This is a genomic window from Streptomyces sp. NPDC059524 (assembly GCF_042749255.1).
In the GTDB taxonomy this organism is placed as follows: Bacteria; Actinomycetota; Actinomycetes; order Streptomycetales; family Streptomycetaceae; genus Streptomyces; species Streptomyces xanthii.
This window is the reverse complement of record NZ_JBHYTK010000067.1, coordinates 1-40,776: the sequence shown is the minus strand read 5'-3', so window position 1 is coordinate 40,776 and position 40,776 is coordinate 1. Positions and strand designations below refer to the sequence as shown.

Genomic DNA, 40,776 nt, shown 5'->3' with positions numbered 1-40,776 from the left:
GCGTCTGTTCAGCCTGCTGTCTGCTCGGCCCGCTCCGCCTACTTGGCGCGGTCGAAGTCGATCGCGCTGTACGCGCGCAGCTTGCGCAGCCGGTGCGTGGAGTCGATCTGGCGGATCGTGCCCGACTTCGAACGCATCACGAGCGAGGAGGTCGTGGCCGTCTCCGAGCCGTAGCGCACGCCGCGCAGCAGCTCGCCGTCGGTGATGCCGGTCGCGACGAAGAACACGTTCTCGCCCGAGACCAGGTCGTTCGTCGACAGGACGCGGTCCAGGTCGTGCCCGGCGTCCAGCGCCTTCTGCCGCTCCGCGTCGTCCTTGGGCCACAGCTTGCCCTGGATGACACCGCCCAGACACTTGATCGCGCACGCCGAGATGATGCCCTCGGGGGTGCCGCCGATGCCGAGCAGCATGTCCACGCCGGTGTCCTCGCGGACGGCGAGGATCGAGCCGGCGACGTCGCCGTCCGAGATCAGCTTGATGCGGGCGCCGGTCTCCCGGATCTCCTTGATGATGCCCTCGTGGCGCGGCCGGTCGAGGATGACCACCGTGACGTCCTCGGGAGCCTTGTTCTTCGCCTTGGCGACCCGGCGGATGTTCACCGACGCCGGGGCGTTGATGTCCACGTAGTCGGCGGCCTCGGGGCCGGTCACCAGCTTGTCCATGTAGAACACGGCCGACGGGTCGAACATGGTGCCGCGGTCGGCGGCGGCCAGCACGGCGATCGCGTTCGGCATGCCCTTCGCGCAGAGCGTCGTACCGTCGATCGGGTCCACGGCGATGTCGCACTCGGCGCCGGTGCCGTCACCGACCCGCTCGCCGTTGAACAGCATCGGGGCCTCGTCCTTCTCGCCCTCACCGATGACGACGACGCCGTTCATCGACACGGTCGAGACGAGGGTCCGCATGGCGCGCACGGCCGCGCCGTCCGCCCCGTTCTTGTCACCACGGCCCACCCAGCGGCCCGCGGCCATGGCCGCGGCCTCGGTGACCCGGACGAGCTCCAGGGCGAGGTTGCGGTCGGGGGCCTCGGAGGGGACCTCGAGTTCGGACGGAAGCTGGTGATGCTCGGTCATCGAGACGCACCTTTCTGTTCCGGCGTTTTTGGCGTTCACCGGGATACGACAAATAGGAGGGGCGCCCGAAGGGCTCGCTAGAGGGGCGGTGGCGGGAGACGGGCGGGCGGATGAGGGTTGATGGGCTTGACTCTATCGCCAGTCCGACAATCTGAGCAGACCGCCCCACGGATGAGCGGATCCGTTCATGTCAGAATGCGCCGTTCCGTACTCCTGCCGGACCTCCTGACAGAGATCGTTCGGCGACCTGCGACGATGGGGCACGTGGCAGGAAGAAATGGCAAGAAGACGGTCGGCAGCCTGGTCCTCTCGCTCGGCGTCTGCGTCGTCGCGGCCGGCACCGCCTATGTGTTCATCCCGCACGACGACTCCAAGGAGCCGCCGGTCAAGCGCGTGGACTACCAGGTGGAGCTGCTGACGGCCCGCCGCGCGGCCTCGTACCCGGTCGCCGCGCCCACCGGCCTCACCAAGGAGTGGAAGGCCACCTCGGTGCGCTACGACGGCGCGGCCAACGAGGCCTGGCATCTCGGCTTCCTCGACCCGAAGGGCCAGTACGTGGCCGTCGAGCAGTCGACCGACAAGCCGTCCCGGTTCATCGACGACGCCAGCCAGGGCGCCGAGGAGACCTCGCGCACCCAGCGGATCGGCGACGAGACCTGGCAGCACTACAAGGGCGCGAAGTACGACGCCCTGGTCCTGAAGAGCAAGGGCTCGACCACGGTCGTCACCGGCACCGCCGGCTTCGGGCAGCTGACGAAGATGGCCGAATCGCTCGAGATGAAGCAGGACAAGAGCGCCTGACCCTCTGCTGCTCGTGAGCTGTCCATGGGCTGCTCGTGCGCTGCCCGAACGCGCGAAAGGCGCCCCCGGAGTGTTCCGGGGGCGCCTTTCACGTGGTGCGGGTCGGGCTCAGACCGTGGTGATGACCTGGTCGAACTCGAGGCGCGGGGAGCGCGGGAACCAGGCGTCCTCGCCCGGCTTGCCGATGTTGATCACCATCAGCGGGGTGTGGTCGTCGTCCAGGAACTCCTTCTGGACGCCGGCGAAGTCCAGGCCGGTCATCGGGCCCGCGGCCAGACCGGCGGCACGCACGCCGATGATGAAGTACGCGGCCTGCAGTGCGGCGTTCAGCGCGGCGGAACCCTCACGGACCGGGCGCTCCGAGAAGAAGGCGTCCTTGGCGGCCGGGAAGTGCGGGAAGAGCTGCGGGAGCTCCTCGTGGAACTCGTTGTCCGCGGAGAGGATCGCGACCAGCGGGGCGGCGGCGGTCTTCGGCTGGTTGCCCTCGGCCATGTGCTGCACCAGGCGCTCGCGGGCCTCGGGGGAGCGGACCAGCGTGACGCGCAGCGGCGACTGGTTGAACGCGGTCGGACCGTACTTGACGAGGTCGTAGATCGCCTGGACCTGCTCGTCGGTCACCGGCTCGTCGGTGAACGTGTTCGCGGTGCGGGCCTCGCGGAAGAGGAGGTCCTGGGCGGCGGCGTCAAGAACGAGAGACATGATCAACCTTCTGGTGCGACGAGGGTGGTTGCGGCGATCCCGGTTCCGGATCACCCGATGCACACCACAGTACGGCGATGAGGTTCAACTTTCAACAAAACTGGGTGTGGCGCTGTTCACACCCCTGCGCCGCAGGTCACGGGCATCCCCTGGACCTGCCGCCGGTCACTTCTCGGTCCGTCTCTCCGGTCACTCCCCGGACCGGTCCGCCCCCTCCTCGGCCGCCTCCTCCTCGGCGAGCGCCGCGTCGAGCCGGGCCCGCGCCCCGTCCAGCCAGCGCCGGCACACCTTCGCCAGCTCCTCGCCCCGCTCCCACAGCGCGAGCGACTCCTCCAGGGACGTGCCGCCCGCCTCCAGACGCCGTACGACGTCGATCAGTTCGTCCCGCGCCTGCTCGTAGCCGAGCGCCTCGTCGGCCGCCTTCGTCGTCATGCTGATGTCCGTCCTCACGCTTCGTTCTCGATGGGGTCGTCGTCGTTGCCGGGGGCCGGCCCCGTGTGCTCCGTGACACGTACGGTGAACTCGCCCTCGGCGACCCGGGCCCGCAGCTCGTCGCCGGGCGCCGCCTCCGCCGGAGCCCGCACCACGTGCCCGTCCGGCCGCTGCAGCACCGCGTACCCGCGCTTCAGCGTCGCCGCCGGGGACAGCGCGACCACGCGCGCGTGCGTGTGCGTCAGCTCCGACTCCGCCCGGTCCAGCAGATGGCCGAGCGTACGGCGGGCCCGCTCGGTCAGCGCCGAGACCTGCTCCTCCCGCTCGTCGACCATCCGGTGCGGATCCTCCATGACCGGGCGGCCCAGCGCGGACGCCAGCCCCCGCTCCTCCCGGTCCAGATACGCCTCCACGCAGCGCCGTGCCCGGTCCCGCAGCCAGCGCACCCGCTCGTACTCCTCGCCCACGTCCGGCACGACCTTCTTCGCCGCGTCCGTCGGAGTCGAGGCCCGCAGGTCCGCCACCAGGTCGAGCAGCGGGCTGTCCGGCTCGTGGCCGATCGCCGACACCACCGGCGTACGGCAGTCCGCCACCGCCCGCACCAGCTGCTCGTCCGAGAACGGCAGCAGGTCCTCCACGCTGCCGCCGCCGCGCGCCACGACGATCACGTCCACGGCGTCCATGGCGTCCAGCTCCTTGACCGCCTGCACCACCTGCGGCACCGCGTGCACGCCCTGCACCGGCACGTTGCGCACCTCGAAGCGGACAGCGGGCCAGCGGTGCCGCGCGTTCTCCAGCACGTCGCGCTCCGCCGCCGAGGCGCGGCCGCAGACCAGGCCGATCAGCTGCGGCAGGAACGGCAGCGGCTTCTTGCGGTCCGCCGCGAACAGGCCCTCCGCGGCCAGCGACTTCTTCAGCTGCTCCAGGCGGGCCAGCAGCTCGCCCACGCCGACCGGGCGGATCTCCGCCGCCCGCAGCGACAGCTGGCCGCGCGGCGCGTACCACTCCGGCTTCGCGTGCAGGACGACCCGCGAGCCCTCCCGGACCACGTCCGCCACCGCGTCGAACACCTGGCGGTAGCAGGTGACGGACACGGAGATGTCGTGCGACGGGTCGCGCAGCGTCAGGAACACGACGCCGGCGCCGGGTCTGCGGGACAGCTGGGTGATCTGGCCCTCCACCCAGATCGCGCCGAGCCGGTCGATCCACCCGCCGATGAGCCGGGAGACCTGGCCCACGGGGAGCGGGGCGTCGGGGGTGGTGTGGGCAGCCATGCGCCGAGCGTAATCGCCTCCGCTGACAACGGGGGCACGCGCGGGCCCGGGCCCCCTCATCGCCGCAGCTCCGCTGCGCCGTCGCCGGGTGACGCGTGCGCTGTGGCTGGTCGCGCCCACGCGGCTGAGCCGCACATGGGTACAGTCCCGCGCCCCTGAAGGCGTGCGCTGCGCGCAGCTTCCCTGTCTGTGGCGCACCACGGTGATCGGCCGAATCAAGCCCCTCCGGCGATTGAGGAGCGGGGGCCGGGGCGGAGCCCCGGGGGGTGCCTCGGGTGCCGGGGCGCAGAGGGGCGGCCTCAGCCTCGGTCCGACTCCATGATGCCGCGGCGGGACTGGACACCGAGTACGACAAGGCCCACCGCCAACCAGACCGCTCCGACCACCTGCGCCGTCCCCGACGCCTCCACGATGACCGCCACCGTGATCCCCGCCCCGATCACCGGGATCAGCAGATGCCGCCACCAGCTCACGCCGTCCCCCCGGTGCCGTACGACGAAGTACCCCACCACGCTCGCGTGCAGCAGCGTGAAAGCGGTCAGGGCTCCGATGTCGACGACGGAGACCAGGTGGTCGAGGCCGTCGTCGCGGCGCGCCGCCCACCCCGCCGCCGCCAGCGTGATCACCGCCGCCACCAGGATCGCGAACCGCGGCACCCCCGACTCCGTCCGGGAGAGGAACCGCGGCAGCCGCCGGTCCCGCGCCATCGCGAACAGCAGCCGCCCCGCCGCCGCCTGCCCCGCCAGCGCCGCGAACGCCGCCCCGATCGCCTTGCTCACCGCCACCAGATCGTGCAGCCAGCCCCCGACGGACGCGTCGACCGCGTCGTAGAACGCCGACCCCTGCTTCGCCGGCTCCGCCGCCAGCTGCGCCGAGGTCGTCGGTTCCAGGAGCGCCACCAGGTACGTCTGCGCCACGAACAGCACACCCGTGAACGCCAGACAGAACAGCACCGCCCGCGCCACCTTCGCCGAGCCCCCCGTCACCTCCTCCGCGAACGTCGCGATCGCGTCGAAGCCCAGATACGACAGGACCGCCACCGACACCGCACCGATCACCGCCGACAGCGCGAACGCCCCCTGCGACCCGTCACCCGTCAGCGGCGACAGCCAGTCCCGCTGCGTCCCGTCCCGCGCCAGCACCACGATCGCCGACACCACGAACACCAGCAGCACCACGATCTCCATGGCCAGCACCAGGAACCCGACCCGCGCCGCCGCCCGCACCCCCCACAGGTTCAGCAGCGTCGTGATCACCACCGCGAGCGCCGTCCACACCCATCGCGACACCGACGGCACCAGCGCGTTCATCGCGATCCCCGAGAACAGGTACGCCACCGCCGGGATCAGCACGTAGTCGAGCATCGCCATCCACCCCGCGATGAACCCGGGCCCGCGCCCGAGCCCCACACGCGCGTAGGCGAACACCGAGCCCGCCTGCGGGACCACCCGCACCATCTGCGCGTAGCTGAACGCCGTGAACGCCATCGCGACCGTCGCCACCACGTACACCAGCGCCACCGCGCCGTGCGACTTCGCGTCCAGGGTGCCGAAGACGCCGACGGGCGCCATCGGGGCGATGAACAGCAGCCCGTACACGACGAGATCCCGGAAGCCGAGATCGCGGCGCAGCCTGCCGTCCGGCACGTCGGGGGCCTCGGGGACGCCGGGCCCTGCTGATGCGGACATCGTGCCTCCGTGGAACGAACGGGATCGAACGCCGACGAAACCGGGACGAAGCACGCCGAACGCGCATCGCGCCGACATCAGTCTTCCCCAGACGGGCGATCTTTGGCCTGCTGTGCTCGGCCTTACGATGGGGGGCATGACTGCTACGACTGGCCCCCGCCGCGTCCTGCTCGCCGCCCCCCGGGGCTACTGCGCCGGTGTGGACCGTGCCGTGATCGCCGTCGAGAAGGCCCTGGAGCAGTACGGGGCCCCGATCTACGTCCGCCACGAGATCGTGCACAACAAGTACGTGGTGCAGACGCTGGAGCGGAAGGGCGCCATCTTCGTCGAGCAGACGGACGAGGTCCCCGAGGGCGCCATCGTCATGTTCTCCGCGCACGGCGTCGCCCCGACCGTCCACGAAGAGGCCGCCCGCGGCAAGCTCGCCACCATCGACGCGACCTGCCCGCTCGTCACCAAGGTCCACAAGGAAGCGATCCGCTACGCCAACGAGGACTTCGACATCCTCCTCATCGGCCACGAGGGCCACGAGGAGGTCATCGGCACCTCCGGCGAGGCCCCCGACCACATCACCCTCGTCGACGGCCCCGCCGACGTCGAGAAGGTCGAGGTCCGCGACCCGGACAAGGTCGTGTGGCTCTCCCAGACCACGCTCTCCGTCGACGAGACGATGGAGACCGTCGACGCCCTGAAGACCAAGTTCCCGGGCCTCGTCTCCCCGCCGAGCGACGACATCTGCTACGCCACGCAGAACCGCCAGCTCGCCGTGAAGCAGATGGGCGCCGACTCCGAGCTCGTCATCGTCGTCGGCTCGCGCAACTCCTCGAACTCGAAGCGGCTCGTCGAGGTCGCCAAGCTGGCCGGCGCGCAGGACGCGTACCTGGTCGACTTCGCGAGCGAGATCGAGGAGGCCTGGCTGGAGGGCGTCACCACGGTCGGCGTCACCTCCGGCGCCTCCGTGCCCGACGTCCTCGTCGAAGAGGTCCTGGAGTGGCTCTCCCAGCGGGGCTACGCGGACGTGGAGATCGTCAAGGCGGCCGAGGAGTCCATCACCTTCTCGCTGCCCAAGGAGCTCCGCCGCGACCTGCGGGCCGAGGCCGCCGCCCTCGTGGAAGGCGCCTCCGCCGAGAAGTGACCTCGCGCGCCGCGTCGTAGCGTGGTCCCATGCATCCCATGCAGATCTTCGGCGTGGACATCGGCGGATCGGGCATCAAAGGCGCACCGGTCGACCTGGAGCAGGGCGAACTCGCGACGGAACGGTTCAAGGTGCTGACCCCGCACCCGGCCACGCCCGACGGCGTGGCCGACGGGGTCCGGCAGGTCGTCGAGCACTTCGACGGCCCCTGCGACCGGGTCGGCATCACCTTCCCGGGCGTCGTCACCGGCGGCGCCACCGTCCGTACCGCGGCCAACGTCGACAAGAGCTGGATCGACGTCGACGCCCGCGCCCTGCTCAGCGAGAAGCTCGGCGGCCTCCCCGTCACGATCCTGAACGACGCGGACGCGGCGGGCGTCGCCGAGATGCAGTTCGGCGCGGGCCGCGGCCGCAAGGGCACCGTCCTCCTGCTCACCTTCGGCACCGGCATCGGCAGCGCCCTCTTCGTCGACGGCACCCTCGTCCCGAACACCGAGCTCGGCCACCTGGAGCTGAACGGCCACGACGCCGAGAAGCACGCCTCCACCAAGGCCAAGGAGGATCACGACCTGAGCTGGGAGCACTGGGCCAGACGCGTCCAGAAGTACCTGGCCCACGTCGAGATGCTGTTCTCGCCCGAGCTGTTCATCATCGGCGGCGGCGTCAGCCGCAAGGCCCACAAGTTCCTGCCGCTCATCAAGCACATCAAGGCCGAGATCGTCCCGGCGGAACTGCAGAACAACGCGGGGATCGTGGGCGCGGCCATGACCGCGTCCCGGGCGGCCTGAGGCCGGACTCAGGCGGTGCGGCGCCGGGGCTTGGGCGCCTGCGCCTTCGCCTGGCCCGGCTGCGAGGGGCGCCGCCCCGCCGCGGCGGCCGCCCGGCGCTGCGCCTCCCGGTGCGCGTTCAGCCGCGCCCGGCGCACCAGCACGACGACGCCGGCGACGAGCGTGCCCGCGTAGAGCCACCCGGCGTTCAGCGCGAGCGTCGTCACGACGCCCATCACCTGCGCCCCGAACCCGTTCCCGCCCTGCGCGATCGGCACGACCCCGACGGCGAACGCGATCGGTACGGCGATGGGGCCCGCCACCAGATCGGCCTTCCGCACCCACCCCGCGGTGAGCCCGCTGACCAGCAGGAACGTCACGCCATAAAAGGCCTTCGAGCTGCCGAACAGCAGCGAGTCCAGCAACCCGAGCACCAGCATCGTGCCCACGCAGAACAGACCGCTGCCCAGGCCGGTGAGCCGCGGGTTCGGGAACCGGCGCAGGGCCGTCAGGACCGGCGGCACCGGCCTCGCACGGCCCGCCCCCGCCCGGTAGACGGTGGCCGACTCCGGAGCCGGACCGGCCGGACCCGCCTGGCGGCCGGGGCCCGCGGGCCGCGCGCCACCGCGTCCGGCCCGCGCCTGCGGCGGCAGCGGGGTCGTCCGGCGGGGCCGGGATTGCGGGGTACGCGTCCTGGGTTGCTCCACAGGCCCAACATAGGTCGGCTTATGTGCGGAATACGCCATAGGACACGCGCTTTGGCCGACCTTGACCGTCACTGGTCGCCTGTTCGACGCATCACCGGGCGGTGCGCCGCCAGGCCGTAGACTGGTGGATCGCCCAGCCAAAACATCCAAGGCCATCAGCGCCCACCACGTACGGGAAGTCGCAACGTGTCGCTCACGATCGGAATCGTCGGTCTGCCGAATGTCGGCAAGTCGACCCTGTTCAACGCCCTGACCAAGAACGACGTGCTCGCGGCCAACTACCCGTTCGCCACGATCGAGCCGAACGTCGGCGTGGTCGGCGTCCCGGACGCCCGCCTGACCCAGCTCGCGGAGATCTTCGGCTCCCAGAAGATCCTCCCGGCCACGGTCGACTTCGTCGACATCGCCGGCATCGTGCGCGGCGCCTCCGAGGGCGAGGGCCTGGGCAACAAGTTCCTGGCGAACATCCGCGAGTCGGACGCCATCTGCCAGGTCATCCGCGCCTTCAAGGACGAGAACGTCGTGCACGTCGACGGCAAGGTCTCGCCCAAGGACGACATCGAGACGATCAACACGGAGCTGATCCTCGCGGACCTCCAGACGATCGAGAAGGTCCTCCCGCGCCTCCAGAAGGAGTCGCGCATCAAGAAGGACGTCGTCCCGAAGGTCGCGGCCGTCGAGGCGGCCAAGGAGATCCTGGAGAAGGGCGACACCCTCTTCTCCGCGGGCATCGTCCAGGGCTCGGGCAACGAGGAGCTCCTGCACGACCTCCACCTCCTCACCACCAAGCCCTTCCTCTACGTCTTCAACGTCGACGAGGACGAGCTGACCGACGACGCGTTCAAGGACGAGCAGCGCGCGCTGGTCGCCCCGGCCGAGGCGATCTTCCTCAACGCCAAGCTGGAGGCGGACCTCGCCGAGCTCGACGAGGAGGACGCCATGGAGCTCCTCCAGTCCGTCGGCGCCGAGGAGCCCGGCCTCGCCACCCTCGCCCGCGTCGGCTTCGACACCCTCGGCCTCCAGACCTACCTGACGGCCGGCCCCAAGGAATCCCGCGCCTGGACCATCAAGAAGGGCGCCACGGCCCCCGAGGCGGCCGGCGTCATCCACACGGACTTCCAGAAGGGCTTCATCAAGGCCGAGGTCATCTCCTTCGCCGACCTCCTCGAAACGGGCTCGGTGGCCGACGCCCGCGCGGCCGGCAAGGCCCGCATGGAGGGCAAGGAGTACGTGATGCAGGACGGCGACGTGGTGGAGTTCCGCTTCAACGTCTGATCAGCGGTCGTCACCGTACGCACTCACACCGGGCCCGGCTCCTCTTCGGAGCCGGGCCCGGTGCGTTCCGGGGACGCGGCCGGGCCCTGGCGCAGCACGGCGAGGAGGCCGTCCAGTGCGCCGGTCAGGGCAGTGGTGTTCGCCTGGTCGAACCACGTGGTGCGGATGCGTTCGTTGTTGCCCTTCGGAGTTTCGTGGTCGGCGGCGAGGTCCCGCAGGGAACGGGTGCCGTCGCCCAGGGTGCGGCCCACGTTCTCGAAGAGGCCCCGCACGTAGCGCTCCGCGTCGGCGGCGGGGATGCCGTGTCCGGCGGCCCAGGAGGCGATCGCCGTGAGGTACGCGTAGTGGGCGGTCAGCGTCCCCGTCAGCGCGGAGAAGACGTCGAAGGCCGCCTCGTCCGCGACCGGAAGCGCGCCGCCGAGCTGCTCGAAGAGGGCGTCGACGGCCGGATGCGCGGGGTAGGTCACGGTGACGGCGCGGCGCTCCCGTACGGCCGGCAGCGGGATGGCGCGCACCAGCGGGGCGTCGGTGGCGAGCAGGGCGCGCAGCTCGTCGTTCGGGACCCCGGCCATCACGTTGACGACCACCTTCGTGCCGTCCACCCGCAGGCCCGCCAGCGCCTCGTGCCGGTCCTGGCGGCGTACGGCGATCATCACCAACTCGGAGCTGTCCACGACCTGTTGGTTGTCCGCGCAGACGTGGACGTCCTCGAACCGGTCGGCGAGCGCGGTGGCGGTGCGGGCACCCCGCGGTGAGAGGAACAGCGCCGGCGCCGGTCCCTCCGCGCCGCACAGCCCCTCCACGAGGGCCCGGCCGATCTCGCCCACTCCGATGATGCCGATGGTTCGAACCGTCACAGTGCTTTCCCTGTCCTCTCCGGAGTCTTCACGGCGCGGTCGCGCCGTCGTAGAACGCGCACCGCAGGCCCATGTAGCGCCCCTGCTCCTCCGGGGTGTACGCGGGATGGTCGCGCAGGTGCACCAGGGCGTCGACCCACTGTTTCCAGAGGCCGCCGTCCGGCTCGGTGAAGCGGGTGGCGTGGGCCGTGCCGAGGAGGGTGTCGAGGTGGACGAGGGCTCCGAGGGCCGCCGGCTGGTCGTAGCGGAGGTCGGTGCGGGGGAGGTAGCGGTCCAGGTACGCGGTGAGGATCTCGGCGTCGGCGGCCGTGCCGAAGCGGGCCAGGGCGAAGCAGTAGGCGCTGCCGGCGAAGCAGAAGTCGCTGGCCAGCAGGAGCTCGCCCAGCTGCTCGCGGAACGACGTGCGGCGGCCGACCCCGATCAGGTTCGCCCCCGTGACCCGTGAGCGCCACTCGTATCCGAGCAGCGCCGACAGCTCGGCGTCCGTCACCACGGCGGCGTCCTCGGCCATCCGCCGCGCGAACACCTCGGCGTGCGGCCACCCGGGCCGCAGGATCCGCCCGCTGTTCAGATCGAAGTACCTGGCCCGCCCCGTGTCCTTCGGCGTCACATACCGCTCGATGACGTGCCCGAAGCCGAGCTCGCGAGGGTGCTGAGCGGGCATGGGTCACCTCTCCGGGGGCGAGGGGCAGGGGCGGCGGCTCATCCGCGCAGTCTTGTCGATCCGCCGCCCCCGGTGCCACGTATTTCGTGGGCTACGCCTCAGGTGCCGGTTGCGGTTTCGACGGGACCGTCAGGAGGGACAGGAGGGCGATCAGGGCCGCCGCGGCGAAGGCGTAGAAGCCCCAGGGGTAGGCGATGCCCGCGGTGAGGAGGGCGCCGCCCAGGAAGGGGCCCGCGATCGCGCCGAAGCGGCCCACGCCGGCGGACATGCCGAGCGCCGTGCCGCGGATGCGGGCCGGGTAGAGCTGGCTCACGAACGCGTAGACCAGGACCTGCGCGCTGAACACGAAGATTCCGGCGGCCAGGACCGCGCCGTACACCAGCAGCGTGTTCTCCATCCGGATGGACAGGAGGGCCAGCATCACCGCGGCGACGCCGAACCAGGCGAGGACCGTCGGCTTCGTGCCCCGGGCGTCGGAGATGCGGCCCGCGAGGACGAGCCCGAGCACCGCGCCCACGTTCAGGGTGAGGAGCAGGCCGAGTCCGGCGTCGAGGGAGTAGCCGGCCGCGCCCATGATGGTCGGCAGCCACGTGTTCAGGCCGTAGACGAGGAGCAGGCCGCAGAACGATGCCGCCCACAGGCCCAGGCTGACCCGGAGCAGACGGCCGCGGACGACCTCCGAGGGGCGGACCCGCTCCCTCGCCACGGTCTCCGTGTACGTCCGGGACTCCGGCAGCTTCGCCCACATCACCGGCACCGTCAGCAGCCCGGCGATGCCGCCGATCACGAACATCGAGCGCCAGCCCAGACGCGGTATCAGATAGAGGGCCAGCAGCGCGGTGAGCACGGCGCCCGCGTGATAGCCCGTCATCATCCGCGTCATCGCGGTGCCCGAGCGGCCCGCGCGGGCGTGCTCGCTCATGAAGGCCAGTGCCGTCGGCAGGCAGGCGCCCAGGCCGAGGCCCGCGAGGAAGCGCAGGGCGATGAAGAGCGTGGAGTTCGGCGCGGCCGCCATCGCCAGAGTCAGCACGGAGAACAGGGCGATGCTGCCGATCAGCGTCGTACGGCGGCCGAAGCGGTCGGCCAGCGGGCCTATGGCCACCGCGCCGATACCGACCCCGACCAGTCCGATCGTGGCGGCCGAGGTCGCCGACGCCTCGGTGAACCCGAGCGCGTGGGTGCGGACCAGGGTCGGGATGACCGCGCCGAGCACGACGAGGTCGTAGCCCTCCAGAGCGACGGCCAGCCAGCAGAGCACCACCGGCCACAGGCTCCTGGGGTGGTCGGTCGCGGGGACGGTTGACGATGAGGCCGGCGATGACGACGGGGATGACGAGGTCAGGGGAGTGGGCACAGGGGACTCCAACAGTTGAGCGGACTGTGGAACGAACGGGGGAGGGGACGTGGGTATGGAGCGATTGAAGACCCGGGTCTCCTGTGACCGGCACCACAGCTTCCGTCCAGCGGAAGGCAGCGCCGATTTTCTTCCGAGGGGCCGGTCAGAGGCGCCGGCCGATCGACTGCGCGGCCACCCTGAGCGCCCCGTACAGCCGTTGCTCGCTCCCCTTGAGCGAAGCGACCACCACCCCGAGCGCCGCGACCACCTCCTCGTCGTGCCGGATCGGCACCGCGATGGAGCACGCCCCGAGGCTCATCTCCTCGTTCGTGACGGCGTAGCCCCGGTCGAGGACCTGGCGCAGCTGACGGCGCAGCACCCCCGGCTGGACGATCGTGTGGCGGGTGATCGGGGCGAGTTCCCTCAGTACCGTGCGCTGGATCTCGGGCGGCGCGTACGCGAGGAGGACCTTGCCCACCCCCGTGGCGTACAGCGGCAGATGGGAGCCGACCTTGCTCACGACCGGCACCGAGCGGTTCCCGCGCAGCCGGTCGAGGTAGACCACGTCCATGCCCTCGCGGACCGCCATATGCACCGTCGCCAGGGTCGCCCCGTACAGGTCGTGCAGGAACGGCTCGGCGACCTGGCGCAGCCCCGTCTCCGCCGACGACAGATGGCCGAGGTCCCACATGCGGCGGCCGATGACGTACTCGCCTGAGGACCGGCGCTCCAGCGCGCCCCACTGGACCAGCTCGGCCACCAGCCGGTGCGTCGTGGCCAGCGGCAGGTCCGCGCGGGCCGCGAGATCGCTCAGCGACAACGACCGGTGCTTCTCGTCGAACGCGCCCAGGATCGACAGCGCGCGGCCCGTCACGCTGGCGCCCGGCTGCCGGCTGTTCCCTGCCATGCCTCGACCTGCCTCGCCTCGCCCCGTCCTGCCTCGGCCCCTGCCCGTCCTGCCTCGGCCCGTCCTGCCTCTCATCATCTCTCGTTTTCACTCAGTGAAAAGGCATCGTCGCGGCCGAACCGCCCCGTGCCTAGCGTGAGCGCTGTGACGACGACCACCAGCACCGCAGCTCCCGAGCCGGTTCCGCAGGAGCGGATCACGGCGGAGATCGCCGCGTCCCACGCCGCGACCGGCCCCGGATCCGCCCAGCCGCGGCTCGACTTCGCGCCCTACCGCAGCTCGCTGCTGCGCCATCCCACCAAGGACCCGCGCCACGTCGACCCCGAGGGCATCGAGCTCGTGGCCCCGGTCTTCGGGCACTCCGACGTCAACGCCGTCGAGGCCGACCTCACCATCCAGCACGGCGGCGAACCGATCGGCGAACGCATGCTGCTCACCGGCCGGGTCCTCGACGGCGACGGACGCCCCGTGCGCCGCCAGCTCGTCGAGATCTGGCAGGCCAACGCCGCCGGGCGCTACATCCACAAGCGCGACCAGCACCCCGCGCCGATCGACCCGAACTTCACCGGCGTCGGCCGCTGCCTCACCGACGACGACGGGAACTACCGCTTCACCACGATCAAGCCGGGCCCGTACCCGTGGCGCAACCACCACAACGCCTGGCGCCCCGCCCACATCCACTTCTCGCTGTTCGGCACGGAGTTCACCCAGCGGCTCGTCACCCAGATGTACTTCCCGGGCGACCCGCTGTTCGCGCTCGACCCGATCTACCAGTCCGTGACCGACCCGGCCGCGCGCGACCGGATGGTCGCGGCCTACGACCACGACCTGACCACCCACGAGTGGGCCACCGGTTACCGCTGGGACATCGTGCTGACCGGCACCCACGCGACCCTCCTGGAGCGTGACGACCATGAGTGAGGCCCTCGCTCCCACCCCCGGCCAGACCGTCGGGCCCTTCTTCCACTACGCCCTTCCGTACGAGGGCGGCAGCACGCTCGTCCCGCCGGGCTCGGCCGGCGCGATCCGGCTGTACGGCACCGTGTACGACGGCGACGGCACCCCCGTCCCCGACGCGCTGATCGAGATCCGGCAGGCCGACCCCCAGGGCCGCACGCCCCGCGTCGAGGGCTCCCTGCACCGCGACGGCCGCTTCACCGGCTGGGGCCGCGCGGCCACCGACCCCGGCGGCCGCTACGCGTTCACCACCGTCGAACCCACGCGGACCGACGCAGGCGCCGTCTTCTTCGCCGTCACCGTCTTCGCGCGCGGCCTCCTCGACCGCCTCTTCACCCGCGCCTACCTGCCCGGCGAGAGCGACGCGTTCCTCGCGGGCCTCCCGGAGGCCGACCGGTCGACCCTCCGGGCCGTACGCGACGAGGACGGCCACCTCCGCTTCGACATCCACCTGCAGGGCGCCCACGAGACGGTCTTCCTGCACTACCCGCGGCACGCGGCATGAGCGCCCTGCTCCGCCCCGGGGCGCACCGCGCGGCGGGCGTCGCCGACGACGCGGCCGTGGTCGCCGCGCTGCTGCGCGTCGAGGCGGCCTGGGCCCGGGCACTTGTCGCCGCCGGGACCGCCACGGACCGCGAGGCCGAGCGCGTCGCGCAGGCCGCGGCCGCCCTCGAACCCGACCCCGGCGCCCTGGCCGCCGACGCCGAGGCGGCCGGCAACCCCGTCGTCCCCCTCGTCAAGCGGCTCCGGGCCGCCGCGGGCGACGCCTCGGGCGCCGTCCACCGCGGCCTCACCAGCCAGGACGTCCTCGACACCGCCCTGATGCTGCTGGCCCGCGACGCGGTCGCCCGGCTCCGCGCCGACCTCGTCGCCACCGGCGACCGGCTCGCCGCACTCGCCCGCACGCACCGCGACGACGTCGCCGTCGCCCGGACCCTCACCCAATGGGCCGTCCCGACCACCTTCGGGCTGCGCGCGGCCCAATGGCTCGCCGGGGTCGCCGAGGCCGTCACCCGCCTCGACGCGCTCCGGTTCCCCGTCCAGTACGGCGGCGCCGCGGGCACCCGCGCCCTGCTCACCCACCTCGCCGGGCCGGGAGCCGCCGCCGCGCCCGCCGCGTTCGCCGGCGCGCTCGGCCTCGCCCCCGCCGGCCTGCCCTGGCACACCCGGCGCACCCCGGTCACCGCGATCGGCGACGCGCTGGCCACCGCCACCGACGCGCTCGGCGTCCTCGCCGCCGACGTACTCCTGCTCGGACGGCCCGAGACCGCCGAGGTCCGCGAGACGGGCACCCCCGGACGCGGCGGCTCCTCGACGATGCCGCACAAGCGGAACCCCGTCCTGTCCGTGCTCGTCCACGCCGCCGCCCAGCAGGCACCCGGCCTCGCCGCCCAGCTCCACCACTGCGCCGCCGGCGCCGTCGACGAACGCCCCGACGGAGCCTGGCACGCCGAGTGGCCGGCCCTCGCCCGGCTCCTCGAACTCGCCGTCACCGCGGGCGGACAGGCCGCCGAACTCGTCGCGGGACTACGCGTCGACACCGGCGCCATGGCCCGCCGCGCCGAACACGCCGCGGCCGACCTGCTCGCCGAACGCGACGGCTCCCATGGACCGGGACGTCCCGCCGAGCCCGGCGTGCGCGGCTACCTCGGAGAGGCCGGCGCCCTCGTGGACGCCGCCGTCGCGGCCTGGGAGGCACAGCGTGACTGAACCGACCCTCGTCCTCACCCAGCTCGCCGGAGACGACGACGCCGCACACCTGTTGGTCGTGGGGCCCTCGCTCGGCACCGGCGTCGCCGGCCTCTGGTCCGACTGCGCCGCGCTTCTGCCCCCGAACTGGCAGGTCGTCGGCTGGGACCTGCCCGGCCACGGCGCGAGCCCCGCCGCCACCCACGCCTTCACCGTCGACGACCTCGCCGCAGCCGTCCGCACCCGCAGCGCCGAACTCGCCGCCGGACGCCGCGCCGCCTACGCCGGAGTCTCCCTCGGCGGCGCCGTCGGCTTCACCCTCGCCCTCGACCCCGGCCCCTTCGACACGATCGTCACCCTCGCCTCCGCGCCGAGGATCGGCACGCCCGAAGGCTGGCGGGAGCGCGCCGCGCTCGTCCGCCGCGCCGGCACCGCCGCCCTGGTGGAGGGCTCCGCCACCCGCTGGTTCGCCCCCGGCTTTCTCGCCCGCGACCCCGCCACCGGAAGCGGACTGCTGCACGCGCTCCAGCACGTCGACGACACCTCGTACGCCCTCGCGTGCGAGGCACTCGCCGGCTACGACGTCCGCGACCGGCTCACCTCCGCGAAGGTGCCGCCCCTCGTGGCCGGCGGCGCCCACGACACCGTCGTCACCCCGGACCAGGTCGACATCGTCCTCGCCGGCGTCGCCCACCTGCCGCCCGCCGAGGACCCGGCCGCCACGGCCCGCCTCCTGACGACCCGTCCGACCCGGGAGCAGCGATGAACAACCCGTACGCCGACGGCATGAAGATCCGCCGGGAGGTCCTCGGCGATCCGCACGTCGACCGCGCCGAAGCCGCCAAGACCCCCTTCACCCAGCCCTTCCAGGAGCTGATCACCAGCTACGCCTGGGGCAGCGTCTGGGCGCGGCCCGGACTCGACCGCAAGTCCCGATCCGTCGCCGTGCTCACCGCGATGCTCGCCCTCGGGCACTGGGGCGAGTTCGCGATGCACGTCCGCGCCGCCCGCACCAACGGCCTAACCGACGACGAGATCGCCGAAGTGATCCTCCAGTCGGCGATCTACTGCGGCGTCCCCGCCGCCAACCACGGCTTCGCCGTCGCCCAGCAGGTCCTCGACGACCTCGATCAGCAGGAGCAGTGATGAACCGCAGCACCACCGAGGTCGCCGTCGTCGGCGCCGGACCCGCCGGGCTGATGCTCGCCCACCTGCTCCAGCGGGCCGGCATCGACTCCGTCGCGATCGACATCCGCAGCCGCCGCGAGATCGAGGAGACCCACCGCGCGGGCATCCTGGAACAGGACAGCGTCCGGATGCTCGTCGACACGGGCGTCGGCGACCGCGTCCTGCGCGAGGGCTCCCGGCACGCCGGCATCGACCTCGCCTTCGGCGGCGGCGGCCACCGCGTCGACTTCGAGGCGCTGACCGGCGCCACCGTCCAGCTCTACCCGCAGACCGACGTCTTCATCGACCTCGCCGACGCCCGCGAACGCGACGGCGGCGACGTCCGGTTCGGCGTCGGCGACGTCAGCGTCGACGACATCACCGGCGACCGCCCGCTCGTGCGGTTCACCGACGCCGACGGCGCCCGGCACGAGATCTCCGCGCGGATCCTCGTCGGCTCCGACGGCTCGCGCGGCATCTGCCGCCAGGCGTTCCCCGAGGAGGGGCGCCGCCAGTACTTCCGCGAGTACCCCTTCGCCTGGTTCGGCATCCTCTGCGAGGCCCCGCCCTCCAGCGAGGAACTCATCTACAACCACTCCGAGCGCGGCTTCGCCCTCATCAGTCAGCGCACCGAGACGCTCCAGCGGATGTACTTCCAGTGCGACCCCGCCGAGAACGTCGACGACTGGTCCGAGGACCGGATCTGGGCGGAGCTCCAGCAGCGCGTCGGCCCCAACGGCTACACGCTCAAGGAAGGCCCGATCACCTCCAAGGTGGTCCTGCCCTTCCGCAGCTTCGTCCAGGAACCCCTGCGCCACGGCAACCTCGTCCTCGCCGGCGACGCCGCCCACACCGTCCCGCCCACCGGCGCCAAGGGCCTCAACCTCGCCCTCGCCGACGTCCGCGTCCTCGCCGAGCAGCTGGAGCGGCACCTGCGCCACGGCGCCGAGGACGCCCTCGACCAGTACGCCGAGCGCGCCCTCCAACGCGTGTGGAAGGCCCAGCACTTCTCGTACTGGATGACCACCATGCTCCACCGGCTGCCCGGCGCCAGTGACTTCGACATCCGCCGCCAGGTCGGCGAACTCTCCTGCGTCACCGGCTCGGACGCGGGCTCCACCTACCTCGCCGAGTGCTACACCGGCTGGCCGACCCGAGAGCGGGACCCCCGATGAACTCCTACGTCTACGCGGCCGTCCGCACCCCCTTCGGCCGCTTCAACGGCGGCCTCGCCGGCATCCGTCCCGACGACCTCGGCGCGGCCGCGATCTCCGCTCTCCTCGCCCGCACCCCCGGCCTCGACCCCGCCGCCCTCGGCGACATCGTCTGGGGCAACGCCAACGGGGCCGGCGAGGACAACCGCAACGTCGGACGCATGGCCGCCCTCCTCGCGGGCCTCCCCGTCGGCGTCCCCGCGACCACCGTCAACCGGCTCTGCGGCTCCAGCCTCGACGCCGTCATGGCCGGCTCCCGCACCGTCGAGACCGGCGACGCCGACCTCGTCCTCACCGGCGGCGTCGAGTCCATGACCCGCGCCCCCTGGGTCCTGCCCAAGCCCGACCGCGCCTTCCCCGCCGGCGACACCGCCGCAGTGTCCACCACCCTCGGCTGGCGCCTGGTCAACCCCAGGATGCCGAAGGAGTGGACCGTCAGCCTCGGCGAGGCCAACGAACAGCTCCAGGAACGCTTCGGCATCTCCCGCGCACGCCAGGACGCGTTCGCGGCCCGGTCGCACCAACTCGCCCACCAGGCCTGGGAGGACGGGTTCTACGACGACCTCGTCGCCCCCGTCGACGGCACCGACCTCACCCGCGACGAAGGCATCCGCCCCGGCAGCACCCCCGACCAGCTCGCCGGACTGCGCCCCGTCTTCCGCGACGACGGCACCATCACCGCCGGCAACGCCTCCCCGCTCAGCGACGGCGCCTCCGCCGTCCTCCTCGGCTCCGAGGCCGCCGCCGACACCCTCGGCTCCGCCCCGCTCGCCCGGATCGCCGGACGCGCCGCCCACGCCCTCGAACCGCAGTCCTTCGGCTTCGCGCCCGTCGCCGCGGCCGAAGCCGCGCTCGCCCGCGCCGGCATCGGCTGGTCAGACGTCGGCGCCGTCGAACTCAACGAGGCCTTCGCCGTCCAGTCCCTGGCCTGCGTCGACGCCTGGAAGATCGACCCGGAGATCGTCAACCGGCGCGGCGGCGCCATCGCCCTCGGGCACCCGCTCGGCGCCTCCGGCGGCCGCCTCGTCGGCACCCTCGCCGCCGTCCTGCGCGAGTCCCGCGAACGCTGGGGCGTCGCCGCCCTCTGCATCGGCGTGGGCCAGGCCCTCGCCGTCGTCCTGGAGAACCCGGAGGCCGCACGATGAGCCGCACCCGACTGCTCGACACCACCGACGCGGCCGTCGCCGGCATCGAGGACGGATCCACCGTCCTCGTCGGCGGATTCGGCCTCGCCGGCATGCCGTTCGCACTCATCGACGCCCTCATCCGGCAGGGTGCCCGCGACCTCACCGTCGTCGCCAACAACGCCGGCAACGGCGACGTCGGCCTCGCCGCCCTCCTCAAGGCCGGCCGCGTCCGCAAGGTCGTCTGCTCCTTCCCGCGCCAGGTCGACTCGTACGTGTTCGACGAGCTCTACCTCTCCGGCCGGCTCGAACTCGAAGTGGTCCCGCAGGGCAACCTCGCCGAACGCATGCGCGCGGCCGGAGCCGGCATCGGCGCCTTCTACTGCCCGACCGCCGTCGGCACGCCCCTCGCCGAGGGCCGGGAGACCCGCACCATCGACGGGCGCGAGTACCTCCTCGAACACCCGATCAAGGGCGACTACGCGCTCATCGCCGCCCACCGCTCCGACCGGCTCGGCAACCTCGTCTACAGCAAGACGGCACGCAACTTCGGGCCGGTCATGGCCACCGCGGCCACCACCACGATCGTCCAGGTCGACGAGGTCGTCGACACCGGCGTCCTCGACCCAGAGGCCGTCGTCACGCCCTCCATCTACGTCGACCGGGTCGTCCAGGTCGAAGCGCAGCGCCACACCGTCCAGGGGGCACGATGACCCGCACGATGACCACCGAACACACCGACCGCGGTCCGCTGTCCATGACCGAACTCGCCGCCGTCATCGGCCGCGACATCCCCGAGGGCGCCTTCGTCAACCTCGGCATCGGACAGCCCACGAAGATCGGCGACCATCTGCCGCCCGAGCGCGGCGTCGTCCTGCACACCGAGAACGGCATGCTCGGCATGGGCCCCGCCGCCCGCGGCGACGACATCGACCCCGACCTCACCAACGCGGGCAAGGTCCCGGTCACCGCCCTGCCCGGCGCCTCCTACTTCCACCACGCCGACTCCTTCGCCATGATGCGCGGCGGCCACCTCGACGTCTGCGTCCTCGGCGCCTACCAGGTCGCCGTCAACGGCGACCTGGCCAACTGGCACACCGGGAAGCCCGGGGCGATCCCCGCCGTCGGCGGCGCCATGGACCTCGCGATCGGCGCCAAGCAGGTCTTCGTGATGATGGCCCTCTTCGGCAAGGACGGCACCCCGAAGCTCGTCCCCGACTGCACCTACCCGCTCACCGGCGTCCGCTGCGTCGACCGCGTCTACACCGACCACGGCGTCTTCGAGGTGGGCCGGCCCGACGGCGGCGTCCTCGTCCGCGAGACCTGGGGTGCGGGGGTCGGCGAACTGAGCGAGCGGCTCGGCTTCCCCCTGCTGCGCGGCTGACCCCCGACGGTTCCTCAGCCGCTCACCGGGATGTCGGTGCCGCCCACCGTCAGCCGGAGGCCCTCCGGGAGCGGCGTCGCGTCCCGCAGCGCGATGCCGCCAGGGAGGCGGGTGATCGACTGCTCGAAGTCGGTCACCGAGCGGATCTGCTCCTCCGAGACGCCCTCCGCCTCCGGCGGGTTCTCCGCGCGGACGCGGAGCGTCGTGCCCGTCACCTCCACCCGGCTCAGCACCGCGTAGGTCTGGCCGTCCCTGGTGACCTCCACCTTCATCCGGCCCTCGCCACCGTCCGACAGGCGCGTGACGCGGGCGCCCGAACCCGGGTCCGACGCGGCCGCCTTCAGCAGCTCGTCGTACGGGATCAGGGCCGTGCCCGTCGCCGTACGGGCCTTCGCCGCCGAGAAGCCGTTCGTGAACTCCACGTCCCGCAGCCGGAGTTCGAGGTCGTCCAGGCGGGCCGTGCTGCCGCCGGGCACCGTCGCCTCGTACGTGTCGATCGACGCGTCGATCTCGTCCAGGCCGCCCGTGGCGATCTGGGTGAGGAACGGGAAACCCTTGATGGACACGTCCGGTGTGGCGGACAGGCCGATCGAGGTGGCCAGCTTGTCCGCGGCCTTGCCCTCGAGGACGTGGACGGCGAGCCGGTCGGCTCCCACCCCCACGGCCGCGAGGACGACGGCCGCGATCACGAGTCTTCGCAGTGTGCGCATCCGGACAGCTCAGCAAGGACTAGACCAGAAGGCCGTGACTGGCGTCACACTTCGCGCAACGTCTTGATCACGGTTCCCTACTGGCCGACGCGGCCGTCCACGCACTCCCGCAGCAGATCCGCGTGGCCGCAGTGCCGCGCGTACTCCTCGATCCGGTGCACCATCAACTCCCGTACGGACGTTGCGTGCTTGCCGAGGCGCGTGCCCAGATCCGCGTGCGGGGCCAGCGCCGCGTCCATCGCCGCCTGCTCGCGTTCCAGGTCGGCGTACGCCGCGTCCACCACTGCCGGGTCCGCCACCGCTCCCTCGAAGTCCCCGTCGTTCTCGCCGTACAGGCTCGGCTGTGGATCGCCGTCCGTGATCCAGTTCTGCCAGTCCCGCTCGCACTCCGCCAGGTGACGCAACAGGCCGAGCAGCGACATCGTCGACGGCGGCACGGAGCGGCGCGCCAGCTGCTCCGGGGTCAGGCCCTCGCACTTCATCTTGAGGGTCAGTCGGTAGTTGGTCAGGAAGTCGTCCAGCGTCGCCAGTTCGCCGTCGGGCGACGGGCCCTCGCTGTTGCGCGGGTCGTCGTCCGGGTCCACCCACATGTCGGGGTAGACGGTCGCCTGGGTCCATCGTTCGGATGCCTCGGTCATCCGTTCATCGTCACCTGTGCTGGTGGGTGACGCGACCGGATTACGGCCGAACGTCCTGCGTGCGGCGGTAGGTTGATCGGCATGTGCCCGCTCGTTCGGGCGGGGGAACGGGGGAACGATCGTGATGGAGAGTATGGAAGTGGCGCTCTTCCTCGTGGTGGCCGGCGCCGTCGTCGCCTCGGCCGAGCGCGCCACGCGCAAGCGGCAGAAGGTGTTCCGGGACACCTACGGGACCTACGAGGGCTTCCGGCGCGAGGTCGACGAGGGGCGCGTCCGCACGGTGCGGCGCGAGCGGGGGGACGTCGCCGCGATCAAAGCCGTGCGGGACGGGCATCCGAGTGTCTCGCTGCGGCTGGCCAAGCGGTACGTGCAGGAGCTGTGACCGGAGTGCGCCTGAAGGGAGGGTGGCCGCCTGGGGGCTTTTGGCGGCTTTCCGGTCGTTCCTACAGGTGTCGGGGCGGGTTCGGGACCGCACGGGGCATGTGCGTGCTCGCCATCGCGGAGGCGCCGCCCGCTGGTAGTGGTGCGGGAAGCCTGGGCTCGGTGCTGCGCGCGCACATGCCCCGTGCGGTCCCTGCCGTCTCGTACGTGTCCGCGGGCCGCATGTGTCTAGGCGGATGCCAGGCCCGTCTTCAGGCCGGCGCCGCACAGGGGGACCACCGCGGTGCGGCCTTCGAGGGGGATCGTCTCGCGGGCTGCGGCCCAGCAGGCCACGCCCGTGGACTCCACGTAGAGGCCCTGGGAGGCCAGGTCGAGCTGGGCGTGGCGGATCTGGTCCTCGGTGACCGTGTGGAAGGCGCCGCCCGATTCCCGTACGGCCCGGAGGATCTGGCGGGCCCTGGGCGGGTTCGGGATGGCGATGCCCTCGGCGAAGGTCGGGGCCTGAGGGGGGATGGAGAGGAGGCCGTCGGCTCCGGCGCGCCAGGCGTCGGCGAGGGGGGAGACCGCTGCGGCCTGTACGGCGTGGAGGGCCGGGCGGCGGTCGATCAGGCCCGCGCCGTGCAGTTCCCGGACGGCGAGCGCGGCGCCCAGGAGCAGGGTCCCGTTGCCCACCGGGACGACGAGCACGTCGGGCAGGCGGCCGCCGAGGTCCTCCCAGAGTTCGTGGACGTACGTCTTCGTGCCGTGCAGGAAGTACGGGTTGTAGACGTGGCTGGCGTAGAAGACGCCGGGTTCGTCCGCGGCCTCGCGTGCGGCCCGCGCCGTCGCCTCGCGGTCCCCGGGGACGATCTCGAGGCGGGCCCCGTGCGCGCCGATCTGCTCCAGCTTCTTCGGTGACGTGCCCTCGGGGACGTAGACGCTGCAGGGCAGCCGGGCGCGGGCGCAGTACGCGGCGATGGCGGTGCCCGCGTTGCCGCTGCTGTCGGCGATCACCCGCTCGGGGCGCAGGCGGGCGGCGAGGGCGGCGAGCATGACGGCGCCGCGGTCCTTGAACGACAGCGTCGGCATCAGGAAGTCCAGCTTGGCCGAGATCGAGTCCGAGAGCGGAACGACCGGAGTGCGGCCCTCGCCGAGCGTGCAGTCCGGAGTCGGCAGCGGCAGACATTCGGCGTAGCGCCAGAGGGAGCCCGTCCGGCCGGCCAGCGACTTGAGGGGCGCCGGAGTGGGGGCGTAGTCGAGATCCAGCGGCCCTCGGCACAGGGGACAGCACCAGTCGAGCGAGGCGGCGGGCACCCGGGTCCCGTCGGCGGAGCAGTAGCGGTCAGGCAGCGCGGTCATGGGGAGAGACTAGGCGGCGGTTCCTCGTCGGACGGGCGCCCGCACGCGCATGCGACTCGGGATTCGATGTGTGAAACATGCACTACCTGGAGAAAGTCGCTGCGTGAAGGGTTGAGCACCCTCAAGTCATCACTTCGAGTGATTCTTTGGCCTTTGCTTGCACGGCTCAACCCACGGTTGCCAGGCTGTCGCTGTCTGTCAATCAGATTGGGATCCGAGGGGGAAAACCAGTGACATTCGGTGAGCAGCCGGCCTACCTGCGCGTCGCGGGTGATCTCCGCAAGAAGATCGTCAATGGCTCGCTGCCGCCGCACACCCGGCTCCCGTCGCAGGCCAAGATCCGCGAGGAGTACGGGGTCTCGGACACGGTGGCGCTGGAGGCGCGGAAGGTCCTGATGGCGGAGGGCCTGGTCGAGGGCCGTTCGGGCTCGGGCACCTACGTGCGCGAGCGCCCGGTGCCGCGCAGCGTCGCGCGTTCCGGCTACCGCTCGGGGAGCGGTTCCACGCCTTTCCGGCAGGAGCAGGCCGAGCCCTCGGCGCGCGGCACCTGGGAGTCCCGCAGTGAGCAGGCCGAGGCCGACGCCGCGGTCGCGGAGCGCCTGGGGCTGCGCCCCGGAGACCGGGTGATGCGCACCAAGTACGTGTTCCGGGACGCGGGCGAGGCGATGATGCTGTCCACCTCGTGGGAGCCGCTGACCGTCACGGGCCGCACCCCGGTGATGCTCCCGGAGGAGGGCCCGCTCGGCGGCTGCGGCGTCGTGGACCGGATGGCGGCGATCGACGTGATCGTGGACAACGTGACGGAGGAAGTCGCCGCCCGTCCAGGTCTCGCCGAGGAGTTGAGCGCGCTCGGCGGAGTGCCGGGCCACGTCGTGCTGGTCATCAGCCGGACGTTCTACGCGTCGGGCAGACCGGTGGAGACGGCCGACGTGGTTGTTCCGGCGGACCGCTATCGGATCGCGTACCACCTGCCCGTGAAGTAGCCGAGGAGTCAGGGGCGCCCGATAGGCGGACGCCCCGGTCCGGCCCGTGTGACGGGGAGTTAACCCCGTCGGCCCTCCCGTAACCGCCCGGCAATCCCGCACGGCGCAGAGCCGTCACGCGCGGCTCCTACCTTCCGTCTGCGTACCGGCCGCGCCGGTATACCGCCGACTGACGGACGAACGGGAAGCCGCCGATGACCGAGACCGCTCTGCCCACCGCAGGCCCGGAGACGACCGGGCAGCCCAGCGACCGCCCCCCGAAACGGAGCTACGCACGGCTGGCCGCCGACGAGTCCCGCGAGGACTTCTCGCTGCGCTACGCCCCGCACGCGTATCGCCGCTGGTCACCGACGATGGTCGCCTCGACCGCGCTGGGCGGCATCGCCTACCTCGCGGACTTCGCGATCGGCGCGTCGATCGTGTTCACGTACGGGTTCACGAGCGGACTGGCGTCGATCCTGTGCGCGGCGACGATCATCTTCCTGACCGGTATACCCATCGCCCGGGCCTGTGCGAAGTACGGCCTGGACATGGATCTCATCACCCGGGGCGCGGGCTTCGGGTATTTCGGGTCCACGCTCACGTCGCTGATCTACGCCTCGTTCACGTTCATCTTCTTCGCGCTCGAGGGCTCGATCATGGCGCAGGCGATGCACGAGGTGACCGGACTGCCCTTGCCGGTCGGGTACTTGCTGACGACGCTGATCGTGATCCCGATCGTGTTCCGTGGGATGGGAGCGCTGGCGAAGGTGCAGGCGTGGACCCAGCCGGTGTGGCTGATCGGTCTGGTGCTGCCGTTCGTGGTGCTCGCGGTGGAGTCGCCCGGCTCGTTCTCGGCGTTCACGCACTTCGGCGGGACCGAGGGCGCGGGCAGCGGCTTCGACTGGCTGGGCTTCGGGCTCGGCACCGGCGTCGCGCTGTCGCTGATCGCGCAGATCGGGGAGCAGGCGGACTACCTGCGCTTCATGCCGGCGAAGACCGAGTCGAACAGGAAGCGGTGGAATCTGGCCGTTCTGGCGGCGGGCCCGGGCTGGGTGGTGATCGGCGCGGCGAAGCAGCTCGGTGGCGCGCTGCTCGCGTTCGTGGCGCTGGAGGCCGTGGGCAAGACCCACGCGCTCGAGCCGATCGCGCCGCAGGTCGAGGCGCTGAAGCCGTGGCTGGGCTCGGTCGCGCTGCCGGTCGCGGCGCTGTTCGTCGTCGTGTCGCAGATCAAGATCAACGTGACGAACGCGTACAGCGGCTCGCTGTCGTGGTCGAACTTCTTCTCCCGGGTGACGCACCGGCACCCGGGACGGGTCTGGTACATCTTCCTGAACCTCGCCATCGCGCTGACGCTGATGGAGATGAACATGTTCGCGGCCCTGAACAAGCTGCTGGGCTTCTACTCGAACGTGGGCATCGCGTGGATCGCGGCGGTCGCGGCGGACCTCGTCGTCAACAAGCGGGTGGGCTGGAGCCCCAAGTACATCGAGTTCAAGCGGGCGTACCTGTACGCGGTGAACCCGGCCGGCTTCGGGGCGATGGTGATCGCGTCGGCGGTGTCCATCCTGGCGTTCTTCGGGCTGTTCGGGGAGTACGCGCAGGCGTTCTCCACCTTCATCGCGGCGGGCCTCGCGCTGGTGCTGTGCCCGCTCATCGCGTGGGCGACGAAGGGGCGCTACTACCTGGCGCGGCCGAACCCGGTCAACGGCCCGGACGCGGTGGTCGAGGACGTGACGGCGACGCACGTGTGCGGGGTGTGCGAGACGGCGTACGAACTGCCCGACATCGCGGACTGCCCGGTGCAGGCCGGACCGATCTGCTCGCTGTGCTGCTCCCTGGACGCCGCGTGCGGGGACGTGTGCACGAAGGCGCCGACGGGGGAGCCGGTGCTGCTGCCGGTGCCGACGGTGCGCGCGGGCTGAGCGGGACGGCCGGCCGGCAGCGGGCCGGCTGAGGGACAGGGGGCGCGTTCTGACGAATGCGCCCCCTGCTCGTGTGCCTGTCTTGGCCGGTCGGTGGCTTGCGGCGTATCTCTTTGTGCCATTCCGTATCCGCTCCGTGAAGGTCAGGCGTACGCTCGGGCATATGCGGAATGCGGTTTCCTCGGGATGCTCATCGGGATGCTTAGGGGGCGGGGCGCGATGCGAGCCGGAGTCGGAGAGCGGAGGGGCGCGATGAGTGACGGCACGACCACGCTGCCGTGGCAGGTCATCCGCCAGGACGACAACGGCAACCGCTACCGCGTCGGCCGGTACGCGACCAGGGCGGAAGCCGAGAGCATCGCCGACAGCCTCGACGAGCGCGGGCACAAGCAGCTGTACTGGGTGGAGCGCCTGGGCCAGGGCGGCCCGGGGCAGAACGGCACGGTGAACTGAGCGGGGCGCGGCGCCCGTAGGCTCCACCCCATGACGGACATTCCCGTGGTGGTGGTCGCCGCCGCCCTGTACGACTCCGCGGGCCGGCTGCTCGCCGCGCGACGGAGTGCGCCCCCCGAGCTGGCCGGCCGCTGGGAGCTTCCCGGGGGCAAGGTCGAGCCGGGTGAGCCCCCGGAGCGGGCGCTCGTGCGCGAGCTGCGCGAGGAGCTCGGGGTGGCGGCGGAGCCGGTCGCGCGGGTGCCGGGGGAGTGGCCCCTGAAGCCGGGGTACGTCCTGCGGGTGTGGCGCACGCGGCTGCTGTCCGGCGAGCCGGAGCCGCTGGAGGACCACGACGCCCTGCGCTGGCTGGAGCCGGACGAGGTGTGGTCGGTGGACTGGCTGGACCAGGACGTGCCCGCGGTGGCGGCGGCCCTGGAGGAAGCCCCCGGGGCGGGTGAGCCCGAGAGGGACGCGGTGCGCGAGCGGTGACGGCGCGATAGCATCCGGCACAGTTCGGGTATATCCGTGTTGTCTGAGTTATCCGGAGTCGTTCCCAGTCGTTCGGGTTTCTTTTGATTGTCCGGGTATGCCCGCTGTAGTCGGGCGGGATCCGTCGCGGGGCAGGGAAGTGGTCTGCGTGCTCCACACCGAAGGCGACCGTGCCGAGTGGGCTTTCCCCGCCGATCCGTCGGCCGTGCGCAAGGCCCGCTGGGCGGTCCGTACCCAGCTCGCGGACTGGGGCCTGGACGACCTGGGGGACGTCACGGCGCTGCTGGTCAGCGAGCTGGTCACGAACTCCCTGCGGTACGCCTCCGGCCCCATCGGGGTCAGCCTCGTCCGCCCCGCCGGTGACGGCGAGACCCTGCTCGTGGAGATCTCCGACCCGCTGCCCGACCCACCCCGCGCCCGCACCGCCGCACCCGACGACGAGGGCGGCCGCGGCCTGCAGCTGGTGGCCGGAGTGGCCCGGCGCTGGGGCACCAAGCCCGGCGGCACCGAGGACGCCGGAAAGACGGTCTGGTTCGAACTGACTCTCCCGGGTTGAGCCGCTCCTGATCGGTCAGGAGAGGGATGCGGGTGACCGGTGCGTGGCATCGTGTGTGGGCGCACCCGGACCCTGGGTACGGAAAGAGTCGGTCCCGACGGGCCAAAAAGCGTCGGGAGCATGGTGTGATCGTGAACACCGTGTTGCGCGGCTCCGTAGTGCTGGATACTGCGGGCAGCTGCCCCGGTGACCGATGCCGGACGCGGTGAGCTGGAGGGGACGGTTCGCGTGAGCGAGATACCAGCGAAGGCCGGGGCGTCCGAGGGTCCCTCGGGCGCGGCCTCGGCGCGGCATGCCGGATCGGCCCCGCGCGGCGGCGGCAGCGGGCCGGAGTCCGGCGGTGCCGGGCAGCCCGCGCAGGCCGATGTCTGGCAGTCGAGCCCGCCCGGGTCGATCTACGACTACATAAAGGTCGCCTCCTTCTCCATCGGGCCCGACGGACTGATCGACCAGTGGAGCCGGCGCGCCGCGCAGATCCTGGGCGTCGGCACCGAGGACGCCGTCGGCAAGGACCCCATCGAGGCCTTCGTCCCCGCCGACCTGCGCGAACGCGGCCACCGCAAGATGGCCGAGATCCTCGACGGCAGGGAGTGGACGGGCGTCGTCCCCTTCCGCGCCCCGGGCGGCGGCGCGGACGAGAGCGCGGCCGACGCCGAGGCCCGCACCGGGCTCGCCGAGGTCTACGTCATGCCGACGCTCACCGAGTCCGGCGAGCGCGCCGCGGTCTGCATCGTCGTGGACGTACGGACCCTGCGGCGCATCGAGACCGACCTCGCCGCCTCGCAGGCCATATTCGGCCAATCTCCCTTCGGCTTCCTGCTGTTCGACACCGACCTCAAGGTCCAGCGGGCCAACCGCACGTTCACCGCCGTCTTCGGCGGGCACGTCGACGACCACCGCGGGCGCACCGTCCACGACTACCTGCCCCGGCACGAGGCGGAGCGGGTGCAGGGTGCGTTGCGCCGGGTCCTGGAGAGCGGCGAGGCCGTCACCGACATGCAGCTGGTGGGGACCGCGCCGGACTCCGTCGAGCGCCGCCACTGGTCGGTCAACCTCTACCGCGTGCACAGCGGTTCGGGCCGGCCCATCGGCATCGCCGGACTCGTCACGGACGTCACGCGCCGGCACGCCGCCGCCCGCGAGGCCGCCCACGCCCGCCGCAACCTGGCGCTCCTGAACGAGGCGGGCGCCCGCATAGGGAACTCCCTGGACCTGGAGACCACCGCGCGCGAACTGCTCGACATCGTGGTCCCCGGCTTCTGCGACCTGGCCTCCGTCGACCTGTACCAGGGCCTGCTCGCGGGCGACGAGGCGCCGCCCGGGCTCGCCGACGGCAGCGCCGAGCTGCGCCGGGTCGCCGCCGCGAGCGCCGTCGCCGACATCCCGTTCCTCGACCTCGGCAGCGAGGCCCCGGTGAACGTGGGCGCGGTGCACCGCTTCGCGTTCAACTCGGCCTGCGCCGACGCCCTGCGCACCGCGCGCCCCCAGCTGCTGCCCGCCGAGCCGGGCGGCCTCGTCCGCTCCACGCTCGCGGTGCCGATGGTCGCGCACGACACGGTCGTCGGCCTCGTCCAGTTCTCCCGGACCAAGGGGAGCGAGCCCTTCGGCGAGCGGGACCGGGCGGTCGCGGTCGAGCTGGCCGCGCGCGCCGCGGTCTGTATCGACAACGCCCGCCTGTACCGCCGCGAGCACGAGCGCGCCCTGATACTGCAGCGTTCCCTGCTGCCGCCGGACAACCCGGAGGCCTCGGGCCTGGACATCGCCTGCCGCTATCTGCCGGGCAACGCGGCGACGGAGGTCGGCGGCGACTGGTTCGACGTCATCGAACTGCCGGGCCACCGCACCGCGTTGGTCGTCGGCGACGTCATGGGCCGCGGCCTGCGCGCCGCCGTCGCCATGGGTGAACTCCGCACGGCCGTGCGCACGTTGGCCCTGCTCGATCTCGAACCGGCCGAGGTGCTCAGCGCCCTGGACGAGATCGCCCGCGGCCTCGGCACCCCCGGCGGCGTCCAGCAGGCGACCAGAGCGGCCCGCAGAACCGGCGCCCCGGAGCGCGGCGACCTCTCCGAGGTGTACCTCGCCACCTGCGTCTACGCGGTCTACGACTCCGTCACCCGGCGCTGCACCTTCGCCAACGCGGGCCATCTGCCGCCGGTCCTCGTCGAACCCGGCGAGGGCGCCCTGATGCTGGACGTGCCGCCGGGCATGCCGCTCGGCGTCGGCGGCGAGCCGTTCGAGGAGGTGGAGGTCGAGCTGCCCGAGGGCTCGCTGCTCGCGCTCTACACGGACGGGCTCGTCGAGTCCCGGGACCATCCGCTGGACGAGGGCCTGTCCTCGTTCCGCGCGGCGCTCGACGCGCCGCCCCGGGCCGGGACCACCCGCACGCACTCCGAGGAGCTGGAGGACATCTGCGACCACGTCCTCGGCAGCCTCGACACGCACCACGGCGAGGACGACATCGCGCTCCTCATGGCCCGGGTCCAGGGCCTGCCCGAGGAGAACGTGGGCGACTGGACGCTGCCGCGCGAGCCGAAATCGGTGGGCCGGGCCCGCGAGTACACCCGGGAGCGGCTGACCGACTGGGGTCTCGAAGCGCTCGTCGACACGACGGAACTGCTGGTCAGTGAGCTGGTCACCAACGCGCTGCGGTACGGCGAGGGCGAGATCAGGCTGCGGCTGCTGCTCGACCACACGCTGGTGTGCGAGGTGTGGGACGCGGGCCTGGTGCAGCCGCGCCGGCGCCGCGCCCGGGACACGGACGAGGGCGGGCGCGGACTGCAGCTCGTGGGTCTGCTCAGCGCGGCCTGGGGGTCGCGCCGCACCCCGCGCGGCAAGACCGTCTGGTTCGAACTGGCGCTGCCCGACGGCGACTCGGGGCTCGTGGACCCGACGGAGGCCCTGCTCAGCCTGTTCTGACGCGGGGAGCGTCAGGTGGTCTTGAGGGCGGCCAGCCGGGCCTCGATCTCGGCCGCGTCGCCGAGCGCGTCGAGTTCCTCGAACTGGGCGTCGAGCGAGGACGCGGCGAGTTCCTGCTTGCCGAGTGCCCGCGCCTCCTCGCGGCGCACCTTGTCCTCGAAGCGGCTCAGCTCGCTGGTCGGGTCGAGGACGTCGATGTTCCGCGCCGCGTCGAGCATCTGGTTCTGGGCCTGCGCGGTCTTGGCGCGGGCCACCAGCTCGTCGCGCTTGGCCTGCAGTTCGGTCAGCTTGGTCTTCATCCGGTCGAGGCCGCTCTTCAGCTTGCCGACGACCTCGGTCTGCGCGGCGATGGCCGGCTCGGCGTCCCGGGCCTCCTGCTCCGACCGCAGCTGACGGCCCAGCGCGACCTTGGCGAGGTCGTCGAAGCGGTCGGCCTCCGCCGTGCTTCCGGCGGCCCGCAGCTCGTCGGCCTTCCGGCTGGCGGCCAGCGCCTTGCCGCCCCACTCGGCGGCCGCGGCCACGTCCTCCGCGTGGTCCTGTTCCGTGAGCCGCAGATGGCCGATCGTGGCCGACACGGCGTCCTCGGCCTCCCGGATGTTGTTGGTGTAGTCGCGGATCAGCTGGTCGAGCATCTTCTGCGGGTCCTCGGCGCCGTCGAGGAGCGCGTTGATGTTGGCCTTGGCGAGCTGGGTGACCCGGCCGAGGATGGTCTGCTTGGTCATCTGGGATCCCTTGGTACGGAGCTGGGTGCGGAGCCGTCAGTGGTGGTGCGCTGGTCAGAAGCGGCCGCCGGTGCCGCGCCGGCCCCGGGTGCCGCCGCCCCCGAAGCTGCCGGGCCCGCCCCCGCCGAAGGCGCCGCCGCCGGATCCGCCCCCGCCGCCGCCCCGCAGGACCTGGCCGAGGATGATCCCGCCGAGCACGGCGCCGCCCATGCCGGTGCCGCCGCGCCCGCCGCCCCCGTACGGATTCCCGTACGCGCGCACGTCCCGCTCGGCGAGGGAGCGGGCCTGCCGGGCCAGGGAGTCGGCCTGCTGGGCCTCGGCGAGCGCGGTGGCGGGATCGGTGGACTCGGCGGCCCGCGCGTTCACGAGCCGGCGCTCGGCCTCCGCGAGCCGGGTGCGGGCCTCGCTGCCGATCGCGCCGCGGTGCGTGGTGAGGAAGTCGGCGGCGGCGCCGGTGCTGCTGCGGGCGGTGAGCAGGGCCTGGCCGAGGAGGCTGCGGGCGCGTTCGGCGCCGGCCTCGCGGGCACGGGCGGCGGCGAGGGACTGGTCGAGCGCGGAGTCGGCCTCCTCGACGCGGCGCAGGGCGCCGATCGGGTCGTGGGGTCCGGCGGCCTGTTCCCTGCGGACGTCGGCGACGACGGACTCGACGCGGGCGAGGCGGCCGCGCAGGTCGGCGGTGGGGACGCCCGGGGCGGTGCCTTCGAGGAGGCCGCGGGCGTCGGCGAGGTCGGCCTCGGCGTCGGTGAGGGCGGCGGGCAGCTTCTCGTCGGCCTCGGCGAGTTCGCGGGCGAGCCGCTCGACGGCCGTGACGAAGGTGCCGGCCTGGTCGACGGCGCCCTCGGCGGCACGCAGGTGGACGGCGCCCTTGCCGGTGTCGCCGCCCTCCACGTACTGGCGGGCCTCGCCGAGCTGGGCGGTGGCGAACACCAGCCGGTCCTTGGCCTGTTCGACATGGCCCGCGACGGGCAGCAGGGCGGCGGGCGCGTACCGGGCGCCGAGGGCGCGCAGGGTCTCCTCGGCATCGGCGGTGCGGGCGGTCAGGGCACGGAAGGCCCGTTCGGCGCCGGCCAGCGCCTCGGGCGCGGACTTCTCCAGGGCGCGCAGCCGGTCGAACGGCTCGGCCTCGGCGTCGAGCCGCCGGTCCGCCTCCGTGCAGCGGCTGATGATCTCGTCGAGCATCCGCCGCTTGGTGGCGTCGTCCTCCGGGAAGGCGTCGTCGAGCTGCTGACGGAGCCTGAACGCGGCGGTGAGCTCGCTCTGTGCGGCGGCGAGCGCCTCCGCGTAGGCGGTGACGGCCTCCTCGCCGAACTGGGCGGTGGCGAAGCCGAGTTCCTCGGTGCTGGTACGGATGGCGTCGTCGGTCTCGACGAGGAGGTGCCGGGCCTGCCGGTCCAGCTCGGGCAGTGCGGTGGCGGCGGGCTTGCCCCAGCCGCCCGCGACCGCGCCGCCGCCGGGCGTGGTGCGGGTGTTCATCCGTTTCTTGCGCCGGGTGTAGGTGTACGCGGCGAGCGCGCCCGCCGCGCCGACGGCGATGAGAGGGAGTGCGAGGTCGCCGGTGCGGGTCCCGCCGTCGCTCGCGCCGCCGGGGTCGGCGGCGCCCGGGGTGAGGGTCGGGGTCGGTACGGGCTGTCCGGCGACGACGGCGCCGATGCCGTTCGCCGCGCCGATCGCGGCGCCCGCCCAGTCGTCGCGGCGCAGCGCGGGTTCGACGGCGGTGCGGGCGACGTCCTGGAGCTGGACGTCGGTGAGCCGCGCGTCGCGGTCCACGGAGAAGGCGTACTGCCGGTCGTGGGTGGCGACGGCGAGGAGCACGTCGTCGAGGCCGAGTCCGTTCTTCTCGGCGGTGGCGTTCGCCCAGTCCTGGGCGGTGCGGCCGGAGAAGTCGCGCACGTAGGTGACGAAGAGCTGGATGCCGCGGCTGTCGTCGAGCGTGGTCAGTGCCTGCGCCGTGACGTCGTCGCGGTCGCCGAGGGCGTCCACCTTGTCGGTGACCTGGCCGGTGCGGGAGAGGGTGACCGGGTCGTCGGCGAGGGCCGGGGTGGCGGGCAGCAGCAGCCAGGGGAGGGCGAGGAGCGCGGCCGCGGCCGTCCGGACGACTAGGGGCGAGGTCACCTTTCGGAGGTTATGTCCGGGTGCGGGGTGTCGCGACCGGGGAGATGCTGGGCGTCACGGGCGGAAATTGAGGGCGGGAACGGCTTTGCATGACCATGCATCGTGATGCATACTCTTCCTATGTCCAAGGTCCTCACCTCCCTCCCGGCCGGCGAGCGCGTCGGCATCGCCTTCTCGGGCGGCCTCGACACGTCGGTCGCCGTCGCGTGGATGCGCGACAAGGGCGCCATCCCGTGCACGTACACGGCCGACATCGGCCAGTACGACGAGCCCGACATCGCCTCGGTGCCCGGCCGCGCCAAGAACTACGGCGCGGAGGTCGCGCGCCTGGTCGACTGCCGGGCGGCGCTGGTCGAGGAGGGGCTCGCGGCGCTCACCTGCGGCGCGTTCCACATCCGCTCCGGCGGCCGCGCGTACTTCAACACGACGCCGCTCGGCCGTGCCGTGACCGGCACGCTGCTGGTCCGCGCGATGCTGGAGGACAACGTCCAGATCTGGGGCGACGGCTCCACGTTCAAGGGCAACGACATCGAGCGGTTCTACCGCTACGGCCTGCTGGCCAACCCGAACCTGCGGATCTACAAGCCGTGGCTCGACGCGGACTTCGTGACGGAGCTCGGCGGCCGCAAGGAGATGTCCGAGTGGCTGGTCGCCCACGACCTGCCGTACCGGGACTCCACGGAGAAGGCGTACTCGACGGACGCCAACATCTGGGGCGCCACGCACGAGGCGAAGACCCTGGAGCACCTGAACACGGGCGTGGAGACGGTCGAGCCCATCATGGGCGTCCGCTTCTGGGACCCCGAGGTGGAGATCGCGACCGAGGACGTCGTGATCGGCTTCGAGCAGGGCCGCCCCGTGTCGATCAACGGCAAGGAGTTCGCCTCCGCCGTCGACCTGGTGATGGAGGCCAACGCGATCGGCGGCCGCCACGGCCTCGGCATGTCCGACCAGATCGAGAACCGGATCATCGAGGCCAAGAGCCGGGGCATCTACGAGGCCCCCGGCATGGCCCTGCTGTTCATCGCGTACGAGCGCCTGGTGAACGCGATCCACAACGAGGACACCCTCGCCCAGTACCACGCCGAGGGCCGCCGCCTCGGCCGGCTGATGTACGAGGGCCGCTGGCTGGACCCGCAGGCCCTGATGATCCGCGAGTCGCTCCAGCGCTGGGTCGGCGCCGCCGTCACCGGCGAGGTCACCCTGCGGCTGCGCCGCGGCGAGGACTACTCGATCCTCGACACGACCGGCCCCGCGTTCAGCTACCACCCGGACAAGCTCTCCATGGAGCGCACCGAGGACTCGGCGTTCGGCCCGGTCGACCGCATCGGCCAGCTCACGATGCGGAACCTGGACATCGCCGACTCCCGCGCCAAGCTGGAGCAGTACGCGGGCCTCGGCCTGCTCGGCACGGGCACCCCGGTCGCGGGCGCCGCCCAGGCCGCCGTCACGGGCCTCATCGGCACCATGCCCGAGGGCGGCGCCGAGGCCATCGCCTCCCGCGGCGAGGTCTCCGCCGAGGACGAGGTCCTGGACCGCGCCGCGATGGAGTCCGGCACGGACTGATCTCCGGCACGGACCGATCCGCCGCAGCACCGACGCAGAGGGGCGCTCCCGACCGGGGGCGCCCCTCCGCGTCAGGTCTACGGGGTGACGCCCGCCGCCACCGCCCGCACCAGCTCCGCCGCCGCGCCGAGCCGGGCCTTCTCCTCGCCGGTCAGCGTCGGGTTCGCCGTGCGGCGGGCGCGGGCCTCGTCCAGGGCGGGGCCGGTCGTGCCCGGCGCGGGATCGGCGAGCAGCGCGGGCAGGACCACACGCAGCGCCGGCGCCGCGTCCGACCAGTCCGGATGCAGGCACACCTCGGCGAGCACGATCGCCGACATCGCCCAGTCCAGGGCCGGATCGCCCAGCTCCGTGGTGCCCCAGTCGATGACGACGGGCCCGTCGGCCGTGCGGATCACGTTCTCCGGGTGCAGATCGAGATGCAGCACCCGGCCACCGGCCCGGGCGGGCACGGCGTGCAGCCGGCGCAGCAGCGCGGCGAGTTCGGCCCCCGCGTCGGCCGGCGCGAGCTGCCCGCTGAGCAGCTGCTCGGCCTGCGTCGGCCCGTCCAGCCGCTCCATGACCAGATCGCCGGGCCCGAGCCCCGCGTCCGCCCGGATCAGCGGCGCCGGAAAGCCGTGGCCGCGCACATAGCCCATGACCTCGGCCTCGGGCCGGGCGTCGAGCCCGTCCCGGTAGCGCCGCAGCACCCAGCCCGGGTCGAGCGCGTAGACATCGGCGGTCCGGCCCCGCCCCAGCAGTACCGGTTCTCGTTCGCGCTGATCTTCCAACCGTCCCCCTACGACGCGGACCCGGCGGCGAGGGCCGCTACGACGAAGACCTCCGCCGGATCTTGTTGCCCAGCCAGACCACCGGATCGTACTTACGGTCCGCGGCGCGTTCCTTCAGGGGGATCAGAGCGTTGTCGGTGATCTTGATGCCCTCGGGGCAGACCTCGGTGCAGCACTTGGTGATGTTGCAGTAGCCGAGGCCGTGCTCGTCCTGGGCGGTGGTCTTGCGGTCGAGGCCGCTCGCCTCGGCGGCGTCCAGCGGGTGCATGTCGAGCTCGGCGACGCGCATCAGGAAGCGGGGCCCGGCGAACGCGGGCTTGTTCTCCTCGTGGTCGCGCACCACATGGCAGGTGTCCTGGCACAGGAAGCACTCGATGCACTTGCGGAACTCCTGCGAGCGGTCCACGTCCTCCTGCGTCATCCGGTACTCGCCCGGCGCCAGCTCCGCGGGCGGTACGAACGCGGGGACCTGCCGCGCCTTCGTGTAGTTGAAGCCGACGTCCGTCACCAGGTCCCGTACGACGGGGAAGGCGCGCAGCGGCGTGACGGTGACGGTCTCCTCGCGGGTGAAGACCGACATGCGGGTCATGCACATCAGCCGGGGCCGCCCGTTGATCTCCGCCGAGCACGAGCCGCACTTGCCGGCCTTGCAGTTCCAGCGGACCGCGAGGTCGGGGGCCTGGGCGGCCTGCAGCCGGTGGACGATGTCGAGGACGACCTCGCCCTCGTGCACCTCGACCTCGAAGTCCCGCAGGTCCCCGCCGTCCTGGTCCCCGCGCCACACGCGGAAGTGCGCCCGGTACGCGTCACTCACTTCAGCAGCTCCTCTTCGGCCAGGTACTTCACCAGCTCCTCCTTCTCGAAGAGGGCGAGCAGGTCGGGGCGGACGGGCGGGGTCTCCTCGCGGCCCAGCGCGATGCGGCCGGACCCCGGATCCGCCGGGTCGCGCAGCCGGCACAGCAGGTTCAGCCGCCGCCAGTCGCGGTTCATGCCGGGGTGGTCCTCGCGGGTGTGGCCGCCGCGCGACTCGGTGCGCTCCAGGGCGGCGCGGGCGATGCACTCGCTGACCAGCAGCATGTTCCGCAGGTCGAGCGCGAGGTGCCAGCCCGGGTTGAACTGCCGGTGCCCCTCGACCCCGGCCCGCCGGGCCCGCACCCGCAGCTCGCCGAGCCGGCGCAGCGCCTGCTCCATCTCGCCCTCGCGGCGGATGATGCCGACCAGGTCGTTCATCGTCTGCTGGAGCTCCTGGTGCAGGGTGTACGGGTTCTCGGGGACGGCGCCGTCCTCGGCGGGCTCGGCGGAGAAGGGGCGCAGCGCCTCGGCGGCCGCGGCGTCGACCCCGGCGTCGTCCACACGGGGCCGCTCGGCGGGGACGAGGCCCTGTGCGTGCTCGGCGGCGTGCAGTCCGGCGCGCCGCCCGAAGACCAGCAGGTCGGACAGCGAGTTGCCGCCGAGCCGGTTGGAGCCGTGCATGCCGCCGGCCACCTCGCCCGCCGCGAAGAGCCCGGGCACGCCACGCGCCGCAGCCGTGTCCGAGTCGACGGCGATACCGCCCATCACGTAGTGGCAGGTCGGCCCGACCTCCATGGCCTCGGCCGTGATGTCGACGTCGGCCAGCTCCTTGAACTGGTGGTACATGGACGGCAGCCGTCGCCGGATCACCTCGGCGGGCATCCGCGTCGACACGTCGAGGAAGACGCCGCCGTGCGGGGAGCCGCGGCCCGCCTTCACCTCGGAGTTGATCGCCCGGGCCACCTCGTCGCGGGGGAGCAGCTCGGGCGGGCGCCGGTTGTGGTCGGGGTCCTCGTACCAGCGGTCGCCCTCGGCCTCCGACTCCGCGTACTTCTCCTTGAAGACGTCCGGGATGTAGTCGAACATGAACCGCTTGCCCTCGGAGTTGCGCAGCACGCCGCCGTCGCCGCGCACGGACTCGGTGACGAGGATGCCCTTGACCGACGGCGGCCAGACCATGCCCGTCGGATGGAACTGCACGAACTCCATGTTGAGCAGGGGAGCCCCGGCGAGCAGCGCGAGGGCGTGGCCGTCGCCCGTGTACTCCCACGAGTTGGACGTCACCTTGAACGACTTGCCGATGCCGCCGGTCGCCAGGACCACGCTCGGCGCCTCGATGACGAAGAAGCGGCCGGTCTCGCGTTCGTAGCAGAAGACGCCGCAGACCCGGCCCGCGCCGTCGGTCAGGACGCGGGTGACGGTGCACTCCTGGAAGACCTTGAGCCGGGACTCGTAGTCGCCGGTCTCCTTGTGGTCCTCCTGCTGGAGCTGGACGGTCTTCTGCTGGAGCGTGCGGATCAGCTCCAGGCCCGTACGGTCACCGACGTGCGCGAGGCGCGGGTACTCGTGCCCGCCGAAGTTGCGCTGGGAGATCCGGCCGTCCTTCGTGCGATCGAACAGCGCGCCCCAGGTCTCCAGCTCCCACACCCGGTCGGGGGCCTCCTTGGCGTGCAGCTCGGCCATCCGCCACTGGTTGAGGAACTTGCCGCCGCGCATCGTGTCCCGGAAGTGGACCTGCCAGCCGTCGCCGGAGTTCACATTGCCCATGGCGGCCGCGATGCCGCCCTCCGCCATCACGGTGTGCGCCTTGCCGAACAGGGACTTGCAGATCACCGCCGTACGGGCGCCCCGCTCGCGCGCCTCGATCGCGGCCCGCAGCCCGGCGCCGCCGGCCCCGACCACCACGACGTCCCACTGCTGCCGCTCCACTACAGACATTCAGCCAGACCTCACCATCAGAAGAAGCGCGGATCGTCGAAGGCGCCGGACGCGACCAGGTACACGTAGAAGTCGGCGAGCGCGACGCTCACCAGCGAGGCCCAGGCGAGCAGCATGTGACGGGCGTTCAGCTTCCCGACCCAGCCCCACAGGCGGTAGCGCACCGGGTGTTTGGAGAAGTGCCGGAGGCGGCCGCCGACGATGTGCCGGCAGGAGTGGCAGGACAGCGTGTACACCCAGATCAGCGTGATGTTCAGCAGGAACACGAGGGTGCCGAGGCCCATGTGGCCCCACGCGTAGTGCTCGTCGCGGAAGGACAGCACGGTGTCGTAGGTGAGGATGCAGGCGACGAGGACGGCCGCGTAGAAGAAGTAGCGGTGGATGTTCTGCAGGATCAGCGGGAAGCGGGTCTCGCCGCTGTACTTCTTGTGCGGCTCGGCGACCGCGCAGGCGGGCGGTGACGCCCAGAAACCGCGGTAGTACGCCTTGCGGTAGTAGTAGCAGGTCAGCCGGAAACCCAGCGGGAAGATCAGGATCAGCAGGGCGGGGGACAGGCCCCACCAGCCGCCGAACAGCTCCCAGTTGGGCCCGTGCCGCATCGGGGCGCAGTTGTCCGCGAGACACGGCGAGTAGAACGGCGACACGTACGGGGCCGCGTAGTAGTCGGCGTTCGCGAAGGCCCGCCACGTCGAGTAGACGACGAACGCGAGGAGTCCGCCCGCGGTGGCCGCGGGGGCCAGCCACCAGCGGTCCGTGCGCAGATGACGGGCGGTGATCGCGGCCCGGGTCCGGCTCCGGACGCCGGTGCCGCTGTCTGTGCCGGTGGCCAAGGAAGCCTCCGCAGGTGGGGTGGGGTCAGGGAGCGTGCCGGTCCCGTGCGCCGAGCCCTTCGTCGTCGGAGTCGGTCCACAGGGAGTTGTCGTACGGGGTGTCGGGGATCGGTACGACGTTCTTCTTGGCGGCCGGAGCGGGGGCGTGCTGCGCGGAGGCGGCGCGCAGCAGGGCCACGCTCTCGCGCAGGTGCTCGGTGTCGGCGCGGACCCTGCGCAGATCGGGGCCGGTCGCCTCCGGCGGGAGCTGGTTGACGGCTCGGGTCAGTTCGTCCACGCAGCGCTGAACGACCGTCAGGTCGTCGGTCAGGGACATGGTGTGCCTCGCTTCCGCGGGTTGCGGCGGAGATGCGTGTGCGGGTGCGAGTGTCGCGCGTCACATTGCGCTTTGGGAAGGGGGCGGTTCGGTTTCGCGGGCGGCTGCGGGCCGGTGGGGGCTGATCGCGCAGTTCCCCGCGCCCCTGGAGATGCGCACTTCGTGCGCCATCTCCATCGGGCGCTCGCCCATCGGGGAAATGCGACGCGAAGCGTCTGCATTTCAGGGGCGCGGGG

The 40,776-nt window shown here is 72.3% G+C and carries 41 protein-coding genes; 21 read left to right on the top strand and 20 right to left on the bottom strand.

Translation table 11 applies throughout. The features are described 5' to 3' along the window. Positions 1-38 precede the first annotated feature (38 nt). Positions 39-1,073, bottom strand: coding sequence for a class II fructose-bisphosphatase (glpX, locus tag ACFW9D_RS20180; protein WP_188337100.1), 1,035 nt, complete (start codon positions 1,071-1,073; stop codon positions 39-41). Between the two features lie 264 nt (positions 1,074-1,337). Here glpX and ACFW9D_RS20175 point away from each other — a divergent pair, with 264 nt between their 5' ends. Beyond that, positions 1,338-1,874 (top strand): DUF4245 domain-containing protein, encoded by a 537-nt coding sequence (locus tag ACFW9D_RS20175; RefSeq protein WP_188337099.1) that lies wholly within the window; start codon positions 1,338-1,340, stop codon positions 1,872-1,874. A gap of 108 nt (positions 1,875-1,982) precedes the next feature. On the opposite strand, the gene ACFW9D_RS20170 is transcribed toward ACFW9D_RS20175, so the two are convergent. The 4 genes from ACFW9D_RS20170 to ACFW9D_RS20155 all read right to left on the bottom strand — a co-directional run bounded on the left by ACFW9D_RS20170 (position 1,983) and on the right by ACFW9D_RS20155 (position 5,967). Next, entirely contained in the window at positions 1,983-2,573 is a 591-nt protein-coding gene (locus tag ACFW9D_RS20170) for a malonic semialdehyde reductase (RefSeq protein ID WP_188337098.1), read from the bottom strand. A 189-nt stretch (positions 2,574-2,762) separates the two neighbouring features. Continuing rightward, positions 2,763-3,005, bottom strand: a complete 243-nt coding sequence (locus tag ACFW9D_RS20165; protein ID WP_188337097.1) for an exodeoxyribonuclease VII small subunit — start codon at positions 3,003-3,005, stop codon at positions 2,763-2,765. 14 nt (positions 3,006-3,019) lie between these two features. Next, complete coding sequence (gene xseA / locus ACFW9D_RS20160) at positions 3,020-4,279, bottom strand: exodeoxyribonuclease VII large subunit (RefSeq protein ID WP_384623545.1); 1,260 nt, start codon at positions 4,277-4,279, stop codon at positions 3,020-3,022. Positions 4,280-4,578: 299 nt separating this feature from the next. Continuing rightward, positions 4,579-5,967: an APC family permease gene (locus ACFW9D_RS20155; RefSeq protein WP_384623543.1), complete on the bottom strand. Its 1,389-nt coding sequence runs from the start codon at positions 5,965-5,967 to the stop codon at positions 4,579-4,581. Positions 5,968-6,094: 127 nt separating this feature from the next. On the opposite strand from ACFW9D_RS20155, the gene ACFW9D_RS20150 reads away from it, so the two are divergent. Both ACFW9D_RS20150 and ppgK read left to right on the top strand, forming a co-directional pair. After that, positions 6,095-7,102 (top strand): 4-hydroxy-3-methylbut-2-enyl diphosphate reductase, encoded by a 1,008-nt coding sequence (locus ACFW9D_RS20150; RefSeq protein ID WP_188337094.1) that lies wholly within the window; start codon positions 6,095-6,097, stop codon positions 7,100-7,102. A 38-nt stretch (positions 7,103-7,140) separates the two neighbouring features. Then, the gene (gene ppgK, locus ACFW9D_RS20145; RefSeq protein ID WP_188341334.1) at positions 7,141-7,890 is read left to right on the top strand and encodes a polyphosphate--glucose phosphotransferase; all 750 of its coding nucleotides are present in this window, start codon (positions 7,141-7,143) and stop codon (positions 7,888-7,890) included. 8 nt (positions 7,891-7,898) lie between these two features. On the opposite strand, the gene ACFW9D_RS20140 is transcribed toward ppgK, so the two are convergent. Then, entirely contained in the window at positions 7,899-8,576 is a 678-nt protein-coding gene (locus ACFW9D_RS20140; RefSeq protein ID WP_188337093.1) for a DUF6542 domain-containing protein, read from the bottom strand. Between the two features lie 186 nt (positions 8,577-8,762). Here ACFW9D_RS20140 and ychF point away from each other — a divergent pair, with 186 nt between their 5' ends. Then, positions 8,763-9,851 (top strand): redox-regulated ATPase YchF, encoded by a 1,089-nt coding sequence (gene ychF / locus ACFW9D_RS20135; RefSeq protein ID WP_188337092.1) that lies wholly within the window; start codon positions 8,763-8,765, stop codon positions 9,849-9,851. A 23-nt stretch (positions 9,852-9,874) separates the two neighbouring features. On the opposite strand, the gene ACFW9D_RS20130 is transcribed toward ychF, so the two are convergent. The 4 genes from ACFW9D_RS20130 to ACFW9D_RS20115 form a co-directional block, all read right to left on the bottom strand. After that, positions 9,875-10,708 (bottom strand): NAD(P)-binding domain-containing protein, encoded by an 834-nt coding sequence (locus ACFW9D_RS20130; protein WP_384623540.1) that lies wholly within the window; start codon positions 10,706-10,708, stop codon positions 9,875-9,877. 28 nt (positions 10,709-10,736) lie between these two features. Further along, complete coding sequence (locus tag ACFW9D_RS20125; RefSeq protein ID WP_384623538.1) at positions 10,737-11,372, bottom strand: DUF6000 family protein; 636 nt, start codon at positions 11,370-11,372, stop codon at positions 10,737-10,739. A gap of 91 nt (positions 11,373-11,463) precedes the next feature. Beyond that, entirely contained in the window at positions 11,464-12,633 is a 1,170-nt protein-coding gene (locus ACFW9D_RS20120; RefSeq protein WP_384623536.1) for an MFS transporter, read from the bottom strand. 238 nt (positions 12,634-12,871) lie between these two features. Then, entirely contained in the window at positions 12,872-13,615 is a 744-nt protein-coding gene (locus ACFW9D_RS20115; RefSeq protein WP_384623534.1) for an IclR family transcriptional regulator, read from the bottom strand. 144 nt (positions 13,616-13,759) lie between these two features. Between ACFW9D_RS20115 and pcaH the strand changes: the two genes are divergently transcribed. The 9 genes from pcaH to ACFW9D_RS20070 are packed head-to-tail and all read left to right on the top strand — an operon-like array spanning position 13,760 to position 21,150. Next, a complete protein-coding gene (pcaH, locus tag ACFW9D_RS20110) occupies positions 13,760-14,536 on the top strand; it encodes a protocatechuate 3,4-dioxygenase subunit beta (RefSeq protein ID WP_384623532.1) in 777 nt (258 codons plus the stop codon). Then, positions 14,529-15,077 (top strand): protocatechuate 3,4-dioxygenase subunit alpha, encoded by a 549-nt coding sequence (pcaG, locus tag ACFW9D_RS20105; protein ID WP_384623530.1) that lies wholly within the window; start codon positions 14,529-14,531, stop codon positions 15,075-15,077. The genes pcaH and pcaG overlap by 8 nt, the downstream gene beginning before the upstream one ends. Further along, entirely contained in the window at positions 15,074-16,282 is a 1,209-nt protein-coding gene (locus ACFW9D_RS20100; RefSeq protein WP_384623528.1) for a lyase family protein, read from the top strand. The genes pcaG and ACFW9D_RS20100 overlap by 4 nt, the downstream gene beginning before the upstream one ends. Further along, on the top strand, positions 16,275-17,027 hold the full coding sequence (locus tag ACFW9D_RS20095) for an alpha/beta fold hydrolase (protein WP_384623526.1): 753 nt from the start codon (positions 16,275-16,277) through the stop codon (positions 17,025-17,027). The genes ACFW9D_RS20100 and ACFW9D_RS20095 overlap by 8 nt, the downstream gene beginning before the upstream one ends. Continuing rightward, complete coding sequence (gene pcaC, locus ACFW9D_RS20090) at positions 17,024-17,407, top strand: 4-carboxymuconolactone decarboxylase (RefSeq protein ID WP_384623524.1); 384 nt, start codon at positions 17,024-17,026, stop codon at positions 17,405-17,407. The genes ACFW9D_RS20095 and pcaC overlap by 4 nt, the downstream gene beginning before the upstream one ends. Further along, complete coding sequence (locus ACFW9D_RS20085) at positions 17,407-18,603, top strand: 4-hydroxybenzoate 3-monooxygenase (protein WP_384623522.1); 1,197 nt, start codon at positions 17,407-17,409, stop codon at positions 18,601-18,603. Before pcaC ends, ACFW9D_RS20085 begins: the two co-directional genes overlap by 1 nt. After that, a complete protein-coding gene (locus ACFW9D_RS20080; RefSeq protein ID WP_384623520.1) occupies positions 18,600-19,787 on the top strand; it encodes a thiolase family protein in 1,188 nt (395 codons plus the stop codon). The genes ACFW9D_RS20085 and ACFW9D_RS20080 overlap by 4 nt, the downstream gene beginning before the upstream one ends. Further along, positions 19,784-20,479, top strand: coding sequence for a 3-oxoacid CoA-transferase subunit A (locus tag ACFW9D_RS20075; RefSeq protein WP_384623518.1), 696 nt, complete (start codon positions 19,784-19,786; stop codon positions 20,477-20,479). The genes ACFW9D_RS20080 and ACFW9D_RS20075 overlap by 4 nt, the downstream gene beginning before the upstream one ends. Then, entirely contained in the window at positions 20,476-21,150 is a 675-nt protein-coding gene (locus tag ACFW9D_RS20070; protein ID WP_384623516.1) for a 3-oxoacid CoA-transferase subunit B, read from the top strand. Before ACFW9D_RS20075 ends, ACFW9D_RS20070 begins: the two co-directional genes overlap by 4 nt. 14 nt (positions 21,151-21,164) lie before the next feature. Here ACFW9D_RS20070 and ACFW9D_RS20065 read toward each other — a convergent pair whose 3' ends face one another. Beyond that, entirely contained in the window at positions 21,165-21,860 is a 696-nt protein-coding gene (locus ACFW9D_RS20065) for a DUF2993 domain-containing protein (protein WP_188337069.1), read from the bottom strand. 77 nt (positions 21,861-21,937) lie between these two features. Further along, on the bottom strand, positions 21,938-22,498 hold the full coding sequence (locus ACFW9D_RS20060) for a DinB family protein (protein ID WP_384623513.1): 561 nt from the start codon (positions 22,496-22,498) through the stop codon (positions 21,938-21,940). A 124-nt stretch (positions 22,499-22,622) separates the two neighbouring features. Here ACFW9D_RS20060 and ACFW9D_RS20055 point away from each other — a divergent pair, with 124 nt between their 5' ends. Continuing rightward, positions 22,623-22,880, top strand: coding sequence for a hypothetical protein (locus tag ACFW9D_RS20055; RefSeq protein WP_188337067.1), 258 nt, complete (start codon positions 22,623-22,625; stop codon positions 22,878-22,880). A 227-nt stretch (positions 22,881-23,107) separates the two neighbouring features. Here the strand turns inward: ACFW9D_RS20055 and ACFW9D_RS20050 are convergent, their stop codons facing one another. Next, complete coding sequence (locus tag ACFW9D_RS20050) at positions 23,108-24,217, bottom strand: threonine synthase (RefSeq protein WP_384623511.1); 1,110 nt, start codon at positions 24,215-24,217, stop codon at positions 23,108-23,110. Positions 24,218-24,447: 230 nt separating this feature from the next. On the opposite strand from ACFW9D_RS20050, the gene ACFW9D_RS20045 reads away from it, so the two are divergent. From ACFW9D_RS20045 to ACFW9D_RS20020, 6 genes are all read left to right on the top strand, one after another. Continuing rightward, the gene (locus ACFW9D_RS20045) at positions 24,448-25,200 is read left to right on the top strand and encodes a GntR family transcriptional regulator (protein WP_384623509.1); all 753 of its coding nucleotides are present in this window, start codon (positions 24,448-24,450) and stop codon (positions 25,198-25,200) included. A 194-nt stretch (positions 25,201-25,394) separates the two neighbouring features. After that, positions 25,395-27,104: a purine-cytosine permease family protein gene (locus tag ACFW9D_RS20040; protein WP_384623507.1), complete on the top strand. Its 1,710-nt coding sequence runs from the start codon at positions 25,395-25,397 to the stop codon at positions 27,102-27,104. Positions 27,105-27,356: 252 nt separating this feature from the next. Next, positions 27,357-27,557: an SPOR domain-containing protein gene (locus tag ACFW9D_RS20035; protein ID WP_188337063.1), complete on the top strand. Its 201-nt coding sequence runs from the start codon at positions 27,357-27,359 to the stop codon at positions 27,555-27,557. A 30-nt stretch (positions 27,558-27,587) separates the two neighbouring features. Beyond that, positions 27,588-28,025 carry a (deoxy)nucleoside triphosphate pyrophosphohydrolase gene (locus ACFW9D_RS20030; protein ID WP_384623505.1) on the top strand — a complete coding sequence of 146 codons (438 nt, stop codon included), beginning with the start codon at positions 27,588-27,590 and terminating at the stop codon, positions 28,023-28,025. 97 nt (positions 28,026-28,122) lie between these two features. Next, the gene (locus ACFW9D_RS20025) at positions 28,123-28,581 is read left to right on the top strand and encodes an ATP-binding protein (RefSeq protein WP_188337061.1); all 459 of its coding nucleotides are present in this window, start codon (positions 28,123-28,125) and stop codon (positions 28,579-28,581) included. Between the two features lie 228 nt (positions 28,582-28,809). After that, positions 28,810-31,497: a SpoIIE family protein phosphatase gene (locus ACFW9D_RS20020; protein ID WP_188337060.1), complete on the top strand. Its 2,688-nt coding sequence runs from the start codon at positions 28,810-28,812 to the stop codon at positions 31,495-31,497. 11 nt (positions 31,498-31,508) lie between these two features. On the opposite strand, the gene ACFW9D_RS20015 is transcribed toward ACFW9D_RS20020, so the two are convergent. Beyond that, complete coding sequence (locus tag ACFW9D_RS20015; protein ID WP_384623502.1) at positions 31,509-32,219, bottom strand: PspA/IM30 family protein; 711 nt, start codon at positions 32,217-32,219, stop codon at positions 31,509-31,511. A 54-nt stretch (positions 32,220-32,273) separates the two neighbouring features. Further along, positions 32,274-34,331, bottom strand: coding sequence for a TPM domain-containing protein (locus ACFW9D_RS20010; protein ID WP_384623500.1), 2,058 nt, complete (start codon positions 34,329-34,331; stop codon positions 32,274-32,276). 120 nt (positions 34,332-34,451) lie between these two features. On the opposite strand from ACFW9D_RS20010, the gene argG reads away from it, so the two are divergent. Beyond that, positions 34,452-35,897, top strand: coding sequence for an argininosuccinate synthase (gene argG / locus ACFW9D_RS20005; RefSeq protein ID WP_188337057.1), 1,446 nt, complete (start codon positions 34,452-34,454; stop codon positions 35,895-35,897). Between the two features lie 77 nt (positions 35,898-35,974). Here the strand turns inward: argG and ACFW9D_RS20000 are convergent, their stop codons facing one another. Genes ACFW9D_RS20000 through ACFW9D_RS19980 form a run of 5 tightly spaced genes read right to left on the bottom strand, consistent with a single transcriptional unit; the run spans position 35,975 to position 40,540 of the window. Beyond that, positions 35,975-36,664, bottom strand: a complete 690-nt coding sequence (locus ACFW9D_RS20000; RefSeq protein WP_223205955.1) for a phosphotransferase — start codon at positions 36,662-36,664, stop codon at positions 35,975-35,977. 37 nt (positions 36,665-36,701) lie between these two features. Then, positions 36,702-37,478: a succinate dehydrogenase/fumarate reductase iron-sulfur subunit gene (locus tag ACFW9D_RS19995; protein WP_384623497.1), complete on the bottom strand. Its 777-nt coding sequence runs from the start codon at positions 37,476-37,478 to the stop codon at positions 36,702-36,704. Next, the gene (locus tag ACFW9D_RS19990; RefSeq protein WP_188337055.1) at positions 37,475-39,394 is read right to left on the bottom strand and encodes a fumarate reductase/succinate dehydrogenase flavoprotein subunit; all 1,920 of its coding nucleotides are present in this window, start codon (positions 39,392-39,394) and stop codon (positions 37,475-37,477) included. The genes ACFW9D_RS19995 and ACFW9D_RS19990 overlap by 4 nt, the downstream gene beginning before the upstream one ends. A gap of 17 nt (positions 39,395-39,411) precedes the next feature. Next, positions 39,412-40,224, bottom strand: a complete 813-nt coding sequence (locus ACFW9D_RS19985) for a hypothetical protein (RefSeq protein ID WP_384623495.1) — start codon at positions 40,222-40,224, stop codon at positions 39,412-39,414. A gap of 25 nt (positions 40,225-40,249) precedes the next feature. Further along, positions 40,250-40,540, bottom strand: coding sequence for a hypothetical protein (locus ACFW9D_RS19980; protein WP_188337053.1), 291 nt, complete (start codon positions 40,538-40,540; stop codon positions 40,250-40,252). Positions 40,541-40,776 lie beyond the last annotated feature (236 nt).

Excerpts from the sequence above, each read along its gene's own strand:
- glpX (WP_188337100.1), bottom strand. The coding sequence starts at position 1,073 with ATGACCGAGCATCACCAGCTTCCGTCCGAACTCGAGGTCCCCTCCGAG.
- ACFW9D_RS20170 (WP_188337098.1), bottom strand. The coding sequence starts at position 2,573 with ATGTCTCTCGTTCTTGACGCCGCCGCCCAGGACCTCCTCTTCCGCGAG.
- ACFW9D_RS20165 (WP_188337097.1), bottom strand. The coding sequence starts at position 3,005 with ATGACGACGAAGGCGGCCGACGAGGCGCTCGGCTACGAGCAGGCGCGG.
- xseA (WP_384623545.1), bottom strand. The coding sequence starts at position 4,279 with ATGGCTGCCCACACCACCCCCGACGCCCCGCTCCCCGTGGGCCAGGTC.
- ACFW9D_RS20155 (WP_384623543.1), bottom strand. The coding sequence starts at position 5,967 with ATGTCCGCATCAGCAGGGCCCGGCGTCCCCGAGGCCCCCGACGTGCCG.
- ACFW9D_RS20150 (WP_188337094.1), top strand. The coding sequence starts at position 6,095 with ATGGGGGGCATGACTGCTACGACTGGCCCCCGCCGCGTCCTGCTCGCC.
- ppgK (WP_188341334.1), top strand. The coding sequence starts at position 7,141 with ATGCAGATCTTCGGCGTGGACATCGGCGGATCGGGCATCAAAGGCGCA.
- ACFW9D_RS20125 (WP_384623538.1), bottom strand. The coding sequence starts at position 11,372 with ATGCCCGCTCAGCACCCTCGCGAGCTCGGCTTCGGGCACGTCATCGAG.
- ACFW9D_RS20115 (WP_384623534.1), bottom strand. The coding sequence starts at position 13,615 with ATGGCAGGGAACAGCCGGCAGCCGGGCGCCAGCGTGACGGGCCGCGCG.
- pcaG (WP_384623530.1), top strand. The coding sequence starts at position 14,529 with ATGAGTGAGGCCCTCGCTCCCACCCCCGGCCAGACCGTCGGGCCCTTC.
- ACFW9D_RS20100 (WP_384623528.1), top strand. The coding sequence starts at position 15,074 with ATGAGCGCCCTGCTCCGCCCCGGGGCGCACCGCGCGGCGGGCGTCGCC.
- pcaC (WP_384623524.1), top strand. The coding sequence starts at position 17,024 with ATGAACAACCCGTACGCCGACGGCATGAAGATCCGCCGGGAGGTCCTC.
- ACFW9D_RS20085 (WP_384623522.1), top strand. The coding sequence starts at position 17,407 with ATGAACCGCAGCACCACCGAGGTCGCCGTCGTCGGCGCCGGACCCGCC.
- ACFW9D_RS20080 (WP_384623520.1), top strand. The coding sequence starts at position 18,600 with ATGAACTCCTACGTCTACGCGGCCGTCCGCACCCCCTTCGGCCGCTTC.
- ACFW9D_RS20075 (WP_384623518.1), top strand. The coding sequence starts at position 19,784 with ATGAGCCGCACCCGACTGCTCGACACCACCGACGCGGCCGTCGCCGGC.
- ACFW9D_RS20070 (WP_384623516.1), top strand. The coding sequence starts at position 20,476 with ATGACCCGCACGATGACCACCGAACACACCGACCGCGGTCCGCTGTCC.
- ACFW9D_RS20065 (WP_188337069.1), bottom strand. The coding sequence starts at position 21,860 with ATGCGCACACTGCGAAGACTCGTGATCGCGGCCGTCGTCCTCGCGGCC.
- ACFW9D_RS20060 (WP_384623513.1), bottom strand. The coding sequence starts at position 22,498 with ATGACCGAGGCATCCGAACGATGGACCCAGGCGACCGTCTACCCCGAC.
- ACFW9D_RS20055 (WP_188337067.1), top strand. The coding sequence starts at position 22,623 with ATGGAGAGTATGGAAGTGGCGCTCTTCCTCGTGGTGGCCGGCGCCGTC.
- ACFW9D_RS20050 (WP_384623511.1), bottom strand. The coding sequence starts at position 24,217 with ATGACCGCGCTGCCTGACCGCTACTGCTCCGCCGACGGGACCCGGGTG.
- ACFW9D_RS20040 (WP_384623507.1), top strand. The coding sequence starts at position 25,395 with ATGACCGAGACCGCTCTGCCCACCGCAGGCCCGGAGACGACCGGGCAG.
- ACFW9D_RS20035 (WP_188337063.1), top strand. The coding sequence starts at position 27,357 with ATGAGTGACGGCACGACCACGCTGCCGTGGCAGGTCATCCGCCAGGAC.
- ACFW9D_RS20030 (WP_384623505.1), top strand. The coding sequence starts at position 27,588 with ATGACGGACATTCCCGTGGTGGTGGTCGCCGCCGCCCTGTACGACTCC.
- ACFW9D_RS20025 (WP_188337061.1), top strand. The coding sequence starts at position 28,123 with ATGCCCGCTGTAGTCGGGCGGGATCCGTCGCGGGGCAGGGAAGTGGTC.
- ACFW9D_RS20015 (WP_384623502.1), bottom strand. The coding sequence starts at position 32,219 with ATGACCAAGCAGACCATCCTCGGCCGGGTCACCCAGCTCGCCAAGGCC.
- argG (WP_188337057.1), top strand. The coding sequence starts at position 34,452 with ATGTCCAAGGTCCTCACCTCCCTCCCGGCCGGCGAGCGCGTCGGCATC.
- ACFW9D_RS19990 (WP_188337055.1), bottom strand. The coding sequence starts at position 39,394 with ATGTCTGTAGTGGAGCGGCAGCAGTGGGACGTCGTGGTGGTCGGGGCC.
- ACFW9D_RS19980 (WP_188337053.1), bottom strand. The coding sequence starts at position 40,540 with ATGTCCCTGACCGACGACCTGACGGTCGTTCAGCGCTGCGTGGACGAA.